The 57,671-nt window shown below is 44.5% G+C and carries 46 protein-coding genes and 1 tRNA gene (2 of these 47 only partly in view); 27 read left to right on the top strand and 20 right to left on the bottom strand.

Annotated features, from left to right (window positions below; translation table 11 throughout):
• Positions 1 to 244: the 5' end (the start) of an alkane 1-monooxygenase gene (locus K7R11_RS01730; protein ID WP_224488159.1), read on the bottom strand. The gene continues 812 nt to the left of window position 1, outside the view; only the first 244 of its 1,056 coding nucleotides appear in the window; the start codon lies at positions 242 to 244; the stop codon falls past the left edge of the window.
• Between the two features lie 173 nt (positions 245 to 417).
• Here K7R11_RS01730 and K7R11_RS01725 point away from each other — a divergent pair, with 173 nt between their 5' ends.
• The 6 genes from K7R11_RS01725 to K7R11_RS01700 all read left to right on the top strand — a co-directional run bounded on the left by K7R11_RS01725 (position 418) and on the right by K7R11_RS01700 (position 9,281).
• The gene (locus tag K7R11_RS01725; RefSeq protein WP_224488158.1) at positions 418 to 3,756 is read left to right on the top strand and encodes a DUF4175 family protein; all 3,339 of its coding nucleotides are present in this window, start codon (positions 418 to 420) and stop codon (positions 3,754 to 3,756) included.
• The gene (ybeY, locus tag K7R11_RS01720) at positions 3,749 to 4,168 is read left to right on the top strand and encodes an rRNA maturation RNase YbeY (protein WP_224488157.1); all 420 of its coding nucleotides are present in this window, start codon (positions 3,749 to 3,751) and stop codon (positions 4,166 to 4,168) included. Before K7R11_RS01725 ends, ybeY begins: the two co-directional genes overlap by 8 nt.
• 13 nt (positions 4,169 to 4,181) lie before the next feature.
• Positions 4,182 to 6,053 (top strand): tRNA uridine-5-carboxymethylaminomethyl(34) synthesis enzyme MnmG, encoded by a 1,872-nt coding sequence (gene mnmG, locus K7R11_RS01715; protein WP_224488156.1) that lies wholly within the window; start codon positions 4,182 to 4,184, stop codon positions 6,051 to 6,053.
• A gap of 86 nt (positions 6,054 to 6,139) precedes the next feature.
• The gene (locus tag K7R11_RS01710) at positions 6,140 to 6,979 is read left to right on the top strand and encodes a class I SAM-dependent methyltransferase (protein ID WP_224488154.1); all 840 of its coding nucleotides are present in this window, start codon (positions 6,140 to 6,142) and stop codon (positions 6,977 to 6,979) included.
• A 216-nt stretch (positions 6,980 to 7,195) separates the two neighbouring features.
• Positions 7,196 to 7,711 carry an OmpH/Skp family outer membrane protein gene (locus K7R11_RS01705; RefSeq protein ID WP_224488152.1) on the top strand — a complete coding sequence of 172 codons (516 nt, stop codon included), beginning with the start codon at positions 7,196 to 7,198 and terminating at the stop codon, positions 7,709 to 7,711.
• A 76-nt stretch (positions 7,712 to 7,787) separates the two neighbouring features.
• Entirely contained in the window at positions 7,788 to 9,281 is a 1,494-nt protein-coding gene (locus K7R11_RS01700; protein WP_224488150.1) for a hypothetical protein, read from the top strand.
• Here K7R11_RS01700 and K7R11_RS01695 read toward each other — a convergent pair.
• The 4 genes from K7R11_RS01695 to rnr all read right to left on the bottom strand — a co-directional run bounded on the left by K7R11_RS01695 (position 9,278) and on the right by rnr (position 13,326).
• On the bottom strand, positions 9,278 to 9,664 hold the full coding sequence (locus tag K7R11_RS01695; RefSeq protein ID WP_224488148.1) for a DoxX family protein: 387 nt from the start codon (positions 9,662 to 9,664) through the stop codon (positions 9,278 to 9,280). The two genes, K7R11_RS01700 and K7R11_RS01695, sit on opposite strands and share 4 nt — an antisense overlap.
• 10 nt (positions 9,665 to 9,674) lie before the next feature.
• Positions 9,675 to 10,358 (bottom strand): LysE family translocator, encoded by a 684-nt coding sequence (locus K7R11_RS01690; RefSeq protein WP_224488146.1) that lies wholly within the window; start codon positions 10,356 to 10,358, stop codon positions 9,675 to 9,677.
• 78 nt (positions 10,359 to 10,436) lie between these two features.
• Positions 10,437 to 11,114, bottom strand: a complete 678-nt coding sequence (locus K7R11_RS01685) for a head GIN domain-containing protein (RefSeq protein ID WP_224488144.1) — start codon at positions 11,112 to 11,114, stop codon at positions 10,437 to 10,439.
• 22 nt (positions 11,115 to 11,136) lie between these two features.
• Positions 11,137 to 13,326 carry a ribonuclease R gene (rnr, locus tag K7R11_RS01680; RefSeq protein ID WP_224488142.1) on the bottom strand — a complete coding sequence of 730 codons (2,190 nt, stop codon included), beginning with the start codon at positions 13,324 to 13,326 and terminating at the stop codon, positions 11,137 to 11,139.
• A 132-nt stretch (positions 13,327 to 13,458) separates the two neighbouring features.
• Here rnr and K7R11_RS01675 point away from each other — a divergent pair, with 132 nt between their 5' ends.
• The 5 genes from K7R11_RS01675 to K7R11_RS01655 all read left to right on the top strand — a co-directional run bounded on the left by K7R11_RS01675 (position 13,459) and on the right by K7R11_RS01655 (position 16,345).
• The gene (locus K7R11_RS01675) at positions 13,459 to 13,617 is read left to right on the top strand and encodes a hypothetical protein (protein ID WP_224488140.1); all 159 of its coding nucleotides are present in this window, start codon (positions 13,459 to 13,461) and stop codon (positions 13,615 to 13,617) included.
• Positions 13,618 to 13,676: 59 nt separating this feature from the next.
• Positions 13,677 to 13,919, top strand: a complete 243-nt coding sequence (locus K7R11_RS01670; protein WP_224488137.1) for a DUF2007 domain-containing protein — start codon at positions 13,677 to 13,679, stop codon at positions 13,917 to 13,919.
• Between the two features lie 625 nt (positions 13,920 to 14,544).
• A complete protein-coding gene (gene rpiB / locus K7R11_RS01665) occupies positions 14,545 to 14,979 on the top strand; it encodes a ribose 5-phosphate isomerase B (protein ID WP_224488136.1) in 435 nt (144 codons plus the stop codon).
• A gap of 1 nt (position 14,980) precedes the next feature.
• Entirely contained in the window at positions 14,981 to 15,889 is a 909-nt protein-coding gene (locus K7R11_RS01660; protein WP_224488135.1) for a cation diffusion facilitator family transporter, read from the top strand.
• Between the two features lie 9 nt (positions 15,890 to 15,898).
• Positions 15,899 to 16,345, top strand: coding sequence for a GNAT family N-acetyltransferase (locus tag K7R11_RS01655; protein WP_224488134.1), 447 nt, complete (start codon positions 15,899 to 15,901; stop codon positions 16,343 to 16,345).
• Here the strand turns inward: K7R11_RS01655 and K7R11_RS01650 are convergent.
• From K7R11_RS01650 to K7R11_RS01620, 7 genes are all read right to left on the bottom strand, one after another.
• Complete coding sequence (locus K7R11_RS01650) at positions 16,338 to 16,712, bottom strand: hypothetical protein (RefSeq protein WP_224488133.1); 375 nt, start codon at positions 16,710 to 16,712, stop codon at positions 16,338 to 16,340. The two genes, K7R11_RS01655 and K7R11_RS01650, sit on opposite strands and share 8 nt — an antisense overlap.
• A gap of 48 nt (positions 16,713 to 16,760) precedes the next feature.
• Complete coding sequence (locus K7R11_RS01645) at positions 16,761 to 18,515, bottom strand: patatin-like phospholipase family protein (RefSeq protein WP_224488132.1); 1,755 nt, start codon at positions 18,513 to 18,515, stop codon at positions 16,761 to 16,763.
• A 210-nt stretch (positions 18,516 to 18,725) separates the two neighbouring features.
• Positions 18,726 to 20,342 carry a S41 family peptidase gene (locus K7R11_RS01640; protein WP_224488131.1) on the bottom strand — a complete coding sequence of 539 codons (1,617 nt, stop codon included), beginning with the start codon at positions 20,340 to 20,342 and terminating at the stop codon, positions 18,726 to 18,728.
• Between the two features lie 123 nt (positions 20,343 to 20,465).
• Positions 20,466 to 20,843: a ribonuclease P protein component gene (rnpA, locus tag K7R11_RS01635; protein ID WP_224488129.1), complete on the bottom strand. Its 378-nt coding sequence runs from the start codon at positions 20,841 to 20,843 to the stop codon at positions 20,466 to 20,468.
• A gap of 77 nt (positions 20,844 to 20,920) precedes the next feature.
• Positions 20,921 to 22,768, bottom strand: a complete 1,848-nt coding sequence (locus tag K7R11_RS01630) for a M1 family metallopeptidase (RefSeq protein WP_224488127.1) — start codon at positions 22,766 to 22,768, stop codon at positions 20,921 to 20,923.
• A gap of 60 nt (positions 22,769 to 22,828) precedes the next feature.
• Complete coding sequence (locus K7R11_RS01625) at positions 22,829 to 24,451, bottom strand: S8 family peptidase (RefSeq protein ID WP_224488125.1); 1,623 nt, start codon at positions 24,449 to 24,451, stop codon at positions 22,829 to 22,831.
• A 10-nt stretch (positions 24,452 to 24,461) separates the two neighbouring features.
• Entirely contained in the window at positions 24,462 to 25,319 is an 858-nt protein-coding gene (locus K7R11_RS01620; RefSeq protein ID WP_224488124.1) for an MBL fold metallo-hydrolase, read from the bottom strand.
• A 136-nt stretch (positions 25,320 to 25,455) separates the two neighbouring features.
• Here K7R11_RS01620 and K7R11_RS01615 point away from each other — a divergent pair, with 136 nt between their 5' ends.
• Positions 25,456 to 27,333 (top strand): cation:proton antiporter, encoded by a 1,878-nt coding sequence (locus K7R11_RS01615; RefSeq protein WP_224488123.1) that lies wholly within the window; start codon positions 25,456 to 25,458, stop codon positions 27,331 to 27,333.
• A gap of 1 nt (position 27,334) precedes the next feature.
• Positions 27,335 to 27,880 (top strand): hypothetical protein, encoded by a 546-nt coding sequence (locus tag K7R11_RS01610; RefSeq protein ID WP_224488122.1) that lies wholly within the window; start codon positions 27,335 to 27,337, stop codon positions 27,878 to 27,880.
• A 32-nt stretch (positions 27,881 to 27,912) separates the two neighbouring features.
• Here K7R11_RS01610 and lepA read toward each other — a convergent pair whose 3' ends face one another.
• On the bottom strand, positions 27,913 to 29,709 hold the full coding sequence (gene lepA / locus K7R11_RS01605) for a translation elongation factor 4 (RefSeq protein ID WP_224488121.1): 1,797 nt from the start codon (positions 29,707 to 29,709) through the stop codon (positions 27,913 to 27,915).
• A gap of 154 nt (positions 29,710 to 29,863) precedes the next feature.
• Between lepA and K7R11_RS01600 the strand changes: the two genes are divergently transcribed.
• Both K7R11_RS01600 and dusB read left to right on the top strand, forming a co-directional pair.
• A complete protein-coding gene (locus K7R11_RS01600) occupies positions 29,864 to 32,278 on the top strand; it encodes an outer membrane beta-barrel family protein (RefSeq protein ID WP_224488120.1) in 2,415 nt (804 codons plus the stop codon).
• Between the two features lie 72 nt (positions 32,279 to 32,350).
• Positions 32,351 to 33,343: a tRNA dihydrouridine synthase DusB gene (dusB, locus tag K7R11_RS01595; protein ID WP_224488119.1), complete on the top strand. Its 993-nt coding sequence runs from the start codon at positions 32,351 to 32,353 to the stop codon at positions 33,341 to 33,343.
• A gap of 120 nt (positions 33,344 to 33,463) precedes the next feature.
• On the opposite strand, the gene K7R11_RS01590 is transcribed toward dusB, so the two are convergent.
• From K7R11_RS01590 to K7R11_RS01580, 3 genes are all read right to left on the bottom strand, one after another.
• A complete protein-coding gene (locus K7R11_RS01590) occupies positions 33,464 to 34,666 on the bottom strand; it encodes an ABC transporter permease (protein ID WP_224488118.1) in 1,203 nt (400 codons plus the stop codon).
• A 3-nt stretch (positions 34,667 to 34,669) separates the two neighbouring features.
• Positions 34,670 to 35,062 (bottom strand): 30S ribosome-binding factor RbfA, encoded by a 393-nt coding sequence (gene rbfA, locus K7R11_RS01585; RefSeq protein WP_224488117.1) that lies wholly within the window; start codon positions 35,060 to 35,062, stop codon positions 34,670 to 34,672.
• Positions 35,063 to 35,452: 390 nt separating this feature from the next.
• Positions 35,453 to 36,943, bottom strand: a complete 1,491-nt coding sequence (locus K7R11_RS01580) for a M61 family metallopeptidase (RefSeq protein WP_224488115.1) — start codon at positions 36,941 to 36,943, stop codon at positions 35,453 to 35,455.
• Positions 36,944 to 37,055: 112 nt separating this feature from the next.
• On the opposite strand from K7R11_RS01580, the gene mce reads away from it, so the two are divergent.
• The 7 genes from mce to K7R11_RS01545 all read left to right on the top strand — a co-directional run bounded on the left by mce (position 37,056) and on the right by K7R11_RS01545 (position 44,600).
• Positions 37,056 to 37,466, top strand: coding sequence for a methylmalonyl-CoA epimerase (gene mce, locus K7R11_RS01575; protein WP_224488114.1), 411 nt, complete (start codon positions 37,056 to 37,058; stop codon positions 37,464 to 37,466).
• Between the two features lie 182 nt (positions 37,467 to 37,648).
• Positions 37,649 to 37,897 (top strand): GIY-YIG nuclease family protein, encoded by a 249-nt coding sequence (locus tag K7R11_RS01570; protein ID WP_224488113.1) that lies wholly within the window; start codon positions 37,649 to 37,651, stop codon positions 37,895 to 37,897.
• A 23-nt stretch (positions 37,898 to 37,920) separates the two neighbouring features.
• Positions 37,921 to 37,994: transfer RNA gene (locus tag K7R11_RS01565), tRNA-Ile, on the top strand.
• 845 nt (positions 37,995 to 38,839) lie between these two features.
• On the top strand, positions 38,840 to 39,400 hold the full coding sequence (locus K7R11_RS01560) for a DUF4870 domain-containing protein (RefSeq protein ID WP_224488112.1): 561 nt from the start codon (positions 38,840 to 38,842) through the stop codon (positions 39,398 to 39,400).
• A 118-nt stretch (positions 39,401 to 39,518) separates the two neighbouring features.
• A complete protein-coding gene (locus K7R11_RS01555; RefSeq protein WP_224488111.1) occupies positions 39,519 to 40,505 on the top strand; it encodes a hypothetical protein in 987 nt (328 codons plus the stop codon).
• Between the two features lie 536 nt (positions 40,506 to 41,041).
• Positions 41,042 to 42,055 (top strand): zinc-dependent alcohol dehydrogenase, encoded by a 1,014-nt coding sequence (locus K7R11_RS01550; protein ID WP_224488110.1) that lies wholly within the window; start codon positions 41,042 to 41,044, stop codon positions 42,053 to 42,055.
• 178 nt (positions 42,056 to 42,233) lie between these two features.
• Positions 42,234 to 44,600, top strand: a complete 2,367-nt coding sequence (locus K7R11_RS01545) for a TonB-dependent receptor (RefSeq protein ID WP_224488107.1) — start codon at positions 42,234 to 42,236, stop codon at positions 44,598 to 44,600.
• A gap of 88 nt (positions 44,601 to 44,688) precedes the next feature.
• On the opposite strand, the gene K7R11_RS01540 is transcribed toward K7R11_RS01545, so the two are convergent.
• The 4 genes from K7R11_RS01540 to K7R11_RS01525 form a co-directional block, all read right to left on the bottom strand.
• On the bottom strand, positions 44,689 to 45,156 hold the full coding sequence (locus tag K7R11_RS01540; RefSeq protein WP_224488104.1) for a hypothetical protein: 468 nt from the start codon (positions 45,154 to 45,156) through the stop codon (positions 44,689 to 44,691).
• 162 nt (positions 45,157 to 45,318) lie between these two features.
• Positions 45,319 to 48,090: a M16 family metallopeptidase gene (locus K7R11_RS01535; protein ID WP_224488102.1), complete on the bottom strand. Its 2,772-nt coding sequence runs from the start codon at positions 48,088 to 48,090 to the stop codon at positions 45,319 to 45,321.
• A gap of 117 nt (positions 48,091 to 48,207) precedes the next feature.
• Entirely contained in the window at positions 48,208 to 49,314 is a 1,107-nt protein-coding gene (locus tag K7R11_RS01530; protein ID WP_224488101.1) for a BamA/TamA family outer membrane protein, read from the bottom strand.
• Complete coding sequence (locus K7R11_RS01525; RefSeq protein ID WP_224488100.1) at positions 49,314 to 49,991, bottom strand: hypothetical protein; 678 nt, start codon at positions 49,989 to 49,991, stop codon at positions 49,314 to 49,316. Before K7R11_RS01525 ends, K7R11_RS01530 begins: the two co-directional genes overlap by 1 nt.
• Positions 49,992 to 50,402: 411 nt before the next feature.
• On the opposite strand from K7R11_RS01525, the gene K7R11_RS01520 reads away from it, so the two are divergent.
• From K7R11_RS01520 to K7R11_RS01500, 5 genes are all read left to right on the top strand, one after another.
• Positions 50,403 to 50,915 (top strand): GNAT family N-acetyltransferase, encoded by a 513-nt coding sequence (locus K7R11_RS01520; protein ID WP_224488099.1) that lies wholly within the window; start codon positions 50,403 to 50,405, stop codon positions 50,913 to 50,915.
• 9 nt (positions 50,916 to 50,924) lie between these two features.
• Entirely contained in the window at positions 50,925 to 51,458 is a 534-nt protein-coding gene (locus K7R11_RS01515; protein ID WP_224488098.1) for a DUF1572 family protein, read from the top strand.
• A 219-nt stretch (positions 51,459 to 51,677) separates the two neighbouring features.
• Entirely contained in the window at positions 51,678 to 52,868 is a 1,191-nt protein-coding gene (locus K7R11_RS01510; RefSeq protein ID WP_224488097.1) for a TlpA family protein disulfide reductase, read from the top strand.
• Between the two features lie 210 nt (positions 52,869 to 53,078).
• Positions 53,079 to 54,455 (top strand): TlpA family protein disulfide reductase, encoded by a 1,377-nt coding sequence (locus tag K7R11_RS01505; RefSeq protein ID WP_224488096.1) that lies wholly within the window; start codon positions 53,079 to 53,081, stop codon positions 54,453 to 54,455.
• Between the two features lie 848 nt (positions 54,456 to 55,303).
• Positions 55,304 to 57,671 carry the 5' portion of a SusC/RagA family TonB-linked outer membrane protein gene (locus K7R11_RS01500; protein WP_224488094.1) on the top strand. It continues 998 nt past the right edge of the window, so only the first 2,368 of its 3,366 coding nucleotides appear in the window; its start codon is at positions 55,304 to 55,306; its stop codon lies beyond the right edge, outside the window.

Here is a 57,671-nt window from a genome sequence, read left to right as displayed (position 1 = left end):
CACTGTAGACCATAAGAAGATTGAGGTATAGCAATGCGTCAAAAAAGAAAAGGTGATTTTTAATTTCTTTTTCTGTCTTGCTCAGGTTCTTATGATTCACTGGTAACAGCACTTCCATAAGGGGGATCAGGAGAAAGGTAAAAATCGGTGTGAACCAATAAAAAACTCCGCCAAGTAAGAATCCTGCCGCCAAAGAAGCAGGTATACTGTAGGAAGCAAGGTATTTTAAATCTGACCATTCCATAGACCATCCTTTTAACAGAAACTTAGATGCGTTGAAATTCTAATTTACTCCTTAAAATCGTAATTTTAAAACAAACAAGGGGTTGGTGTACAGGGAATTCTCCTGGAACCCACCTGTGAAGCTTAAAAATACTCCTGTATATTCAGGGGGCATCCTTAAAACAAAGGTCATTCATGGAAAACCAGATCGTTCTTATAAAAAGGAAACTGTCCGCATTTCTCAATAAATACTACACCGGAATGCTCATAAAAGGCAGCATCCTCTTCCTGGCCACCGGAGGATTGTATTTCCTGCTCACCCTGGCCATTGAATACTTTTTATGGTTATCTCCGGAAATACGTGCGATCTTATTCTGGCTTTTTATCGGGGTGGAGATGATCCTTTTCGTGAAGTTTATTTTCATACCCCTGCTCTATTTGCTGAAGATTCGCAAAGGTCTCGATGAAAAAACCGCTTCCAAAATGATTGGCGCTCATTTTCAGGAAATCGATGACAAACTCCTTAACCTGTTACAGCTTGCAGATCATCCGGAGAAAAGTGAGCTGCTTCTCGCCGGAATACAACAGCGGTCAGAAGAATTGCGCAATATCCCATTTCAAAAAGCCATTCAGTTATCCTCCAATCTTAAATACCTCAAATTTTTAGCCATTCCCCTACTCATTCTGGCGATCGTTTGGTTAAGTGGTAAGGCTATTTCCTTAAAAGACAGCTACACCAGAATGGTAAATTATCAAACAGTTTATAATCCGCCGGCCCCTTTTTCATTTACCGTTTTAAATGATTCCATGACGGCCATCTCCGGAGTGCCATTCCAGTTACGGGTAGCCACCTCCGGAAAACTCCTTCCCGAAACAGTAATGATCGACCGGGATGGTACAGAAAGCTTTATGCAACCCGGCCGGAACGGAACTTTCGAATATACCCTTGACCCCGCAGAAGGCCCCATCCGGTTTTATCTCAAGTCCAATGAGGTAAGCAGCGGGCCCTACACTATTGATGTGTTACCTGTTCCTGCGTTACTGAACTTTAGCATGTCATTGGATTATCCGGGATATACCGGCAAAAAAGATGAAGTATTAGAAAATAGTGGAAACGCTACCGTCCCGGAAGGCACTTCGGTGTCCTGGAAGGTAAGGGCCGCGCATACCACGAAGGTAGAGCTTATGCTTTTGGATTCGACCCTGGAATTTGATACTGAAAATGAATATTATAAAATATACCAAAAGGTATATAAAACACTTCCTTATGAAATTGCCACCAGCAATGCAGACCTGCAACGATTTGAAAAACTCGGCTTTCGCATCCAGGTCATAAAAGACCAGCATCCGGAGATTCAAACCACAGCCATGGAGGACAGCCTGTCAGCTGCCGGGTCACAAAGGATCATCGGGGAAATTAGTGATGATTACGGGTTTAAGAAACTGGAGCTTATTTATTACAGGGAAGACAGACCCCAGGAGGAACAAAAGGTACTTCTCAGTCAGCCGGCAGGTACCATAGATAAGTTCGCATATACTTTCCCGGGCCAAATACAACTGGAAGCAGGCCATAATTACAGATATGCTTTTCGGGTAACCGACAATGACGCCTTGCGCAATGGGAAAACAGCAGAAAGTACTTTGTATTCCTTTTATTCCATGAAGGCGCAGGAGCGGGAATCCCTGCAATTAGAACAACAGAAAGAAAATATCAAGACCCTGGACAGGAATATCGAGCATATGGAACGGCAGGAGTCTGAACTGGAAGAGTTAAAAAACATCAATAAGCAAAAGGAGAATTTGACGTATAGCGATCAGCGAAAACTCGACAATTTTCTATCCAGGCAACAGCAGCAGGAAGCTTTAATGAAAAAATACACCCGGAAAATGCAGGAAAATCTCGAACAATTCCAGCAGGGTAAAGAGCAGAAAGACGAATTCAACGAGCTCCTCAAGGAACGCCTGGAGCGTCAGCAACTTGAAATTGAAAAAAACCAACAACTGCTGGAGGAGATGAAAAAGTTGTCTGAAAAAATAAACAAGGAAGAACTTTCCAACAGGCTTGAGCAATTGGCAAAGTCCCAACAAAGCAATAAACGCAGCCTGGAACAATTGCTGGAATTAACCAAACGGTATTATGTGCAGGCCAAAGCAGAAAACATTCGAAAAGCACTCGAAGAACAGGCTGAAATTCAGGATTCCTTAAGCCGGATAAATGACAGCCAGGAGAGTCAATCCCAGGAAGAATTAAACAAACAGTTTGAAGAAACCTCGGAAAAACTAGAACAACTTCAGCAGGAAAATAATGCCCTGAAGTCGCCCATGGATCTGGGCCGCGACAAGGAGCAGGAAGAACAGATCAAAAAGGAACAGCAGGAAGCTTTGGACCAACTTAAAGCGCCTATGAAGGAGCAAACACCTTCAAATAAGGAAACAAACAAGAAACAAGAAAATATATCACAGAAAGTCAGAAAATTAGCACAAAATATGACAAGTGCCATGAGCATGGCGAATGCAGAAATGATCAATGAAGATGCGGCAATGTTACGACAAATTTTGGATAATCTTATTAAATTCACTTTTGACCAGGAAGAGATTATGGAGAATTTAAATAACTACGATCAGAACAATCCTAACCTACCTGTATATCTGCGCAGGCAGAACGACCTGAAGTCTCTTTTCGAACATGTAGACGACAGTCTTTTTGCCTTAAGTTTAAGAAGGCCGGAGTTAAGTGAGGTGGTAAATACCAATATCACTGAGGTATATTACAATATGGATAAGTCTTTAGAACGGTTTGCCGACAACCAGTATTATCAGGGCATCACCCATCAGCAGTACACCCTTACGGCAGCCAACAACCTTTCTGATTTTTTAAGTGACATGCTCGACAATATGCAAAACATGATGATGGGTTCGGGAAATGGTTCAGGAGATCCTTTTCAATTACCGGATATAATACAATCCCAGGAGGAGTTAAATAAAAAAATGCAGGAGGGTATGCAGAAGCAGCAAGAAGGCAATTCGAAAGATGGGGAAAAAGAAGGCGCAAGTGAACAAGAAGGAAAAGGAGAACAGGACGGCGGGAAACAAGACGGAACGCAGCAAGGGGAATCCATGTCTGAGGAAATCTTTGAAATTTACAAGCAGCAGCAGCAATTAAGACAGGCTTTGGAAAATCAGCTCAAGGACATGCAGGGGGAAGGCAATAAACAAAGCGCCAAAAATCTAAGCAGGCAAATGGAGCAGATCGAAGAAGAGCTATTGAACAATGGATTAAATGCTCAAACCCTGAGAAGGATGCAAAATTTGCAGCATCAATTGCTTAAACTGGAAGATGCCGAGCGTATGCAAGGTCAAAAACAAGAACGCGAGAGCAGCACCAACAGAAAGGAATTCACTCAAAATACTTCTAATCAATCCAATGAAGCTCAAGATTCTTTTCAGGAGCTTGAGATATTACAAAGACAAGTCTTACCTTTGCGCGAAATTTACAAGCTAAAAGTTCAGCGCTATTTTAAAGGAAATGATTGACTTTCATTATGAAACCAACTTCCATCTGGAAAATGCATCCGCCTACAGGGAATGGATCGAACGGGTAATTGTTTCTGAGGGATTTCAACCCGGAACCATCAATTACATTTTCTGTGATGACGACTACCTTCACCGGATCAATGTTACCTATCTGGATCACGACACCCTGACCGATATCATTAGTTTTGATTATTCCAACCAGGGAGAACTAAGCGGAGATATTTTTATTTCCATTGACCGGGTCCGGGAAAACTCCAAAGAATTCCATACCGAATTCAAAAGTGAACTCTCCCGGGTTATGATTCACGGGGTATTACATTACTGTGGATATAAGGATAAGACTGAAGCCGAAGAACAACAAATGCGCGCCAAGGAAGAAGAAAAGATGGCGCTGTTTCACGTGGAACACTAAAATTTAAAATTCTATGTTTAGTACAACCTATGATGTTATTGTGGTAGGCGCAGGACATGCAGGATCTGAAGCTGCGGCTTCTGCTGCTAATATGGGTGCCTCTACCCTGCTCATCACCATGAATTTGCAAAACATCGCACAAATGTCCTGCAATCCTGCCATGGGTGGCATTGCAAAGGGCCAAATTGTTCGTGAAATTGATGCCATGGGCGGATACTCCGGAATTGTCACCGATAAAACGGCCATACAATTCAAGATGCTAAACAAATCTAAGGGTCCGGCCATGTGGTCGCCAAGGGCACAAAGCGACAGGATGCGATTTGCAGAGGAATGGCGTTTGATGCTGGAGCAAACCTCCAACCTGGATTTTTACCAGGATATGGTCTCGGGACTAATTATAGAAAACGACCGCATTAAAGGCGTGCGTACCTCCCTGGGATTGGAAGTATATGCTAAAACCGTAATTCTTACCAACGGAACCTTCCTGAACGGACTCATCCATATTGGAGAAAAGCAATTCGGAGGGGGTCGTGCCGGGGAACGTGCCGCCACGGGAATTACCGAAGACCTGATCAACCACGGCTTCGATGCTGGAAGAATGAAAACCGGAACTCCGCCAAGGGTAGACGGAAGATCCCTGGATTATACCAAAATGACCGAACAACCCGGAGACGAACAGCCTGAAAAATTTTCATATTCCCCCGTCACAAAACCCCTGTCCAGACAGCGCAGTTGTCATATGTCGTACACCTCCCCCGAGGTACACGAATTACTCAAAGAAGGCTTTGACCGTTCGCCTATGTTTAATGGACGCATAAAAAGTATTGGTCCCAGATATTGTCCGTCTATCGAAGATAAGATCAATCGATTTGCTGATAAAGACCGCCATCAACTTTTTGTAGAACCCGAAGGTTGGGATACGGTAGAGGTGTATGTAAACGGATTTTCCACCTCCTTACCTGAGGATGTACAGTACCGTGCACTGCGATCGGTAGCCGGTTTTGAAAATGTAAAATTCTTTCGTCCGGGCTACGCCATCGAATACGACTACTTCCCTCCTACGCAATTAAAGCATACTTTGGAAACCAAGTTAATTGAAGGATTGTTCTTCGCCGGACAAATAAACGGTACTACCGGGTATGAAGAAGCCGCGGCTCAGGGACTGATGGCAGGTATTAATGCTGCCCTGAAATGTCAGGAGAAAGATCCATTTACTTTACAACGAAACGAAGCGTATATCGGGGTATTGATCGACGATCTTATTACCAAGGGAACCGAAGAACCTTATCGCATGTTCACCTCCCGTGCTGAATACCGCACCCTGTTACGACAGGATAATGCCGATCTCAGGTTAACTCCACGATCTTATGAAATTGGACTTGCCACAGAAGAACGCATGCGAAGGATGGAAGACAAACAAAAGAAATCAAACGCTTTTGTTCAATTCTTTAAGGACACCAGCGTTACTCCGGAAGAGATCAATCCCATCCTGGAAGATCTGAAATCCTCTCCCATGAAACAGTCGGATAAGATGTTTAAAATCTTTAGTCGCCCTAAAGTTACCTTAGGACATATGCGCAAACTGGAAGCAGTAGAATCATTCATAACAAACGAATCGTTAGATACCGAGGTCCTGGAACAAACAGAAATCCAGGTCAAATACTCCGGCTATATTGCCAAGGAAAAAAACAATGCCGATAAATTAAATAAACTGGAAAACATCATTATTCCGGATAATTTCGATTACAACAAATTAAAATCCCTCTCGTTTGAAGCCCGGGAAAAACTAAAAAACATAAAACCCAAAACCCTGTCACAAGCCTCCAGAATAAGCGGGGTATCCCCCAGCGATATTTCGGTGATGCTCGTCTATATGGGTAGGTAAAATTTTTGAGCCCACTCGAAAATAAAAAATAGCGTTCCACGTGGAACGCTATTTTTTTTATACCTATTTTAATGTAAGTTTGCCACATGAAAACAACCCTGCCCCATACGGTAAAAGATCATTTCATCACCGGGGAATCCTTTACCCTGACCCCTGATCCGGTTCACGGATTTCTGCGTACTGAGCCCCAACCCCAACCCGAACAACTCGATAAATATTACGAATCTCAAAGCTATCTCTCTCATGACGATTCCGGCAACGGATTGTTCGGTATGCTATATCGCACCATTAAAAAAATAAACCTCAACCATAAATTCAACCTCCTCAAATCCGTACATCCCCAAGCGCAAGCAGTACTCGATGTAGGGTGTGGAACCGGGGATTTTTTAAACCGCATTAAGGGTAATTATAAAACTACCGGGGTCGAAATTAATACCAAGGCTGCAGCCCTGGCTAAAGCCAAAAAGCTAAACATTTATCCATCGCTGCAAGCAGTAGAAGGTCACTACGATGTAATTACCCTATGGCATGTTTTTGAACACATGCCCCATCCGGAATCTACCCTCAAGAAACTAAGATCGTTATTGAACCCAGGGGGTGTTCTCATCATTGCCCTGCCAAACTTCCGATCCTTTGATGCCGGGTATTATAATTCCTTTTGGGCCGCCTATGATGTGCCGCGCCATTTTTGGCATTTCGACAAACCTTCATTTACCTCTCTTGCTACTGCACAAAATCTTCAGGTAATAAAATTCCTACCGATGGTCTGGGACGCATTTTATGTAAGTCTCCTAAGTGAGAAATATAAAAAAAACACCCTCGCTCCAGTACGTGCATTCCTCATCGCTACCTTGTCTAACATCAAAGCCACGTGGAACAAAGAATACTCTTCCCTTATCTATATTCTGAAGGAGAAAAACGATTAGCGACCTTCCTGGCACGATTTTACTAATGAAGTATATTGGGTATTCAAGAGAAGGTAAAAGTCCCTTAAAACGCCTTAAAACGCCTTGTATTGAATAGTAAATAAATATTGTAAATTAATTAATTATAGGTAATCTCTATACTAACAAATAAGTAAAATTAAAACCAAAATGAAATCTTGTTTTTCTATTTTTGGCAGGTCTGAAAAATTAATCAACATGAAAAAAATATCCCTACTCGTCTTTGCAGCGATTACCGCTATTTCTTGTGAGCAAGATAAGATCGCCTATGTAGACAACACAAAACTCATTAAGGAATACCAGGAGAAGATCGATCTTGAAAATGAGTACAAGATCAAATATGAAAATTTTCAAAAGAAATACGACAGTGTATCTTCAGAGTTCCAGAAGGAAGCCCAGGCATTCGAAAGTTCAGCCAAATCTTTAGGTCAGGCCAAAGCGCAGGAGCAATATAATGCTTTGATGCAAAAGCGTCAACAAATGGCTCAATCCCTTCAACAACAGGAGCAAATGCTGCAACAGGAAAGTTCCCAGGAAGTAGATTCTCTGGTTAAGAAGGTAAGAGGATTTATTAAGGATTACGGAAAGAATAACGGGTATACCTTTATCCTTGCAGAAAATGAAGGAGGAAACGTATTCTATGGAGAAGATTCCAAAGACATTACTGACGAGGTGTTAACCGAATTGAACAATACTTATAAGGCTAAAAAATAAAAGCCCCGTACAAAACAACCTAAAACCCTCATAATGAGGGTTTTATTTTTTATATTCATTACTCATTTCCATCCCAATGAGTAGAATAAAAGCCATAAAACCCGCGGCTATAATTTTAATCGTTTTTCTTGCGGCGATCTTCTTCTATGGGCGCTATAAGATCATCCAAGTTGAAAAAGACCTCACTGATTTAAAGCTGCCCGGATTCTCCTTAACTACTATTACAGCAAACATCAGTATCTTAAAGAATTCAACCATCTTAAAAGGTCCTGACCTGCATTACAGATTCTCTAACGACAGCTTATCTGTTAAGGCCTCACAAATCGCTTTATACGGAATACACTACACCAGCCTGTTGCTGGAAGGTAAATTAAAGGCCGACAGTCTGGTAATTCTAGACCCGGACATACACCTTCTGCCCTCTAAAGACACCGTACCCATATCATCCTTAACAGAATCGAAAAAACAACCCTCTATAGAACTAGGTACCTTAAGACTAAAGGAAGGTCAAGCAATAAAAATTTCAAAAAATTCGGATACCCTTTTCATTGCAGACCCGATTCATATGGAACTAAAAAAGCTGGTAATTGATCCTGAATCCAAAGAAGAATATAATACAGAGGAATATGCCATCCAACTGGAAAATCTCCTGGTCCAACCCGATCCATTGAACAACCTACACCTCAAGAAGATCCAACTCAACACTAACCAGTGGAAAATAACCGCCATGGATCTGGTACCAAAATATTCCAAACGCAACTATACCAAATACCTCCAATATCAAAACGACCGGATCGTTGTTTCCATCGATTCCATAGTTATCAATAACCCCGGACATCAACACCTGAAAGACCGTTTGTTTAAGGCTGCTTCTATAGACATTTATAAGGCAGACATGGACGTGTTCAGGGATAAATTCATACCGAGAAAAGATGAATACAAAAAAATGCTCTCTGCAATTATACGCGATGCCCCCCTAGCAACTTCTATAGACAGTATTCGAATTCATGACAGCAGTGTCCGATACGGAGAACTTGTAAATTCGAATGGGGTGATCGGCGAAATCCTGATTTCCGAAATCAATCTTGAAATGAATCCCCTGCGCAGCAGGACCAGGGATACCACAAACATGGTTTTTACAGCAAAAATCATGGAAGAGGGTATTGTACAGGGTATGGGTGCATTTCCTGTCTACGCTGCCGACAACCGGTTTAGGTTGTCTATTCATTTATCTAACTTGCATTATCATCGGTTAAATGCGTTTACGTCCCCGAATATGAACGTAGTCAATAGAGGTTTGATAAAAGATGCCTTTATAACTCTTAACGGCAATGAAAATAATGCCAAGGGAAATGTTTTAATGGCTTACAAGGATTATAAGGTATCCATCATGGATAAAAAGGGAGTTAAGGAAAAAAAACTGCTTTCGGCCGTAGCAAATGTGATCATTAAAAAAGAAAATGATTCTGGCAAACAGGAAACCTTTGAAGTAGAAAGAAACAAGGAAAGATCCTTTTTCAACTATTTGTGGCTTGGGATACAGAAGGCTCTACTCACCGCCATGACCTAAAACAATTGCATTACATATAACCCAAATAAAACCGGCATCAGGTAAATTACTATGGTTCTTGCACCGTCATAATCCTTAGCCAGACGTTGCCCAAGCAGCAGGAATAACAGGGTTATTCCGGATAACACCAAACTAACCATTGCCCACCAAACATCTCCAAAGCTCCATAAATAATACATTCCAAGTACGGCAGTTGCTGCAGTGAACACCTCCAGAACCAGGATAATGCCTAACGCCAGGGGCACCTTACCATTCAGCAAACTATCCTTAAAATGCCCGTTTAGCCATTCCACATTTCCCTTCCAATCGGTGATTTTGTCAATACCACTCTGAAGAAAAGTGATCAATACGAATAGGAGTATTAAGGATTCCAGATAGTACATAATAGTTTAATTAATTGGTTCTTATATTTTCAATTACGCCTTTGATCTTTTCCTTTTCCTTTGGAAAAAAACCCTGAAACATGAGTATGGCTCCAAAAAATATCAGGATCAGGCTTATTACCCGCTTAATTCGAAATATAAGATAAGGGGTAAGCCTGTGTTTTAATTGTTTGGCCAGAAGTATTTTAACGCAATCCACCAGGATGTAGGTAATAAGTATGCTGCTTATAAATACGATAATCCTGCCTTCATTCATTTCCAGACGCGGACCAAAAATGATGATGATTCCAAGCCAGAATCCAAGAACACCTACATTGATAAAGTTGAGTAAAAACCCCTTAAGTAACAGGTGCAGGTAATTGTTCTTTTTAATAATTTCCTCCACATCCTCATCTACTTCCCTTTCATATTTCTTCTTTGTACGAATAAAAGAAATTACTCCATAAGTAATCAATAAGGCCCCCCCGAAGATAAATAAAGAAGGGTCGTCCTTTATACGTTCCAGGATTCTGTTGGTACTGAAATAGGCGATAAGGATAAATACAACATCACCCAAAACCACCCCAATATCAAAGCTAATAGCCGCACGAAATCCCTTTAGCGCACCGGTTTCCAGGAGTACAAAGAAAACCGGACCTATGGTAAAAGAGAGTAAGATGCCTAAGGGTATACCTGCTGCTATATCTTCTAGCATGAATACATATTGATTTAGACCAAAAATATAAAAACACGGGCAGTAGCCCTATAGAAGGAAGGCGAAATGCTTACAGTTCTATTTTATTTCTTTAATAGTTCCTCCGAGAAAGGTCGTGCGATCAATGACCTTCGGTTTTCCGTAAATATTGATATTTCCACCTGCCTTAACGGTAGCATCCACATATTCTGAAGCCCGAATATCTGCATATCCTCCGGCATTAACGGTTACTTCCGTTTGTTCGGTTTCCAGGTTACCGGCCTCGTAAGCTCCTCCTGTATTTACATCGACTACCTGATTTTTTGCACTGCCCTTAACCTCAATGGTACCTCCGGTAACCGATTTTACCTTTAAACGCTGTAAATCCAATTCGATATCGATCTCTCCGGCTTCCTGGGAGCGCAGTTCCAGATCAATTTGTTTTATGGGTTCCGCAGCAGATATAAATCCATTTTCATTTACGTCCAGCACTGCAAGCATTCCGTTGTAGTATATCTTGGCAAAGGTTTCGTGACTCGTAAACATTTTATTAATGTTCATTCGAATCTTCAATTTCCCATTGGTATTCTTTACTATCACTTCGTTGGCATTTGCACCGGTTACCACTACCCTGTTCTGTTCTGCAGGCACCAGTTCCACAGCAATTCCATCAAATACCTTCAGTTCAGAAAAGGCATCGATATCCTTTGTAATCGTTTCCTGTGCATAAGTAGCATGTATGGTACATACCACCAATAACGCTAACCATCTTTTCATGTCTGATTAAAAAATTAGGTGTTTACTTATCTTCTTTTTTTCCCAGCAGGGCAAAATCAAGGTGTCGCTTTACCAGGTCGGTATTCTTTACACTTACATACACCTCATCCCCTAACTGGTATTGATTCTTGGTTACTTCTCCTACCAGGGCATAATTCTTATCATCAAAAACGTAGTAATCGTCTTTGATATCCCTGATTCGGATCATTCCCTCACATTTATTTTCAACAATCTCCACATACAATCCCCATTCGGTTACCCCGGAGATCACACCAAGGAAATCCTGGTCTTTATGATCTTCCATAAATTTAATCTGCATGTACTTAATGCTATCCCTTTCTGCGCTGGTAGCCAGGGATTCCATACTGGAAGAATGCTTGCATTTCTCCTCATAGGCTTCTTCCTTAACAGATTCTCCTTTATCCAGGTAATGCTGTAATAACCTGTGCACCATTACGTCGGGATAACGCCGTATCGGAGAGGTAAAATGCGTATAGTAATCGAAAGCCAGCCCGTAATGACCAATATTATCGGTGGTATAGGCCGCCTTGCTCATCGATCTTATGGTAAGGGTATCTACCAGGTTCTGTTCCTTCTTCCCCTGAACATCTTCCAAAAGTTCATTTAAAGAGCTTGAGATGGTCTTTTTGCTCTTCATGTTTATACTGTATCCAAATCGCCTGATAATGCCCTGTAAAAGCATTAATTTCTCTTCATCCGGCTCATCGTGTACCCGGTAAACAAAAGTTTTCTTTTGTTTGCCTATAAATTCAGCCACCCTTCTGTTAGCCAGCAGCATAAATTCCTCGATCATTTTGTTGGCCTCTTTTGAGGTTTTGAAGAAAACCCCGATAGGCTCATTGTTTTCATCGAGGTTAAATTTCACCTCCACCTTATCAAAAGAAATCGCCCCGGCATTCATCCGTTTTTTTCTCATGATCCGGGCCATCCGGTTCATTTCCTGTATAGCTTCAGCAATATGAGGTTCCACCTCATAGGCCTCCCCGCTTAAGGAAACGTCTTCAGGCACCCGGTTATCCCCTGATTCAATAATGGCCTGGGCCTCTTCATAGGCAAATCTCCTATCGGAATAGGTCACCGTACGTCCAAACCACTGCTCTTTAATTTCCGCGTTTTTATTCATGGTAAAAACCGCCGAAAAGGTATATTTCTCTTCCTCAGGTCGCAGGGAACACGCTTTATTGGAAAGGATCTCCGGCAACATGGGTACCACCCGGTCTACCAGATATACAGATGTTGCTCTGTTGTAGGCTTCCTCATCCAGAATAGTCCCGGGTTGCACGTAATGGGAAACATCGGCAATATGAATTCCTACCTCGTATAAGTCGTTTTCCAGTTTCCGGAAAGACAGGGCATCATCAAAATCCTTGGCATCCTTTGGATCAATGGTAAAGGTGGGAACCGAGCGCATATCCCTGCGCTTTTTAATTTCTGCTTCCTGAATAGAGGTATCCAGGGTATTGGCGTAGTGCTCCACCTCTGCCGGGAACTCATATGGCAATCCATACTCTGCGAGAATGGCGTGCATTTCGGTATCGTGATCGCCGGGTTTCCCTAAGGTTTGAATAACGGTCCCAAAGGGAGAATCTGCATTGGCAGGCCAGTCAATGATCTCCACGATCACCTTATCGCCATGTTCTGCATTATTGATCCTGCTTTTAGGTACAAAAATATCCGTGTACATCTTATGATCTGATGGCAGTACAAATCCAAAATTCTTTTGCATCTGTAATACACCGACGAACTTGGTCTTCTTGCGTTCCAGAATGCTGGTAATTTCCCCTTCCAGTTTCTTTCCACGTCGTTTTCGTGGAAAAACATATACCTCCACGGTATCGCCATGTAAGGCCTTATTCAGTAGGGTTTGGGGTACAAAAACATCCGTATCCAGCTCTTCACATACCACATAGGCATTGTTTCTGCCAGTCATATCCACGGTACCGGTATAATAATTCCGGCTGGGGATCAATTTGAACTTTCCTTTTTCGACCTCTTTAATTTTCTCTTTACCGGCCAGTTCACCGAGTCGCCTGATCAGGAGATTTCTCCCTGCAGGGTCCTCAATGTTGAGTCTGGCAGCAATCTGCTTATAATTAAAGCTTTTATTGTGGTCACTTTCGAGAACTGAAAAAATCCCTTTCGTGATTTCATTCTTACGTTGCTTTTCCGTTCTCTTTTTACGTTTTGACATAGTATTATTTTATCCTTCGAAAGTACGAATTAATAAGCAAGGAAAAGGTTTTTCAAATAAGGTTAAAATAATATTAAAAATTTTGTAACGTTTTATATTTGCAAACGTCTTTAATATAAAACACTTAGATTCTTGAAAAGGTTTTACCGCATATTGCTTTTATTTATACTTCTTTTTCTACTGGGAATAGGGGCTTTTGCCGGTTATATAAACTACAGCCTTGACAAGAAGGAAAAGGCCAAAGCAGCTGAAATTGAGAAAGTAACCTACTCCGATCAACAACACGTCTAAAAAGAGACCCTTCTCTGACTTTTTTTCTTATTTTTACCTGTAAATCAATGTGTTATCCTGTGCAAAACTTTAAGCATATAGCGACCTTCACCTATCCTCATGAATACCTGGTACTTAAATTCCTCATGGAGGAAGAGAACGTACCCTTCGTATTCGAGAATGAGACCATGATAGGGATCTCTCCCTTTTACTCCAATGCCCTGGGAGGCATCAGGTTACTGGTACATATTGACTACGCCACTTACGTAACCGAACTTATCAACAATCTCAACACTCCCCCTTCCAATCTGCGCGTGGTCTGAAGAAAACACCACCCCGAGGGTCCTTCTCTCTTTTTCACAATCGGCCCCTTCTTTCTTCTTCAATCAGGATCTCTTCCTTCCATACCTTTTCAACTTATTAACCATATTCATTATATATCTTTTTCTTCTTTTTAAAAATTTAAAATTAATGATGTCTATTATGGCTTGTTAATAACCGGTATAACTTTTCGGAAAAATGCTTGGAAGCTACAGTTGCGCGATGGTTATAAACAGCTATTAACATCTTTTACTGAACTTAAATCGTTAAGGATCAAGACACAGACGACTCCTGTTAACAATTGTCAACAACTGTAATGCTATTATTTTTCTTAATAATTAATACCTGTTAACAATGTTCATTTTAACATCAAACCGGTTCAGGAATTGTCAATTAAAAAATAAAATTAAAGCTTGTATTATTCGCTGATTTTTACAAATTGAGATCCCGGTTCAGGTGACCAAATTTTTTTAATACAAATAACCCTGTACTTATTAACAAAAGAGCCTGTTTTATAAATGTCTTTAAATCAATGTTTTGAAATATAACACTTAAGACGGTTGTTTATAACTGTGGAAAAGCTGGTATTTACTACCTTTGTTTCATCATTTTTAAACTATTGAAGCTATGAAAATTGCCATCGGAAACGATCACGCCGGAACAGAGTACAAGTTTGCTATTGTTGAGATGCTGAAGGAGATGAACATGGAGGTGGAGAACTTCGGAACAAACGTTTCAGACAGTGTTGATTACCCGGATTTTGTACATCCTGTAGCCAATGCGGTTGAAAACGGAACAGCAGATTATGGCATCCTGATCTGTGGCAGTGGTAACGGGGTGGCCATGACCGCCAATAAACACGCCAATGTAAGAGCAGGATTGTGCTGGACCAGGGAACTGGTTGAATTAACCCGTTCTCATAATAATGCTAATATCCTTTGCTTACCTGCCAGGTTTACGGCGAAGGAACAGGCCATGGATATGGTCAAGGCATTTATCGAAACCGAGTTTGAAGGGGGCAGACATCAAAGAAGAGTAGATAAAATTCCATTAGGTTGCTAATATGGCCCATGATCATGATCATAGTTTTCACCAACCGTTAAAGGGAAGAAACCTGCTGATATCGATACTGCTTAATGTAGGCATTACCATTGCCCAGGTTATTGGCGGGATCATATCGGGAAGTCTGGCATTACTATCAGATGCCCTTCATAATTTTACGGATGTTATTTCTTTGATCATTAGTTATGTGGCGAATCGGCTTGCCCGATCCAAAGCTTCCACGAATAAAACTTTCGGGTATAAAAGGGCAGAAATCATAGCGGCATTTATCAATGCCGCTACCCTTTTGATCATTGCCGTTATCCTCATGATCGAAGCTGTAAAGCGACTGCAATCCCCCGAACCCATTGGGTCGAACCTGGTGATTTGGCTTGCACTATTGGGTATCGCTGCCAACGGCTTAAGTGTGTTTATTTTAAAAAAGGATGCAGATAAGAACCTGAACATGCGATCGGCTTATTTGCATCTGTTCACTGATATGCTGGCCAGTGTTGCCGTACTGGCAGGCGGATTGTTAATGAAGTTCTTCGGTATTTTCTGGATAGACAGCTTACTGACCTTTCTTATCGGGATCTATCTTATTTACGTAGCCATTGATCTGCTAAAAAGCTCCACGCGTATGCTTATGCTTTTTACTCCGGAGCACATCGATATCAAAGCCCTTGTGCGTTCGGTACACCAGATCGAAGATGTGAACAAACTGCACCACATACACGTCTGGTGTTTGAATGAGGATGAACTCCACCTGGAAGCCCATCTCGATTTTAAAAGAGATATCACCCTAAGTGAATTCAACCGGATTCTGATAAAAATTGAGCAGGTATTACACGATGAATACGGGATTAATCATGTAAATATTCAACCTGAATTCAACAAGGAAGACCCAAAGGATTTTATTGTACAGGATTAAATTTCAGGAATGGAAATACAGGTAAAGACTTTTAAGGAATTATCCATTGATCAGCTTTATGAAATGCTGCGACTGCGTTCGGAAGTATTTGTAGTTGAACAGGATTGTGTGTATCAGGATATTGACAATAAGGATCAGAAGGCCATTCATGTTCTGGGTTATGAAAACGGAACGCTGGCGGCATACACCAGGATCTTTAATGCCGGTGATTATTTCGAACGCCCGAGTATCGGACGGGTGATCGTTAAGATGGAATACAGAAAACAAAATTTAGGACATGAGATACTCAGGGCTTCCATCCAAACGGTGGAAACCTTGTACGGTCATCAGACGATCGAGATCTCGGCACAAACCTATCTGGAAAAGTTCTACAATGTCCACGGTTTTTTGGCGGTTGGAGAAACCTATCTGGAAGATGGTATTCCCCATGTACGTATGATCAGATCCGTCAATTGATCTTGATCATATTCTTTTCCAGGTTCAGATCATCAAGCATGGTGTGTGTAAACTTGTAATGCCCTTTGGTGGTAACGATTTTGAAGCGGGAGGAGTTCCTTTTGCTCAGAGCGTCCAGGAACATCCATTTGGATTTAAGAAGGTTTGGTTTTTCCGATTTTACACTGATCTCAAAATAGTGTTTGATGCCCATTTTCTCTGCAACGATATCCGGAGTAACGCTTATATCACTGCCCCTTTTCAGGAACGATTTCGGACTTTCATAGCCCTCTAATGCGGTTTTGATGTTTTTAAAACCTCTGTTCTCCAGGTAATTAACGGTTTGCGTCAAAAAGTCTTCGTAGTTTTTTCTGTCCAGTGCTATCATAGCTATTAACATACAATTTTTGAAGCTAATTATCAAGAAATCAACATGTTAAATTCTATTAACATTTTCCATCGCTATCGTATTTCCGGGTTTAGCCTTCTTTTTGGTGGCAGTATGGTACGGGGTATAAAAATTCATTTCCCTGTCCAGCAGGCGTAAAAACCGGGTTCTGAGGGATGGAAGAAAGAAGATTCTGAATCCCAGTCCTATCCACCATTTTCCCGTAGTGTAAGTAACCAGTTTGTGCATTCTTCTGGTGATCAGGGACTCGTATTTTTTACGAAATTCTTCCATGGAGAAAACCGGAAGCTTTGGATATTCATCTTTATCCTTAAATGAAGCTTTAAGGGTATTTTCCCGCGCATACGATAACCGAATATCTGGGATCAACGGATAGTGAAGCTTCCCTGAGGTTGTATTTTTGTATGGATAGATGCCAAAGCGGTAAGCCATTTCTTCAGACGGTATATCCTGTAATCTTTGTGCTGCATCATCAAGAGTTACGGTAAAGTGAAACCTTATAAAGTCACGGCAATTCCTTCTACCCAGCTCATAGTCGTGTTCCCGTTGCTTTTTATCAATAAATCCTGCGAATCCGCTGAGCGGAGAGGAAGCCAGCACCTTTCCCAGTTGGTTTAATTCCCGGGGGTAGTCCGCTCCTTTTGTAGGGGCAATTAGAAATTTAGTCCGGTCCCGAAGGGAAATAGCCTCTGCAAGACCTTCAGGATTTAGCATAACTTCATTGCGGAGTGCCCGGAACATGGCTATGGCAATATTCAGAAAATGATTCCTCTTTTCTTTCTTTTGAGGCGCATCTTTATTGGGAAGCGGATCGATCATGATCACAGCATACCGGTTGCTTTGGTACTGTTCGAGGCATTTCTCCTTTAGTAACCTAACCCCCCACCCGTAAGGTTCATTGTTAAGCAGACCTCCGTCAATGCTGTTAAAGGCGTGATCTTCTGTCGTTGGGTTTGGTTCGGGAGCTGCAGTGCGGGGTGGCATGTGCGCTGCGAATCTGAGATAGGGTTTATGGGGTAATTTCACCTTTCTGGAGGGAAGTCCGATGGGGAAGGCAGAGGTACTTAGCGCTGCTTGTTTTAGGTACTCCAGATCCTTTTCCCGGGTGATATCCAATGTAAAATACGCATCATGATCGAAATCAGTTTCCGGGGTGTTTTTGAATTTTTGTCCGGGCCTGAACCTGAACACACTGCTGTGTTGTGTGATCTGGTGCCCGTTCTTTTCCTTGTCGGCCTGTTCAAAATGAATATTTACGGGTAGTCCTTCCAGGTTGGTAGTGGTAAGAAGTATTTCTGCCTGTTCTGAAAACCACGAGGGTCGTGCCGTTTTTTTAACAGGAGTAAAGAAGCGGTCTGCAAGGGCTTCCAAAGGATTTCCGTTCAAGAGGGAAAGCGGTACAGTTCCCGAGTTCAGGTCGTCGGTATTCAGAAGTTTTTCCAGGGTACATCCATCTTTATCATCAGCCATGTTCACCCAGCAATTTTTAAGGACCGTATTCTCTGAAATTCCGGAAGGGGTGGTATCCAGAATCTTGTGCAGACAAAGAGCCGCATTGATGCCGCCGGCAGAAGCCCCGCTCATCACTTCCAGTTCCAGGTGGTGCATAGGCAGGCTATGGTCGTATCCGGGATGATCTGTTCCCAGGGAGCGATTTCGTTGTTTGGCTTTTTCCCAACGATCCAAAATATCGAAGAGTTCATCCAGCACCCCTGCGGTGTAGGCACCTGCGGAAACGGCTCCGGCCATGGTCAGGCATAATTTGAAGCTTTTTTCTTTCATAGGAATCAATTTAGGGAAAAGTTACGAAGTCGGGGGTATCCTCCCCGTTTACATGTTTCAAGGAGCTCGCAGGCAGGTTTAAACAGGTTTTCCAATAAGAAATGGCGTCAGGGGTTGGTCGGGACTCGTTACCCTGCAGCCTCCTTCAATAAAAAAACCCGCATGTCTAAAAAGGACAATGCAGGTTTTTCATTGCATGGATGCAGATTGTTATTGTAAAATACTTTGATACCGCTCTGTATCGTTTAATACACCCCGGGCCTGCATGATGGTCTGGTCGTGATCCAGGTAGTAATTGTACAGGCCTTCCCTGTACGTGTACCTGGTGATCAGCTCATCCTCAATATCTTTTTTAATGCGCTCTTTCTGGGTATCCAGGGCGTTGATCTTGCTTTTGGAAATGCTGTTGAGCAATTGCTGGTATTCGGTTTCCACCTCATTTCCAAGCAGGGCAATCTCTTCCTGATCCAGCTGATTATGAAGTACCTGCTCTGCCCTTGTTTCATAATCGAATCCCTGATCCTTAACAAACGACTTAAAACTCGTGTAGACCTCATCGGAGAGGGAAAAGTTATTCGTATCCAGGTTGGGATGCCTATAATAAAAATCGGTGGCGAAATCAAAAATGACCAGGTTGTTGTTCAGGGCCTGGGTAAGGGCATTTTGCTGCAGCTCTTCAATAGTCACATCCGGGGTTACTCCTCCGTTATCGTACACCGTGCGGCCGTTTCTGGTTTTGTATTCGCGGAATGATTTTTTGGAAACGGCATTGCCCTGTTCATCACGGTTCCAGTAATCCATGGATTGTATGCACCGGCCGCTGGGGGTATAATACCTGGAGATGGTTACTTTTAACTGGGTGCCATAGGTGAGTTTAATGGGCCTTTGCACCAAACCTTTTCCAAAGCTTCGGGAGCCTACCACCACTGCCCTGTCAAGGTCCTGGAGGGCGCCGCTTACGATCTCACTGGCTGAGGCACTTTTATCGTCGATCAATATCGCCAGGGGGATTTGAGTATCCACCGGACGTTTCCTGGTTTTGAATTCCTGGTTGAACTTTTTCACCTTAGACCGCGTACTTACAATAAGTTCGCCTTCTTCCACAAAAAGATTGCATATTTCTATGGCTTCACTAAGCAACCCTCCCGGATTGCCTCTCAGATCCAGGATAAGTTGCCGGGCTCCTTTGGATTTAAGATCCTCAAGGGCCTCCCGGGTTTGGGAAGCGGCTTTTCTGTTAAACCTGGAAAGCACAATATATCCCGTGTTCTCATCGGCCATCCTGTAAAAGGGCACGGCGTCTACCTCAATCTCTTCCCGGTCTACCATGGTGGTCATGGTTTTCCCCTGCCTTAAATAGGTAACTTCCACCGATGAATTCTTAGCCCCTTTAAGGAGTTCTGTGGCATCATCTTTAAAATCTGACACCGAGATATCCCCTATCTGTATAATTTCATCTCCGGCCTTTAATCCGGCCTTATCGGCCGGATATCCTTCATAAGGCTCAATGATGAGGAGTTTATCGTTGTAGCTGCGCACCATGGCTCCGATGCCGGAGTATTCGCCGTTATTGTTGATCCGGAACGATTCCACATCCTGTTCGTTCATGAACCGGGTATAGGGATCCAGGTCTTCCAGCATACTTTTAATAGCGTGATCCATTAATTCTGCAGGATTGGTCTCATCTACGTAGTTCATGTTTAATTCTTTAAACATGGTGGTGAAGATCTCTACCTGTTTTGCGATCTCAAAATAATCATTGCGGTAACTGGTTGCTGTGACCAGAACGGTAAGGGCCAGCAAGGGGATCAGGAATTTCTTTTTCATGCTTCTAGGTACTTTTATAGACAGATGCCATCTTAAATGTACCAAAATTGCCTCGTACCGGAAAGGAATAACCGATTAACGAAAGACTTTTAACTTTCTTTTTACGAATAAAGGAATTGTAATTCAGGAGTTTACGTTTTTATCGAGGAATTTTTTCATCAGTTTTCCAATGGTTTTTTCCATGGTAATAAAATCAGGAATATCACTTCCTGTATAGATAAAGACCATGGCATAGGGTTTCTGAAGTTCCGGGATCCACTGCCATTTCCCCAGTCGCCAGGCTTCGCGAAGCAAACGCTTGATCCGGTTGCGGTCTACAGCTTTTTTAAAGCGTCTTTTAGGTACGGTAACGGCAATCTGAACCTTGGTATCCTCCTGGAATTCAGCGCGGCGATACACCAGCTTCAGGGGATATTTGGAAACGGAAGATCCTTCGGTAAATACCGCTTCGATAAGCTTTTGACTTTTGAGTTTTTCTTTTCTGGGAAAGGATCTGTCCATAGGTGTTTCAAAGGGGTAAAAATAACAAAACCTCCCTTAAAAGAGAGGTTTTGTATACTATTGATTGAGAAACAGGGTTATTCGGCCTGGTAAATATTGTTCTCCCGATTGGTATCTGCCATAAGCCCTGAAGGATCCAGGTAGATGGTTTTTATCTCTGAGACTTCGCGCTCAATGGCAAAGCTGTACTCCGGGTATACCCAGGGCCAGTCGTCAAGACCTTGTCTTTCGATACCTTCGTAAGGGTTGTCTTTTTCACCTCTCATCATGCGTAGCGGTGCATAAAAGGTTTCCACACTTCCGTCCTGGTATTCCACAAGGATATCCATGGGCATCGGCATTTTCCCGATACGTTCCAGGGTAATCCTGGTTTTTCCTTCTTCTGCGGTAACCGACTTAATACCGTAATCGATCGTATGGGTGGTTTCTGCCCATTCATTGAGGTACCACCACAATTGCATTCCCGAAACCTTTTCTGCGGTACGAATAATGTCATTCGGGGTGGGATGGGTAAATTTAAAGTCGTTGTAGTAGCGCTTGAGGGTTTGCATGAGTTTATCCTGACCAATGATATAACCGAGCTGGCTCAGGAAGACCTCGCCTTTACTGTAGGCAGAAATCCCATAGGTTCTGTTGGTGCTGTAGCGGTCTGCCTGGGTAGTGAGCGGCTCCTGCATATCTGAGTTGGCAAGGGCCAGATACCCCTGGTAAGCTCCGGAGAACGGATTGTCTTTCCCTCTTTCCATGACCTGGTTTTCGGCAAGGTCAGAAATAAAGGAAGTAAAACCTTCATCCATCCATTCGTGTTTAGACTCATTGGTGGCCAGGATCTGCTGGAACCAGGTATGGGCAAGCTCATGAGCGGTAACGCCAACCAGGCTTCCGAATTTGCGTTCTCCGGTGATCAGCGTACACATGGCATACTCCATTCCTCCGTCTCCGCCTTGAATCACAGAGTACTGTTCCCATGGGTATGGTCCCACGTTCGCACTGAAGAATTCCATCAGGGCTGCGGTTTTAGGTTGCAGGTTCTTCCAGTTTTCCCTGATCTCCTCTTTGTCTTTATAGAAAAAGTGAAGGGTAGGTCCATTTTCCATTTTCAGGGTATCGTGGATGTATTCCGGATCTGCAGCCCAGGCAAAATCGTGTACATTGGGGGCTACAAAATGCCAGGTAAGTTTTTTTCCTTTCGGGCGCTTTACCTTCATGCCTTCGGTTTCATAACCATGACCGATCGCTTCCGGGTTCTGAAGGTAGCCTGTACCACCGATAACATAATCCTTATCAATGGTGATCTTTACATCAAAATCACCCCATACCCCCTGAAATTCACGGGCGATATACGCATGGTCCTGCCATCCTTCAAAGTCGTATTCGGCCATCTTAGGATACCATTGTGTCATAGACAGGGCCACCCCTTCGGCATTGTTTCTGCCACTTCTTCTGATCTGTACCGGAACCTGACCCTCAAAGTCCATGGTGAAATTCACGGTTTCTCCGGGCAGGATAGGCTTATTCAAAGCTACTTCCAGTACCGTACCTTCGGTGTGGTGCTCGATCTCCACCCCGTTCTGCTTTAGGGTACCTACCCGCATGTATCCAATCTCATCCGGGGCAAGACTGTTGATGCGCGCCCCTACCCTTCTGTCCGGATCCGGTAGGTTTCGGCTGCGAACATCCATTTCACTTCCCGGTTGAAAAGCGTTAAAATACAAATGGTAGAATACGGTTTTAAGGGTGTCCGGAGAATTGTTGGTGTATTGCAATTCCTGGTCTCCCGTAAACCGGTAAGTTTCCACATCCATGTCGACATTCATCTTGTAATCCACATGTTGTTGCCAGTAATACGGGCGGTCGTTTTCAAATTGTGAAAAGCCGGCAGTACTCAGTCCGAGGCTTAGCACAGTAATTAAAAATTTCTTCATAGTTATTTAAGGCATAAAAAAAGGCCCAGATCATAGAAAAGGGCCTTTATGATGTATAAATTAAAGTTTAATTTTCTTTCTCGAAACCTTATCTGCCATGATCAGGGCATTGTAAAGGTTGGCCATTTTCCCGGATTTGGAAAGCGAGCTGAAAGGTTGTTTGTTGTTCGGATCTCCGGCAACGATCACCTCGGCATCAGAAGCCAGTCCGGACTCCATGATAATGTGTTTTACCTGAGAAGCGCTCAATTTAGGGAAATACGAACGGATCAACGCAGCCATACCGGCAACTCCGGGAGCCGCCATAGAGGTACCCTGCAGGTATTCGTAGTTATTCTCCGGGGTGGTGGCATAGATCTTTGTTCCGGGGGCAAATACGTCTACATTCACCTTGCCGTAGTTGGAGAATCCGGCAACCATTTGCTCGCCATAGGCCCAGTTCAGGGCGCCTACGGTGATCACGTTGTCAAAGAATTCCGGACCGTTATTTTCCTGGTCGTTCGGATAGTTCTCTGCCTCGTCAAGAAAGTTACTGTCGTTTCCTGCTGCATGAACAAAAAGCACATCGTTTTCTGCAGCGTATCTGAGGGCGTCATAAACCCATTCCTTATTTGGATAATATCCTTTTCCAAAACTTCCATTGATCACCTTGGCTCCATTATCCACTGCGTAACGAATGGCAAGTGCAATATCCTTGTCGTATTCATCTCCGTTAGGAACGGCACGCAGTACCATGATCTCGGTGTTCGAAGCAACGCCGTCCATACCGATACCATTGTTACGGCTGGCAGCTATGATACCGGCCACGTGGGTACCGTGGGTGGCATGATCCAGGTCTCCGGTAACGTTGTTATCTCCGTAATTGGTGTCTGTAATATCATATGGATCGTCACCTACCACGGTTCTTCCGTCAAATTCCGGGTTGAGGTTGTATTCGAGCTGGTCAGAGAAATATTCGATTCCGCCTTCCAGTTCTTTTTTGATCTCTTCCACAGAACCCACACGGGACATCCAGTATTCCAATGCTTTTGCAGCTTTCACCACAGCCTCATCCTCAGAGGTGATATTTTGAATATCCTGCAGATTGTAGCTATCTGTTCCCAATTGCTCCTGTACAACCCCATCAGCAGAATCCACCATTTCATAGATCTCCGTGTAGCGGCTTAGTCCCTGCTTGGCATAGCTTGATTTTTCGTCAAATTCTGCCTTTGCCTTCTTGTACATTTCGGAACCATCATCTCCTTTTTTAACGATCCGGGTCATTTCCAGGTTTTCGTTATTAGACGCACCCAAAAAGTTCCATCCATGGATATCATCCACAAAGCCGTTCTTATCGTCGTCAACACCATTACCGGGGATCTCATCTTCATTTACCCAGATCACGCTGGTCAGGTCTTCATGGTTGATATCAATCCCGGAATCTACTACCCCGACGATCACCTTTTTCCCTTCCCGGTTGTTAAGGATATCCTGGTATGCCTTGATAACGCTCATACCGGGAATGGTATCGGTTAACAGGTCTGCATGACCCCAGTTTTTATATTGTGCTTCGGTAAATGAATTTTTTGCAAAATCTGCAGTGGCGGTATTCTGTACCGGATCCAGATCTATCGGAGCTGCCCCGCATCCTGCCAGTAGTCCAATTGCCAAGGCCCCTGAGGCCATTGAAAATTTAATATTCATGATTTCTAAGTTAAATTATATCTGAAAATTTTAAAGTTTTATCCAGTCGGATACCTTTTTCGGTTGCTTTTAGGGTACAGACCTCGTTATGGGCATCGTGTTCCATAAAGAGGTAAAAGTCATTTTCCACGGCAGTTTTCAAAAAGGCATCTTTCTCATCCAGGGTAAGTAATGGCCGGGTGTCATACCCCATTACATAAGGCAGGGGGATATGTCCTGCGGTAGGTAAAAGGTCGGCTGTAAAGACGATGGTTTTTCCCTTGTAGTTAATATGCGGAATCATTTGTTTATCGGTGTGGCCATCGACAAAAAGAATTCCAAACCCCAGGTCGTTTTGCTCCGAAAAGCCGGATTCGGGGGTGTCTACAAAGTGAAGTTGTCCGCTTTCTTCCAGCGGAAGAATATTTTCCGGCAGAAAAGAGGCCTTCTCCCTCGCGTTAGGTTGGGTGGCCCATTTCCAGTGGTCTTTATTCGTCCAGAACCGCGCGTTTTTAAATGCCGGCTGGTACCCGTCTCCTTTTGGATTGCGAGCCACACTTCCCCCGCAGTGGTCAAAATGCAGGTGGGTCATAAACACATCGGTAATGTCATCCCGGTGAAACCCGTGACTGGCCAGGGAGCCATCCAGGGAATGATCGCCCCAGAGGTAGTAATAGCTGAAGAACTTATCAGACTGTTTGTTTCCGAGCCCGGTATCGATAAGGATCAGTCGGTCGCCATCTTCTATGAGCAGGCAACGCGCTGCGATATCGATCATATTATTGGCGTCGGCAGGATTGGTTCTGTTCCAAAGCGATTTGGGAACCACCCCGAACATTGCACCACCATCCAGCTTAAAATTACCTGTTTCAATCGGGTATAAACGCATATGGAATAATCGGGTTAAAATAGGTTACGCAAAATAAGAAAAGCAGCATAGATAGGTAAAATAGAGCATCTTTATTATCCTATTTTTAACATTTTTATATTTTTATAAACTTAATATAGCAGAACAAAACCAACATATGTTAGAACTAGCGGGGATTGTCATACTTGGAATTATTGCTCAATGGGTAGCCTGGAGATTTAAGATTCCTGCAATTTTGCCACTGATACTCATCGGATTAGTGGTGGGACCGGTTTCCACCTTATACACTGGTGACGGCACCAAACTCATTGAACCCGTTTGGCACCCGGAGGACAATAAAGGGCTGTTTCCCGGGGAATTGTTGTTTCAATTCGTATCTCTTGCCATTGCGGTGATCCTTTTTGAAGGAGGACTCACCCTGAAGCGCAATGAAGTGCTGAATGTGGGGCCTGTGATCATTAAACTGATCACGGTAGGGACCATAGTGACCTTTCTTGGAGCAGGGGTGGTTTCGCACTTTTTGTTTGACCTGAGCTGGCCGATCTCTTTCCTTTTTGCAGCCCTTATCATCGTAACCGGCCCCACGGTAATAACTCCTATTTTAAGAAATATACCCCTTAAAAAAGACTTGTCTGCAGTGTTAAAGTGGGAAGGTATTCTGATCGACCCTATCGGTGCCGTTGCCGCGGTACTGATGTTTGAGTTTATTTCTGTTGGCCAGGGCGAAGAATATACCCAGCAGGCCCTTATTGAATTTGGGAAAACGGTGGTGGTCGGCTTTTCCATCGGCTTTTCTTTTGCGTACGCATTGTATTTCGCCATTAAAAAAGACATGGTACCCCATTTTCTGAAGAATGTGATGGCCCTCTCCTCTGTGTTGGGGGTATTTGTTCTCTCGGAGCAGTTTGCTCATGAATCGGGACTGCTTTCTGTAGTGGTTATGGGGATGGTTCTGGGTAATATCGACCTGCCCAACCTGAAAGAGCTGCTGTACTTTAAAGAGTCGTTAAGCGTCTTGCTTATCTCCATACTGTTTATTCTGCTTGCGGCGAATATCGATATGTCGGATCTCTACCTGGTTTATAACTGGAATACCTTGCTGTTATTTGCCTGTGTGGTATTTCTTATAAGGCCGCTGGGGGTATTTCTGAGTACCCTGGGCTCCGGACTGAAGTTTAATGAACGGCTTTTCATAAGCTGGGTGGGTCCGCGTGGTATCGTGGCTGCCGGTATCGCTTCCCTTTTTGGTAGCCGCCTGGCCCTGGCTGGAGAACCGGGTGCGGAGTACATAACCCCTCTGGTGTTTGTGATCGTACTGGGTACGGTATTGCTCAATGCGGCCACGGCGAGAATGTTCGCCAAAATTTCCGGGGTGTTTCTCGAAGAATCCACAGGGATCCTCATTGTGGGATCTTCCAATGTATCCCGCCTTATTGGGAAATACCTTCAAAAGAACGGGCGCCATGTGGTGCTTATAGATTCCAACAAGGAAAACATTGAAAAGGCCAGGGCTATGGATCTTGATGCGGAAGAGGCCAATATATTTTCTGATGAACTCACCGATAATATCGAATTCAGCGATATAGGGTACCTCATGGCATTAACGGCCAGTGAAGAGGTGAATAAACACGCCATAGAGCGATTTAAAGAGCAGCTGGGAGAGAATGGTGCCTTCAGGCTGATCACCTCCGACGAGATGAAGGATCCGAATGATTCTCAATTGGAAATCCTGTTCTCGAAGAAGGATGATTATATCAATCTGAGTGAGGTGGCCAGGGATTATCCGAAGATCAACGAGATCGAACTCGAATCGCGGGAGGACTACCTGGAGCAGATGTCGAAACTGAATGAACTGAAAGACTCCATTCCAATTTTTGTAAAAGACCTTTCCGGAGAGTTGCATATCATAGCCTCCTTTAACGAGACCATGAATATCGAACCCGGATACAAACTGGTTTACCTGGGAAAACCCATTAAGCTCATCAAGGAAGATGCGAATAAGGATTCCCGGAAAGTAACGGAAAACAATTCCTGACATGAGACACAGAAGTATTTTTCCTTACCTGGTACTGATTTTTGGCATCATGATGCTAGCCGGGCATTTCAGTCATAAGCCCGCAACAGGAAAACAGTCAGCTCAGGACCCGCGGAGCGGATTATCTATTACGGACCCAGGGAGTTTTACAGATTTTGTATCGGTTACAGACACCCTGCTCTCTACCAGGTTCCACCTGAAAACCTATTTGGTAAACACCGGAGAAGCTCCGGGAGTAAAATTGAAGTATGACCCCAGGAACACAGTGGTAGAGCGCACCCCTGTTTTCGATACCATCATGGAGTTCCGCTATCAGGATCGGGTACTTTTCAGCGAGGTATCTCTTAAAAACCTGGTGAGTACCTCAGAGAAAGATTCGGAATTCTGGAACCGGTCCGGCCTGGTATTTTTTGAGGTGGATATGATAAACAGCACGGATGAAAGAATGGTTTGCCGGTTTTCTTTTCGGAATCCCGTTGTAGAAAAAAGCAGGGACTTTACCCTGCACATAGACAGCAGGGGGAACACCAGGATATTTGAGGCATAAAAAAACCTCCCGGTCAGGGAGGTTTTAGCAATCTAATCGTTGAGTTTGAGAACGGCCATAAAGGCTTGTTGAGGGATCTCCACATTCCCGACCTGTCTCATACGTTTTTTACCTTTTTTCTGCTTTTCCAGCAGTTTTCTTTTCCGGGAGATATCTCCACCATAACACTTGGCCGTAACGTCCTTACGCAGAGCCTTAATGGTTTCCCTGGAGATGATCTTGGCGCCGATAGCGGCCTGGATCGGAATATCAAATTGTTGTCTCGGGATAAGTTCCTTCAGTTTTTCACACATCTTTTTCCCGATGTTATATGCATTGTCTGTGTGGATCAGGGCTGATAGCGCATCCACAGAATTTCCGTTGATCAGGACATCTACCCGTACCAGTTTTGATTCGCGCATTCCGATCGGGGAATAATCGAAGGAAGCGTACCCTTTGGAAACCGTTTTAAGACGGTCATAGAAATCAAATACGATCTCGGCAAGCGGCAGATCAAAATTGAGCTCCACCCTTTCAGGGGTCAGGTAACTCTGGTTGGTGATCACCCCTCTCTTTTCGATACAGAGCGACATTACCGGCCCTACAAAATCGGACTTGGTAATAATAGAGGCTTTAATAAAAGGCTCTTCCACGCGATCCAGCTTTGAAGGCTCCGGAAGGTCAGAAGGGTTGTTTACGATGATCTTTGTATCGGGCTCTTTTTTGGTGTAGGCGTGATAGCTTACGTTGGGAACCGTGGTGATCACGGTCATATCGAACTCCCGTTCCAGACGTTCCTGTATGATCTCCAGGTGGAGCATACCCAGGAATCCGCAACGGAATCCAAATCCGAGGGCGGCAGAACTTTCCGGGGCAAATACCAGGGAGGCGTCGTTGAGCTGCAGCTTTTCCATAGCCCCTCTGAGTTCCTCGTATTCTTCGGTGTCTACAGGGTAAATACCCGCAAATACCATGGGTTTTACGTTTTCGAATCCTTCGATCATATTGGCCGTAGGATGCTTGGCATCGGTAATGGTATCTCCTACCTTTACTTCCCTGGCGTCCTTGATCCCGGTGATGAGGTAACCTACATCCCCGGTTTTTATCACCTGTTTAGGATGTTGGGTTAGCTTCAGGGTGCCCACCTCATCGGCATCATAATTCTTTCCGGTAGCCAGGAATTTAATTTGTTGTCCTTTTCTGATCTCTCCATTGATAACCCGGAAATAGGTCTCTACTCCGCGAAACGGATTGTACACAGAATCAAAGATCAGGGCCTGAAGCGGCTCATCGGGGTTGCCCTTTGGAGCGGGAATGCGCTCAATAATGGCTTCCAGGATCTCTCCGATCCCTATCCCTGTTTTTGCACTTGCCGGGATAACATCCGAAGCATCACAACCCAACAGGTCCACGATGTCATCGGTAACCTCTTCCGGGTTGGCCGATGGCAGATCTACCTTGTTCAGAACAGGGATGATATCCAGGTCGTTCTCCAAAGCGAGATACAGGTTGGAAATGGTTTGCGCCTGGATGCTTTGCGCGGCATCCACAACCAGCAGGGCGCCCTCGCAGGCAGCAATTGATCGGGAAACCTCGTAGGAGAAATCTACGTGGCCGGGAGTGTCGATCAGGTTTAATATGTAATCTTCACCTTTGTAGTTGTATTCCATCTGAATAGCGTGGCTCTTGATGGTGATCCCACGCTCGCGCTCCAGGTCCATGTTATCCAGTAACTGGTCCTGTTTTTCACGTTCGGTAACACTTCCCGTAAAATCCAGTAAACGGTCGGCAAGGGTGCTTTTCCCGTGGTCGATGTGAGCAATTATACAAAAGTTTCTAATGTGCTTCATGGTCTTCTTTTCATCGAATGAGACTGCAAATATACGCTATTTTAAAACGCATCCTCAGGAATGGTTTTTATATGCCGGAAGAAAACTTTCAACCCGGGTTTCATATTGTTAAGAAAGTGTTATTTTTAAACCAAATTACCCATTAACCTACAGTATGCGCCACCTAAAACTGATAGCTTTTTGCTTTCTATTCGTACAATATTTTTACGGTTCTGCACAGGAATTCGACATTACCGGAAGGGTTTCCGATCAAAATAAGGAGCCACTTTCCTTCGTAAATATTTTATTGCTTAAAGCTACAGACTCCACTATGATCAAAGGAGTAACCTCCATGGACGATGGTGGGTTTCGCATTGAGGGGGTTGCTGCCGGAACCTACATCTTAAAATCGTCCTATATCGGATACCAGTCTGATCTTCGCGGTATGGAAGTAAAGGGAAACCTTGATGTGGGAAATATTGAATTACGCCCGGCTACAGAAGCCCTGCAGGGAATAACCGTTAGCTTCAGGAAACCCACCATAGAAAAAAGACCGGACCGACTGATCTTTAGCGTTGCCAACACCAATTTATCTGTGTTATCGGGGTATGACATTCTCAAGCGCACTCCCGGGGTGATCGTAATGAATAACAAGCTCCTGGTAAAGAACACCACCCCGGTGATCTATCTGAATAACAAAAGGGTGTATTTAAGTGACGCCGAACTGGCCGGGTTACTGCAGGGATTTTCCGGAGCTAATGTTGACGCCGTGGAGGTGATCACGAATCCGCCGGCAAGTTTCGATGCCGAGGGCAGTGTGGTGTTAAACATCGTAACCCGGAATAATGTTTCCATTGGCTATAAGAGTGCAGTCGAGACTAAGGGGACCTATGGGGTATTCCCGAAGTATAATTTCAACACCCAGCACTACTACAAGACCAGGGATATCGATTTCTATTTCAATTATAATTTCAACCGGAGCAAGCTGTTTAAGAACGACGATTCTTATGTGAATTTTTCCGATGTCGGTTTCGGGGAGGAGCGCTGGGATACCGATTTTGAAAAGGTGACCCGGCAAAACGATCACAGTATCAATTCGATCCTGGACATTGCCACCGGAGAGCGGAGTACCCTGACCCTGAGCGCAAATGTTTTGTGGTCTCCGGATAAGACCTTCAATAATAAAGCTCGCACGGATGTGGTATCTTCTCAACCCGGGTCTCAATATTATTTTAATACAGGGAGTGCTCTTGAAAATGACACGAACAACTATGTTTTCGGAGCTGAATTCGACACCGAACTCGATGAAAAAGGGACCACCTGGAGTTCTGCCGCAAACTATATCTATTTCGAGCAGGCTCAGTTTCAAACCCTGACCACCGAATATTTTGAGACATCCGGTTCACCGCTTTTCAGCAGTAGTTTCAACAGCGACGGGAGACAAAAGAATAACATTTTCACCCTCCAGACCGACCTGAGCACGACCCTTGGAGAAGGCGAGTTTAAAACCGGCTTAAAGTATGCCGATATTGCAAGTAAAAGCAATATAGGTTTTGCGGGAACGGCTGTCCCCATCGGGGCTGTAGACGACAATTTCGAATATTACGAGGCCATCTATGCCGGCTATGTCGATTTCAACCGGTCATGGGATCAATGGGAGTTGCAGCTGGGTGCCCGGGTAGAATACACCGATGTCATGGCCAATTCCATTGCCCTGGGAGAGGTGAACACCCAGGAGTACTTCGGGGTGTTTCCCTCGGCAGGAGTGCAATACACTCCTTCCGCAAACCACAGTTATGGGTTAAGTTATGGAAGAAAGATCACCAGGCCCAGGTACCAAAGCCTGAATCCGTTCCGGTACTTTATCATAGAAGACCAGTATAAGGAAGGGAATCCGAATCTCACCAGGGCACTGGAAGACAAGATCACCCTGAGCTATACCTTTAAGCAACGGTACACCTTTGAACTGTACTACCAGAATATGGACAATGCGTTGATGACCCTTCCATTCCAGCAGAATGTGCAGAGACAGCTTTACGATTCGGAATTCAACATCGATTACTCCCGTCAGATCAGTCTGGATTTTACCGCCCCGGCGAGTATTTCTTCGCGCTGGTATATGTATATCTATTCCTCGGCGTATTATTTGGAGGATAGATTTCCGGGGGTAGAGAGTGGTAATGTGTTTGTTAAGAACAGCACGGCAGGTTTCCTGGGGTATTTGTACAACGGGATCACCCTGGATGCGGAGGGCGAACTCAACCTGGAAGCAGCCTATACCTATATGAGTGATTACATACAGGGATCGTATCGTTTCAGCAATCAGCATTACCTCAATCTGTCGGTAAGAAAAGACCTGTGGGGGCAGCGTGGGAGCCTGACCCTGGGGGTGGATGATGTGTTCAATACTATGAATGTCCCGATGCAATCCACCTATCTTAATCAGGACAACGGATTTTTCGCCCGGCCCGAGACCCGCAAGGTCTATGTATCCTTCCGGTACAATTTCGGGAACTTCAGGTTGCAGGACAATAACCGGAACACGACCCCGGCAGAGGCAGAGCGGATTAAACTCAACGGGGGGAATTAAGAAATTCACAAACTTCAGGTTTTATGGCAAAATGAATTATCTTTGCACCGCAAATCCCTAAAAAAGAGGAAATTGGTAAAGATCGGAGACATAGAATTAGGAGATTTTCCGCTGTTGCTGGCGCCCATGGAAGATGTTAGTGACCCGCCTTTCAGGAAGTTGTGTAAGGAACAGGGGGCTGATGTGGTGTATACAGAGTTCATTTCATCGGAAGGACTTATCAGGGATGCTGCCAAGAGCGTACAGAAACTCGATATTTACGAAAAGGAACGTCCGGTAGGGATACAGATCTTTGGTTCTGAACTGGATTCCATGCTTCAGGCCATTGATATTGTAGAGAAATCCAATCCGGATATTATCGACATCAACTTTGGTTGCCCGGTAAAAAAGGTGGTATGTAAAAATGCAGGGGCTGGGATCTTAAGGGATATCCCTCTCATGGTAAAACTTACCGAAGAAATGGTAAAGCGCACCAAGCTGCCTGTAACCGTAAAAACCCGCCTGGGGTGGGATCATGATTCCATAAAGATCGTAGAGGTGGCCGAGCGGCTTCAGGATGTGGGTATCAAGGCCATTTCCATTCACGGGCGTACCCGGAAGCAAATGTATAAAGGCAACGCCAACTGGGGGCCCATCGCGGAGGTAAAGAACAATCCGCGTATGCACATTCCTGTTTTCGGAAATGGGGATGTAAACACTCCGGAGATGGCTGTGAAGATGCGTGACGAATACGGACTGGATGGGGCTATGATCGGACGTGCGAGTATTGGTTATCCATGGTTCTTCAAGGAAGTGAAGCACTTTTTTGAAACCGGGGAGCATTTGCCGCCGCCTTCTATGGAAGAACGGGTGGATGCTGCACGGAGGCACCTGCAGATGGCGATCGACTGGAAAGGGGAGAAACTCGGGGTTTTTGAAACCCGTCGCCACTATACGAATTACTTTAAGGGAATTCCGCATTTTAAGGATTACAGAACCAAAATGGTGACCAGTGATGATGCCGCCGATGTATTTGCCGCCTTTGATGAGGTGCTGGAGAAGTTCGGGAATTTTCAGTTTGCGTAATACGAGAAGCGGGAAAAGACAAGCTGGCCGCGCCAGGTGTGGTGAGTGCCGGTAAAAAATATATAGTTGAAAGAAAAGAGCCTTTCCGGATCACGGAGGGGCTTTTTTAATTTACGTCTCTTATATCTCCAGCAAGGCTTTATTGATCCTTGCAGAGGCGATCTTGGAAGCGATACTCCCCAACACAAAAATAGTGGCGAATACCACCAGGACATTGCCGATCTGAAACTCTACAGGGTAGGGCAGGGAAGGGGTGAGCCGGATCCATTTAAAAGCCAGCTGGCTCCATACCAACAGGGAGGCCAGTAAGATTCCAAGGAGCCCTCCAACAGTAGTGATCAGGATTCCCTGGAGCAGGTAGATGCGCCGCAGTTTTTTAACCGGAACACCAAGGCTGAAGAGGGTTTTCAGGTTGCCTCGTTTATCGAGGATCATCATGATGATAGATCCCACCACATTAAACAGGGCGATAATGAGTACCAGCGTAAAGATGAGGTAGATGGCGAGGTTTTCGGTATTGAGCATTTTGTATAATGCATCGTTGAGCTGCGCCCTGGTTTTTACTTCCACCTTGTCTCCAAGAATGGAGTTAATGGCTGTGGCAACGGCAGAAGGGGCTGCGTTGGGTGTTAGCTTGAAGTTGATCCCTGTGATCTCCAGGCTGTCTTTTTCCAATAAAGGCTGTATGGTATTCAGGGGGGCGAATACGTATTTCTTATCCAGGTCCTCGTTAACGGCATAGACGCCGGAGAGGGTAACCGAGAGTTCGTTGTAGGGTTTTTGGGTGCCCGTAATGCTGCCTTCTCCGGGTTTTGGAGCCAGGATCTTTACAGGGCTGCTGTAGTCGTTAGGATGGGTGCCCAGCAGGTTGGCAATGGAGATACCGGTAACGGTCTGGTAGGGGTCCTGAGACATCCAGCTGCCAAAGTACAACAGGCTGTCAACCGGGATCACATCAGGGTAATGCGTATCCACAGCCTTTATCCAGGCCACATGATTTTTTTGTTCGTGGGTAAGAACGATGCGTTCTTCGATCTCTTTGGAATAGGAAGCCACCCCTTCCAGGCTGGCGATGTCCTGTTCCTCTTCGGGTTCGAGAACAAAGTATTTTCCCTGTGCAGCAATGGCCTTGAGGTCAGGGTCAAAATTATCCGCAAAGGAAAGGCTAAAGGTTTTAAGTCCTGCAAAGGCCGAAAGTACGATAAACAAGGCTGCCGATCCGATAACCGTTACAAGAAAGGTTACCAGGTTGATAATGTTCACGGCATTCTGACTGCTCTTGGATACCAGGTAGCGTTTGGCTATGTACAGGGCGATGTTCAACGATCAGCTTTTCTTTCGTTTGTCTAACAGATCAGGGTTGTCAAGAGGGTTGTCGTCGCCCTTGAGCGAGCTTTCAATTCGGTTGATGTACTCCAGGGAATCGTCAATAAAAAATTCCAGTTCAGGAACCCTTCTCAACTGATTCCTGGTGCGCTGGGAAAGGTCGTGCTTAATAAGCGGCTGGTTGGAACGGATGCCCTCCAGGAGTTCTTTTCCCTTTTCGTGAGGAAAAAAGCTGATATATACCTTGGCAATTGAAAGGTCTGAGGTCACCTTGACCTTGGTTACACTGATGAGTGTGTTGGTGAGTCCGCCTCCCTGGGCTGCCCGTTGCAGGATCTCTGCCAGGTCTTTCTGTAAAACCCCTGCTATCTTCTTCTGTCTGTTCGTCTCCATGCTACAAAAGTACGAAATAAAGTTACGAGGTTACGAAGGTATGGTGTTTCAAAGTAATGAAGTTGTGTGATCTAAACAAATCAGGGTTCACGAGCGTTACCAAGGCACGAAGGTCCAGAAGCATGAAGTGCATGCAACAAAGGTCTTCCCGGGAAGGAAATTTTACCCGGGTGAGGTCGGCTTCCTGACCAAAGGAACGGAGGAACCAGCAGGTGTGGTCGTATCTTCCTGTGATAGCCCGGAGGCGTGGTGTACCCGGAGGAAAACCACGATCTGCCTGCAAAGAGGTAAGGATGTTTTTTGGTTTATTCCGGCATGACCCATCATCCCATCACCCCATCACCCCATTACCTCATTACCTCATTACCTTGGTTACTTTTATTGTCTTTATCAACGGGCTCCAAGAAACCCTTCCCAGATCGCGGCCTCCATTTCCGATTTTTCAGGCTGATGTTCTATGGTAAGCTGACCGTTCGCCGTTGAAACATCTACTCCCGCATGTTTCAGATAGGGAGCCAGGGAGATCACTTCTGTTCCTTTCAGGTGATTTTCAAAGAATTCAGGAAAGGCCGCAAAGCCATAAGCCTGTATCTTGGCAATGAGGTCGTCGTTATTGTAAAAAACAGGGTTTCTCACACTGTTCTGAAAAAGGTCTTTCATCAGATCATCCAGGCTTTTTTGATTCTCAGAATGCGTGCGTATCTCCATATCGGCGGCGATCCCTGCAAAGAGCCCACCCCCGTAGATAAGTCCCCAGTGGCGGTCTTTTGAAAACCCATCTGCAGAGGCTACCGGACTCATTTCACCAAGTCCGGGGTCGTTTATGTACCGCTGGTAGAAAAGATTGTTCAGGACGGCTTTATAACTTTCTTCCTTTAAAAATCCAACCGTGTAGAGTCCTTTCAGGGTGTAATAGTTAGAGACGCCCTCCTTAAACCAATCAGACCCGGACCCTTCGAATTTGATGGATTTGCCGTTCCAAAGGTGGTAAAACTCATGCGCAAAGATAAACCATCCGATCATCTGTGATTGCGGGTCTCCGTTGGGGTTCATGAACATGCTGATATGGTTGCCGATCACTTCTCCATCGGTGATCTCATTTTCTGTTATGATGACCATGGCCTGGTTGATCTTTTCTTTCGGGTCAGGTTTTGGAATACCGCCCATGAGTTCGATATAGTAATCGAGAAGTTCGTTGGCCATGGCCGTGATCTGTGGCTCCTGTGCGTACAGATTTTCTCCTCCCAGAACGAACTTAAGGGTAAAGTCCTCCCGTTTTACCAGGATCTCACGGTGAGTACCGGCAAACACAAACGATTCCTGTAATGCTGCAAGGTTTGGAACCTGGTATACTCCCGGTTGATCCGGGTGAAGTTTCCAGGGTACACTTACCTTCCAGGTATCGGGCAGTTCGGGCGTAACCAGGATATCCTTTTTTTCCGCTCCGTTAATAATAAACAGAACTCTGCCTGAGGTCATGGTGCCATAATCTCTTTTATAGGCAATCCCATCGGTACCTCCGGGCCAGGCTTCCTGTTCATGTTCGACATACACCTGATAGGAAAGGTGTATAGGGGTGCCTGTTTTGGCCCCTTTTACAATCCATTGCAAGGAGTCTCTGAATTCAACGGGGATATTTCTTCCCGATATATCGGTGACATGAAGTTCATGAACATAGGCAGGGAATCGGGATGCCTTTGAACCGTAGGGACTCATATACAGCAGGGAATCTTCCAGGGTAATGGTAGCTTCTACTGTTATTCTGGCCGGATGTTCGGCCGAGTAATTCAGGGTGTAGGAGTCGCTTTGCCGGGCATTTGCTGCAAGGGCAAAAAAGAGGGAGAGGGTAAGAGAAGAAATACTTTTTCGGAAGAGGGTCATAACGGCGTCGCAATTTGATTGATATATCAAATAGACGGCTGTGCCACTTTTTCGTTACAGTTTTCCGGACAGATATGGCTAAATTTGTGGAAACCTGTAATTGAAATCAAACATGAACAAAATAGAACACCTGGGAATCGCGGTAAAGGACCTGAAAGCTTCCAACGAACTTTTCACAAAGTTGCTCGGCGTACACCCATACAAGGAGGAAGAGGTGGCTTCTGAGGGCGTGAAAACCTCGTTTTTCGAAGTGGGAGAGAGCAAGGTGGAATTGCTGGAAGCTACAAGGGAAGACAGTCCCATCGCTAAATTCCTTGAAAAGAAGGGAGAGGGGATTCACCATATCGCCTTCGCAGTGGCAGACATCAAGGGAGAGATCAAAAGGTTAAAGGAGGAGGGATTCGTAGTGCTTAATGAAACCCCGAAGCGCGGGGCAGATAATAAATGGGTGGCTTTTCTGCACCCCAGGAACACCAATGGGGTTTTGGTAGAACTTTGCCAGGATATCGAAGACGGGCAATAGGCAAACCTGGCGGCAATTTGCCTTTGAAAAGGTTTGCACTGTTGAAGAATTAATAGTAATATTGCACTCCAATTTTTCGGAATATTTATGTACTTTGAAAGTGCTTAATCCGAATGGTCCTACCTGCCCACCTGGCGGTACGGCAGGCAGGGAGCACCTGAAAAGGTATTTGAAATATTGAAATGGTATTTGTTTACGTTTTAATTAGCCAATTAGACAGCAGACTTTATGTTGGTTTGTCAATGGATGTTGAAAAGCGTTTACACGATCACAAAAATGGGAGGGTGCGAAGTACAAAGCCCTTCAGGCCATGGTCACTAATACACACCGAAAGCTATCCTGATAGGTTATCAGCGAGAGCCAGAGAAAAGTATTTAAAAAGCGGGTATGGAAAAATGTGGTTGAAAAATAAGTATCTTAACCAAAAATAAATTCTTTTGTTTTTTAAAAGAATGGTCCTATAGCTCAGTTGGTTAGAGCACCTGACTCATAATCAGGTGGTCCCTGGTTCGAGCCCAGGTGGGACCACTTAAAGCGCAAACCCTCACTCTGAAAAGAGTGGGGGTTTTTTGTTTCCTGTAGCGTCATAAGCTTGCTTATGTAAGCGGAGAGGAAACAAAAAACTGGCAACTGCGGTAGCAGTTGGGGTTTGCATTTTCAGGAGAGGGAACCCCTGGCCCAGCGACCAAAGGGAGCTAACCCAGGTGGGAATATTACCACCCACCCCGTCCCCGGCACTAGCCGGTGCCAACCCTCCCTGACCAGGGCGGGGAGCCAATTCAATAAGTATTTGATAGCAGGAGCGGGTTTGCATTTTCACCTCCCCTCGCGCCGGCTGGCCCCATCGCTACAAAGTGCCACCGGCACTTTGCTTCACGCTCGGTCCCCTGGCCCAGCGACCAAAGGGAGCTAACCCAGGTGGGAATATTACCACCCACCCCGTCCCCGGCACTAGCCGGGTTCACCCCTCCCTGACCAGGGCGGGGAGCCAATACGATATTTATTTGATAGCAGGAGCGGGTTTGCATTTTCACCTCCCCTCGCGCCGGCTGGCCCCTTCGCTAAAAACAGCCACCGGCTGTTTTCTTCACGCTCGGTCCGGCCCAACGAGCGCAGCGAGTTAACCCAGGTGAAAATGCCTCCGATACGTTTTTCTAAACTATTGTAGCATCTGACTTGCAATCTTGAGCGCAATAAACACGTTTTTTATGGACAAGATCACTTTTATAAATTCTGAAAAAGGAAAATAAAACTGTGTTTTTTTAACAACTTCTTCTAGTTTTGGATTAAATAAAAAATAATCACCATTCAATTAGGTATAATCACATCCGTGAGTTTTATAATGAACCCGGATGTTCAAATACACTTTTTTTGTGAGTATTCTTAAATCCATACGAGAACAAAAAGGTTACACCCAGAATGATCTAGCTGCGAAAACGGGCCTGTCTTTACGTACGATCCAGCGTTTAGAAAACACAAATAAAGTTCCTAAAGGGTTTACCTTAAGCGCACTGGCGGAAGAATTCAATATGGACCCTTCTGCCTTACAGGCTAAATTTATAAACACCAAGCGTTCTCGGGATTCTGAAATCACCACCATTAGGATCATAAATTTATCGGTCTTATCCTTTCTTGGAATTCCTTTCGGGAATCTGATTCTGCCTTTAATTCTCTGGAGGAGCAACCGGGATTCCCAACTCGTAGATGATGTAGGTCGACGGATCGTTAATTTTCAAATTTTGTTTACGCTTATCCTATCTCTACTACTTATCTTATTGCCATTTACCGTTGCAAAACTATTCCCCGGTATTCCTTTGATATTGATTTCAGTGCTTCTTGCCTACCTTTTTAATATCGTAGTGATCATCCGTACTGCCATTAAGATTCAACACCAGGATTTTGATTTTTTAAACCTCCCTTTGCGTCTTATTTAGACCTGAAACTGAAATTGTCGTAAAATTGGCGGCATGAAATCCCGCGCTATTACTGAGATTCGCTATTTCTTTGCTTCATGAAAGTTTAATTAATGTTTATTCAAAATTTTAACTAATCATGAAAAGAATTATCGGTTACAGCGTATTAGGCCTTTTAGGTCTTGTATTCATTCTTGGAATTTATGGCATTAGAAAATTCAATAACACCTATTTTAAGGAACGCCCGGCGTACTTAGAACTCAGTCATGAATCTCACCCCATGAATTTTAAATGGACCCATCATAAGGTGGAAGGCCATATCGAATATCAGTCAGCTCTTTTAATACCTGTCCAGATCGGCAACCTTCAACATAATCTCAATATGCAATTTGATACAGGTGCGCCTGACTCTTTTCTCTATGAAAAGGATCTTATTTCATTAAGTAATTTGGGGTATACTTTTGAGGAAGTTCAGAAGGACGGATTCCGGTTCGTGAAATCCCTGAAATTAACTTTAGGGGGTATACCGGTTACCTTATCCATGGTAAAGATCTACCCCAATTATGGCAATACCTTTTCGGCTGAGTTGAACCCGGAAACTAACGTTTGTATTGGCACCATTGGTAGCGATATCCTTGTAGACCGGATCACATCAATTGATTTTAAAAATCAGACCATTCAGTTCTTTGAAGAACGTCCTGAGTGGATGCAGAACCTCAATGGATTTAAAGCTTTTGATTTTCCGGGGCGTCGTGTTATGCTGCCTGCTGTCGTTGATGGTAAGGAGTACGAGTTTTTGTACGATTCCGGATGCTCGGCCTTTGGCTTAATTACAACCAAAAACCGTTTTGAAAAATATACCGATGAAACTGCTCCGGTAGAAAGATTTGCAGCTAAAAGTTGGGAAGATAAATTCTACATTAACAGTAAAGCAAGCGATTATGCGCTTAGCATTGGAGGTACTCAATTACGTATGAACCGCGTTTCATGCGTAGATATGTATGCCTTCCTTCAACCTTTGGTAACCCCATTTACCCGAATTGGGGGTTGGATGGGGAATCAAGCCATAAATGAGAGTCAACTCATTCTTGATACAAAAACTAAGGAGTTTTTGATCACCATTTAGATGATTGATATGATTGTAACCGAGCCAGATGCCTGATCCCTTCATAGTTTGCTGTGAATATCAGGTGTCTGGTATTTGGTTAGAGATGAGCTTTTTCAGAGCGTCAAAGGCTCGCTTATGTAAGCGAAAGCAAAACAAAAAACCGGTTCTGGGAAGCAGGGTGCGGGTTTGCATTTTCATATCCCCACGCGCCAGCTGGCCCCATCGCTACAAAGTGCCACCGGCACTTTGCTTCACGCTCGGTCCCCTGGCCCAGCAAGTGGAGCGAGCTAACCCAGGTGTGAATATTACAACCCACCCCGTCCCCGGCAATAGCCGGGTCCACCCCTCCCTGACCAGGGCGGGGAGCCAATTCGATATGTATTTGATAGCAGGGCGAGGGTTTGCATTTTCACTTCCCACGCAACTTGAGGTTTTTAGTTGCACGCGTAAACTACTGCAATTCAATTACTTGACCTCTTTTTCTTAACTTTGAAAAGAATTATACCTGGTACCGGCCCCAGTTAGGGTATCCTAATCCTTTAAATCGAGAAAAGATGAAAGAAATAAACCCTTCCGGAGTGTTCCATGGCGTACACGATATCCGTGTAGACGAAATGAAATCTCCCGGGCTGTCAGAGAACAGTGTGATCATTAATGTGGAAATGACGGGGATTTGCGGAACCGATCTGCATATTTACCATGAAGGTCTTGTGCCTCCGGGATCGGTCCTCGGACATGAATTCTGCGGCGCGATCATTGAAAAAGGAAGTAGTATTGCGGGAATGAATGTAGGCGATCGGGTTGTGGTCAATCCGATGATCAACGGAACGGGGTTGGGTATGAGTCCTGGAGGCTTCGCCCGTTATGTCAAAATTGATAATGCCATGAGGGACTCCAATATTTTTGTGATCCCCGACAGTTTAAGCAGCGAAATGGGCGCCCTGGTCGAACCCATGAGTGTGGGTCTTGCGGCTATAAATAAAACTGCCCTTCGACCAGACGACAATATCCTCGTTTCGGGTTGCGGTACGATCGGGTTGGTCACCATTGCAGGTTTAAAAAGTAAAGGTTACCGGAATATTGTGGCCTCCGATATGAGTGTGAAGCGGCTGGAACTGGCCAAAAAACTGGGCGCTAAATTCACGTTCAACCCTAAAACGGATGGCGATCTTAAAGATCTTATCGTTCAGGAGTTCGGAACGGTTGGTTCCCTTAATTATTCCGGCGAGTTGCCCAACCTGAATGCGGCCTTTGAATGTACCGGTGTAAGCCCGGTACTCAGGCAAACCTTAGGGCTCCTGGCACCTGATGCCAAATTAACCGTCCTGGCCATTTACAGCAAACCCATGGAGCTGGACCCTAATGAGGTCGTTTATAAACGGTTGGATGTTAAAGGGTCCTTGTTTTACAGTGGTGCGGATTTTAAAGAGGCCATCCGGCTGATGGATGAAGGACTGGATATTACCCCCATCGTTTCCCATCATTTTTCCCTGAATGAACTACCCCATGCCTTCGAGGTGCAGGCCGACAGCAGTAAATCAGTAAAGGTGATGGTGGAAAGTGTTTAAGAGATCCAGGAATCAAGAGTCAAGACTCAAGACTCAGGAGCAAGATAAGTTTGCGTAGTGGAGAATAATTTGTTTTCTGCCGTTATCTGTTTAAAAACTAACGGCGTAGGAAATTTTACAAAAGTTTATCAGTTGTTCATGGTTTTCAATAGTATTTTTGAACAAAAAGACTATTGCTATGGATGTTATGATCAAACGAAAACTTTTCAGTCTTCTCCTGGTCCTGCTTAGTATACAAACCGGATGGGCACAGGTAAATACTGACATATACGGTATTGTTACCGATAACACCGGAGAACCCATTTTGGGAGCTTCTGTTTATCTTGAAGGCACCCAAAAGGGAGCCCAGACCGACCTTGACGGTAAATACGTAATTAAAGATGTGGAACCCGGATCCTATAACCTGGTGGTGAGTTATATCGGGTTTAAGACCCAGACCAAATACAACATCCTTGTACGTTCAGTGGGTACCCCTGATTACAATTTTGAACTTGAGGAAGATACAGAGGAGTTGGGAGAGGTGGTCGTTACCAATGCTAACAAAATAAGCAGACCTAAAGAAACCCCCTTATCTACCCAGACCCTTTCTGCCGTAGAAATAGCCACTTACCCGGGGAGTAATAATGATGTGGTGCGGGTTGCACAAACCCTGCCCGGAGTTTCTCCCTCTGTTGGCGGATTTCGAAATGACCTTATCATCAGGGGAGGTGCCCCGAATGAAACCGTGTATTACCTTGACGGCATGGAGATTCCCAATATCAACCATTTCGCCACCCAGGGTAGTGCCGGCGGACCAGTGGGTATGGTCAACGTTTCCTTCATAGATAATGTAACGCTTTCTACCTCGGCCTTTGGTGCCCAATATGACAATCCGCTTTCCGGGGTCTTGCAGTTCAGCCAGCGAAATGGGAATAACCGAAACTTTACCGGAAATTTCAGGGTGAGTGCCAGCGAGGCTGCCCTGACCTTTGAGGGGCCACTCTTTAAGGGGAATAACGATGAATCAAAAACTACTTTCCTGGCTTCGGTACGTCGCAGTTACCTTCAATTCCTGTTTAAGGCCATCGGGTTGCCTATCAGGCCCGATTACTGGGACTACCAATACAAGCTTAATCACAAGATAGACAGCTACAATGAGATCAGCCTGATCGGTATTGGCTCTATCGATGACTTTACCCTGGAAGCTCCTGAAGATTTTGATGCCGAACAGCAGGCCACTCTTGACCAGGCGCCTTTTATAGAGCAACGCACCAATGCTATTGGACTTACCTGGAAAAAAAGATTTAAAGACGGTACGGGGTTTATGGAAACCACCCTGAGCAATAACACCCTGTTCAATAACTTTACCCGTTACGAGGATCCGGAAAATGAAGCGGGGGTGATCTTTAACAATGACGCGAGGGAGTCGGAGACCAAATTGCGGTATGCGGCCACCAAATTCTTTGGCGATTGGAAACTGACTGCCGGTTTTAATGCCCAGCGATCTGATTACGAAAATGCAACGGTTGATGTCAATGGCGGATTGCAGTTTGACACCAGCATTGACTTCTATAAATACGGGTTCTTTTCTAATGTAACGAAATCGTTCTTTAACAATAAACTGGACCTTTCCTTTGGTTTCCGTATGGATGATGATACGTTCACCGAACAAGACGACCTTTTCTCTACCTTTTCTCCGAGATTCTCCCTGTCTTATGAGTTTACTGAAAATTGGAGGCTTAACGGTTCTTTAGGGCGTTATTATAAATTACCGCCATACACCATACTTGGGTTCAGAGACAACAATGGGGTGCTATTGAATAAGAATGCAGATTATACGGTGAGCGATCATTATGTACTGGGTATACAGCATTATTTTTCTCCTTCTTCCACCATCTCTGTTGAAGGGTTTTATAAGCGCTATGACGATTACCCGGTTTCCGTAACCGACCAGGTTTCTCTGGCCAATAAGGGGGGAGGATTCGAGGTTTTAGGAAGTGAAGATATTGCCACTGTTGGAAAGGGGAGAAGCTATGGGGCAGAGCTGCAATTCCAGCAAAAGCTCACTAATAATTTCTATGGGATCTTTGCCTATACCTGGTTCTACAGTGAGTTCACAGGTTTTGATACGGAAACCTACCTTCCTTCGGTTTGGGACAGTCGGCATTTGGTGTCGTTTACCGGTGGGTATAAGTTCGGAAACAACTGGGAATTCAGTGCGCGATATCGCTTTGCCGGAGAAACACCTTTTGTGCCCACAGATCTGGACGCCACGCTTGCTAATTATCCGGAGGTGGTGTTAGACTACAATCGCCTTGGCGAAGAGAAACTGGGAACCTTTAGCCAGCTGGACATTCGTATCGACAAGAAATGGAACCTGAGAAAACTGGCCCTTAACGTGTTCTTTGAAGCACAGAATGTGCTCGGTCAGCAAATTCCTCAGCCCACAGAATACGGCCTTAGCCGTAATGCCGACGGCTCGGTGGTGGAACCCAGAAGCCTGGTGGCCATTGAAAGCGACAACAGCCAGTTGATACCCAGTATCGGGATCGTTGTTGACTTCTAGTTTAACCTGTGGTCTACACAATCTTCAGACATAAAAAAACCTCTCTGTGTAAACGGAGAGGCTGGAGTTTAAAAGGTTTATGAACGTTTTATTTTACGCGTTCCATCCATGCGTTTTTTTCTATTGTTCCGTCTTTTTCATAGGCAATTAATTTTCCGTCAGCGAGTACCCAGTATCCGTCATTCTGGATCTGTACATTGTCATTGTCAATATCGTCGATCCGGATGCTGCCATCTTCGTCGATCTCCCAGTGCAGCTTTTCAGTTTCGGTTTCCCGTTCCTCAATATCATTCACCACGGTGAGATAGACCACATTGTTTTTTTGGAAATCAAAGGTAATATCGATCTCCTCCATGATATCCTCCACCATACCTGAAACGGCTTTGGCCATCATGCCTTCGAAAAAGCCCATATCTTTGGCTTCTTCCTTCACGGCATCGCGGATATCGATCTTAAATTTCCAGGTTCCCAGTACGTCTTTTTCCTTAACCCTTTCCTGGGCAAAGATCACGGTGGCAAATAACAGCATTGCCATGGTCATAATTGTCGTTTTCATGTTGATGAGTTTTATAGGAAGACGAATACCTCCCGATATTGTTACACCATCGTTTTCGTTTTTTGGGACAAAGACAGGGATCTCTTCGGTACACCGGCTCTTTCGAAGGTGCTAAAAAAAAGCCGGTCACTCCTGTTGCCGGCTTTTTGTTTCGCTGAAGGATTAATTTTTTAGGTCCTGTTTTTTATCAGGGATTTTCGAGTCTTTGATAGGGTTTCCATCGGCATCGAGCTCCACGATCCGGTCAAATCCAAGTTCATCGAGCTTGGCGGCGATCTTAGCCTTGTCTCCAACCACGAACCATTTTACATCCTGAGGGCGTACCATGGTTTCACTCACCTCTAACAGGGCAGGCAGGTCAAGGTTTCTCACTTCCTGGTCGTAGGTCTGGTAGTAATCGTCCGGCAGGTCATGGCTTACGATATTGGCTACTGAGCTGTTCACGGCGGCGTTGGTTTCCCACTGCCCCGGAAGGGCCAGTACCTGGTTGGTCTTTACCTTGTCGAGTTCTGCCTGGGTGGCGGGTCGGGTAGTTACAAATTCACTGAGTTCCTTCCGGATCTCCAGGACAGATTCGGCCGTTTTATCGGTTTGCACGGGGGCATATACAAGAAAGGGACGTTGTCCTTTTGTATCCAGGACCAGTCCGCCGGCCCCATAGGCCCAGTGTTTATCTTCTCTCAGGTTCATGTTGATCCTGGAGGTGAATTCTCCTCCGAGAATGTTCACCATCTGTTCCCGGGCAATCTCGTTCACATCGCCATAGGCATCTGTCAGGTGACCGGCAATAATGATCGATTGTTCCGATTGCGGCCTGTCGATCAGGTAGAGCGTATTTTGATTGGCAAGGGAAGGTTTGCCCATTTTTATGTCCGGAACATCCCCTTTTTTCCATCCCGAGAACGCCTTTTCCAGTTTTGAGGTCAGGGTGTTCATATCCACATCTCCCGTTACGATCAGGGTGGCGTTGTTCGGACGAAGCCAGGTTTCATGGAAATTTTTGATGTCGTCCAGGGTAATGGCGTCAACGGTTTCTTCGTAGCCCGATCCTGTGTACGGGTTACCATATGGATGGTCTTCGCCGTACATATATTTGGTCATGCTCCTGAGGGCCATCCCAAAGGGTTGTGATTTTTCTCTTTTAATACTATTGATCTGGTCCTTTTTAAGCCTTTCAAATTCCTTTTCAGGAAAGGCGGGATTCCGGATCACATCGGCAAACAAGTCCAGGCTTTCATTGAGAGTAGGTTTCAGGGTGGTCATGCTTACATTAGACTCGTCAAGGCCAGAATTTGAATACAGGGAAGCCCCAAGCATTTGCAGTTCTTCACTGATCTCCAGGGTATTCCTGTTTTTGGTTCCTTCGTCCAGTAGGTTCATCGCCAGGGATGCCGTACCGGCTTTGCTCAGGTAATCGGTTTTTGTACCTGCATCGAACATCATCTGCATGGCAATGGTAGGTACGCCGGTTCTCCGGGCAAGAACAATATTCAACCCGTTGGAAAGGCGCGCCCGTTCCAGTTCAGGAAATTTAGAACTTTTCTGAGCAGTCAGGGCTGGTAATCCAGACCGGTCTACAGGAGTATCGGTAATGGAGTATTCCGGGAACGGATGACACTCCAGGATGTGTTTTCCTTTGGTTAACCACTTGGCGGCTACGGCCTGAAGGTCGGCTGCTGTAGCGTCTTCAATATACTTGAGCATGACCTTGTAATAGCCAGCGTCTCCAAAATAGGTTTGATTCGAAGCCAGGATATCTGAGACACCTCCGAAACCACCGATGCGTTCCAGGCCTTTAATGAAGTTGGCAAAATAAGCCGATTTTACTCTCCTGAGTTCTTCTTCGGTTGGACCCTCCTGGATAAAACGATTCACCTCTTCCATAAGGACCTGCTTTACTTTTTCAGGATCTTCGCCAGGTTTAACATTAGCCATAACAATAAAGTTACCCGCTAATTCGGAGGAATATTGAAAGGCAGTGGCCATAGAAGCGATCTGGTCTGTATAAACCAGCCTGTTATACAGCCTGGAGGTTTTTCCACTACTTAAGATCGCAGAAACAAGGTCCATATGCAGGTCTTCTTCCTGGCCTAAGGCAGGCGAATTCCAGGCAAACATAATCCGGCTTTCCGGTACCCTGTCCTGGTATACCTGGCGGGTATCGTAGGGATGATCGGGAATGTTGAGCTCCTGCCGTTCAATGGTGGGACCGGCTGGTATCTCCCCAAAATATTTAAGGGTTTTTTCATAAGCAACCTCAGGGGTGATATCGCCTGCAATAGCGATCACTGCATTGTTGGGACCGTAATAGCTTTTGAACCATTCCTTAACGTCATCAAGGGTAGCGGCATTCAGGTCTTCCATCTCTCCAATGACCGTCCAGGAATATGGATGCCCTTTGGGATACATGGCTTTGGTAAGGTAATCCCACTGTTTCCCGTAAGGCTGATTTTCACCTTGTCTTTTTTCATTTTGAACCACCCCGCGTTGTTCGTCCAGAAGTTCCTGGGTAATAGCGCCCAGCATATAACCCATTCGGTCGGACTCCAGGAATAATACCTGGTCCAGTGCTGAAACCGGTACATTCTGAAAATAATTGGTACGGTCAGAATTCGTGGTACCATTTACATCGGTACCCCCGATCCGTTCTATGGCCTGGAAATAATCATCATTGAAATGCTCACTCCCATTAAACATAAGGTGTTCAAAAAGGTGGGCAAACCCACTCTTCCCGGGCTTTTCGTTTTTAGACCCAACATGATACCACATATTTACCGCTACAATGGGAGCCTTATGGTCTTCATGTACCAGCAAGGTGAGACCGTTGGGTAATTCAAATTTCTCGTAGTCGATGTTGATATCGTCAGCCTTAAAATTCTGTGCACTTAAAGCGGCCGAAAAGATAAAAAGCGTTAATAAATATAGTTGTCTCATAACAGCTTGTGAATTTGGTTGTTACTTCAAATTATAGAAAATTTCCCATGAGTGGGCGGTTCTTGGCTGTTTGAGAGATAAAAGGAGAGAAAAAGCCGATAAAAACTTCGATCCCCCTTAAAAAGCCTCGTTTACCCCGAAGTAAATGCCACTCTGTTCGCCCTTTCCTTTTCCGAAATCGAGCCGGACCCAGGTATTCTGATCTTTTAATATTTTAAAACGCACCCCTCCTCCAAAAGCCGGCTTCATGCGATTTAGCTCAAACAGATCAGAGGTATCTCCGGCTACGTCTCCAAAGAGCCCGAACGCTGCTATAGCCCATCTCGGTTTAAATCTGTAGCGGTATTCCCCCTGAAGTATATACATATGATCATCAATAAACCGACCATAAAAATATCCTCTTCCTTTAGAACTTCCCCCAAAATGGGCCTTCCCCTGGAAGGGCACCTGACCGTAATTGGTCTCCACATACAGTTGCGATGCAAATGTACCCTTTGTGCCTGCCTGGATATAATGCCTAAGATCCAGCTGAAATTTATTATAGCCGTGTGTTGCCCCGAACACCTCACTGGAAAAATGGGCGCTGAACTTCAATAGTGACCCTTTGGTGGGGGAGGAAACCTCATTACGGGTATCCAGGTTAAATTCAGCTCCCAAACCACTAATCACGGTTCTGTCAGATCCCGGAACAGTGCCGGAGTCAAGTAATCTGCCTTCTTCTACTTCCGTGATCTGGTAATTGGCAAATGTATAGGTAAACCCAAAATTTAAATCAGGAGGAAGCCGTTTTAAGAAGCTCACCGTTACCACGTGGGAGGTCTGGTTATAAGCTTCTTTAGCGTCTTCGGGTGTTTCCGGACCTATTCCCCAGAAATAATTCGGATAAATTTCAAATTGGTAATCGGCATCGATAAAGTAATTTCCCCTACCCAGGTAAACTTCAGGAGCAGCACCAAGGATAACCTGTCCTGCTGAAGTATAAATGCCGCTGAATAGGATTTGAGAAACCCTCTCATTGAATCTGTTGGTATTGTTTAACAGGAATAATTGTGCACCTCCTCCCACACCAAATTGGGTTTCCGGGGTATAAAAGGCAATCGGGATTCCGATAAATTTAAGGTTTCTGGAACCCTTTAACGTGTCCAGGGGAAGGCCATCCCGCTCCTGACCTTTGAGGGATAAGGAAAACAGGAACAGGAGCCATATGATGCTAAGCCTGCCCATCAAAATAAGAATTCGTCGAGAATTACATTAAAGCCAAAGGTGAAGGCGGTGTTCTTTATAGTAATATTTTCAGACCGGGAAGTCCCGAAGGGAGTCTGTTCCAGGTCAACTCCAACCCATAATACCCTGTAATCTATCCCGATATCGAAAGCGATCATATCATGTATGACATAGGCGTACCCTAGGCTGAAAATAGCACCCAAACCATCACCATCTGAGCTCTGGGCCACTTCGGTTTCCATTACCACCAGGCTGGTTTGTTCCTTGTATCGCACGTATCCGGAAGAAACAGAGCCGTACATCGAACCCCTTGGATTCCTGGAAAAATACCAGCTCAAAAAGGGACCGAAATATAAGGACTCCGTTGTTCGGTCCACATCGCCTGTAGCATTGTCTCTTTCCGTTATTATGGATCCGCCTATCAACCATTGATCTTTGATGAATTTCCCTGTGAATATGTTGATCCCGAATTCATTGATGCTTCTTTTTTCAGCGGAGTTTCCGAAGTTATTCGTGCTGGAACTTATACTTCCTGATAATCCGGAAAGCCATCTTCCCTTTCGAAAAGCGGAAATTAAGGAGTCTTGAGTTAAGGTGTTTTGAGCAATAAGTTCTTCTGTGCCTGAGAGAATCAGGCACATGTGAATCAAGAAAAGAACAACTCTTAAATTGTTCATTATAAATAGCTTAGGAAGTAAATATCTTACATTAAGATAATAAATTCAGTGGTTAAACGGAGGAGGATAGCAGAATAATTGTCGAATAGTAATTTGGATCGGTATAGTTGCAAATTATTCCGAACCCTGTATATTCTTTTCGCATGCCTCATCCCGCATGCCACATTTTTCCGAGGTACCTCAGCAATGAGATCTCCCTGGTATGGACTGCTTTTACGCAATTACCTCTTACCTCACTTTCGCTTACCTTTTCCCTGGCAGATACAGGGGGTAATAGAATCAGGGGCACTTATGCAGATTAAGGCAAGAACTGAAATTTTTACAGGAAGTTGGTTTAAAGAAATTTACTCTTAATTTAGTGTCTGTATTATAAACTTCTAAAAACCAATGTCGTCCGGGCACCTCAGTTCTATGAAAACCAGGTTCCATATTCCGTTAGAAGACGAAGTTGTTTTACTCCGCTCCACCACGGAAGCTGATTATGAGGCATTGTACAGCGCAGCCAGCGATCGGGAGATCTGGGCGCAGCACAATGCCCATGACCGCTGGAAGCCCGAAGTGTTTCGCGTATTCTTTGAAGAGGGATTAAAGAATGATCTCGGAATGTTCGTTATCCAAAGTAAAATGACCGGAAAGATTCTGGGGAGTACCCGCTATTATAAATACGATGCTGAGGGTAATTGCCTGCGTATTGGATATACCTTTTTTGACCGCTCGGTCTGGGGCACTGGTGTTAACACAAAGGTGAAGAAGCTCATGCTGGATCGCGCTTTTCAGTGGGTCGACAGGGTGTTTTTCGATGTTTATGAAAAAAATTTTCGGTCACAGAAGGCTTTGAAAAAGCTGGGGGCTGTACCCGGGGAAAGGACGGGGGATAAGGTCATATTCGTTTTAGACCGGGTGGAATGGGAAAAAATCCCGTAACTTCCCTATATGTCAACCTCCTATCTGAGATCGGTCACAGAGCGCTTCCATTTCTACAAGGACCTGGGTAATAAAACCCTGGAACAAATTCCCGAAGGTAAAATGAATTGGAGCTTCAATACGGAATCTTTGAATATGAACCTTCTGGTTAAACACCTGGCAGGAAACATGCTGTCCCGGTTCTCAGAGTTTCTGACCACCGACGGAGAGAAGCCGTGGCGTAACAGGGATGCAGAATTCATTGATGATCTGGCAAATAAGGAAGAAGTGCTGGCGCTCTGGGAAAAAGGGTGGAGGTGTCTTTTTCAGGCCCTGGCTGATCTAACAGAAAATGATGCGGACCGCATTGTTTATATCAGGGCAGAGGCCCACACGGTTATGGAAGCCCTGAACCGACAGCTGGGTCATTACGCCTACCACGTAGGGCAGATGGTTTTCCTGGGCAAGATGATCTGCGGGGAGCAGTGGAAGTCGCTTTCCATTCCTAAGGGCCAGTCTGAGGCGTTTAATCAGCGCATGACCTCTGGTGGTAGGGAAAAATAGTTCTCACTGTCTTACGCTGACTTCAACCAAAGGTAAGACCATTCTCTTCAAACTTAGCAATCTCCTTTAAGGCATTTTTTAAATACGATTAAGGGTTCTGTATTTTTCCTTCGTTCCTAAAAGAAACCACCTGAAGCGCCTGTTGCTCATTATACCGATTGAAACCGGTGCGCTCTCAGGAACAGAAGAGAAATAGATTAACCGTTTAAAAATTATAAAATGAAAAAAAGTACGTTCGTTTTACGGAGTTTGGCCACTGCAGGGTTAGCGCTGACCATGGCGAGTTGTAATGCTCAGGCAGATAAAGCAGGCCGGTCTGATAATAAGGTAGTCATTAATGCCAGTATTGAAGGTCTCGAAGAAGAGTATCTTACCTATTTTGAAAAAGGGGAGCAATACCCTAATGGATTGAGAGCAGACACCCTTTGGGTAAATGACGGGAAGTTTACCTTTACCGACACCACCGCTCAATTTAAAAGATATCGTTTTGCAGTACCCCAGGTGTTTAAATATACAGACTCCACTAAAAGGGGATATTATCCTACGCCTGTGATGTGGATCGATATTATCGGTTACCCCGGGGCTGAGATCAGGGTCGAAGGTTCTCTTGAAGATTTTGTGAATGCCTATCCTGAAGATGGTGGAGAGAACGATATCTATGGAGCCCTGAACAAGGAGATCTATCCTTTACTTAACCGCAGTGTTAATCTGAGGCTCAAGGCAAATACCAGGGAGGAGTATGAAAAAACCATGGTGGAAACTAAAGCCATCCAGGAAAAGGTAGACAGTCTTAAGGAGCACTATATCCGTAAGCATCCGGCATCTGCTGCTATGGCTTTTACCCTGCTGCAGGCATTTACCCGAAAGGAATTTGACAAGGAGAAGTCAAAGGAGCTTTTCGCAACTCTTGATGCTGAAGCCCTTCGTGATGTAGCCTTTTACAAAGAGCTCGAAGATCGAATAAAGGCTGCAGAGGGTGCAGTGGCCGGTAATAAAGCTCCCGCCATTAAAACGAATTATACGTATTCGAAACAACCCTTTGACCTGGAAGACATGCGTGGAAATTATGTGCTTATCGATTTTTGGGGAACCTGGTGCGGACCCTGTGTCGGAGAAATGCCCAAGATAAAAGCGTATACCGAAAAATATGCCGGAAAGAACTTCAAGGTGTTGGGCATAGACAGCGGAGATACAGAAGAGCGTTGGCGGACATTTATAGAAGAGAAGGGCTATCACTGGACCCATATCCGAACGGTTAAAAATGAGAATGACATTTTAATTCCTTATAACGTCAGGGCTTTTCCAACAAAATACCTGCTGGATCCGGAAGGCACTATTATTCATGTTTCCACAGGATCCTCTGAAGAGATGTTCGAAAAGATCGATGCTATCTTTTCAGGAGAAAGTTAATTTTTCTTCTACTTACACTTAGATCCCGGGCCGCTTCTTAAGAAGCGGCCTTCTTTATTTCAGGGATAACTGAGTTTTTTACTCAGAGGATCAGACGACCTCAAAACTTTTTCAGATAAAGATCAAATTTCTTTAAGGGTAAGCGACTGACGGTACGTTAGTTCTGTAAATAAACGCTAATTAAAAAATGACGTAAGTCGCCTGTACCTTATGAAAAGATCCATGTTACTTTTGGTCCTGTTAGGAATGGCATCCTGCCAGGATAATAAACAGCCTCAACATACCCTTCTAAGTGGAGAGGTGCGTAATACCCAGGAAAAACTTGCCGTATTAATGAACAACGACCGATCCTACCGGGACACGATTCCCCTCGGAGAAAATGGTAAATTTTCGGATACCCTGGAGGTGGATCCCGGTCATTATATGCTTTATATCGGTAAGAATGCCACCCCATTATACATGGAAAGGGGAAATGATATCGCCGTTAAGATGGATGGTGCAGATGCCCTAAATACGACACAAATTTCCGGGAAGGGTGCAGCTATCAGTAACTACCTGGTAGCAAAGCAAAGGCTTTACAAGGATTATATGAAGCAAACCTCATCCTTATATACACTCGAAGAAGCGGCATTCCTGAAAAAGTTAGATACCATGAAAACGGAACAAATGGAAGTGTTGCATACAGCCGGAAACATTCCGGAAACCTACAGGGAACTTGAGAAAAGAAATATAAGTTATTACAACCTGGGTCTGCAGCAGGCTTATGAGGGTTACCATCGTTATTACACGAAGAAAGATTCCTTTAAAGTGAGTCCTGCCTTTAATAATGCATTAGCAGAATTAAGCTTTGAAAATGAAGAAGACTATGACTTCTCTCCTTACTACAGAAGATTGCTTCTTAACCATTACAATGCAGAAGCCAGTAAACTCACCAAAGAGGAACCGGGATCTGAATTTTCAGAAAACCAGCTGAAGGTATTATTGGAGAATAAGAACCCTCATATCAGAAGTAGTATGATCTATATTACAGCTAAGGGTAGTATGGCTTATAGTTCGAACCTGGACAGGTATTATGAGAAGGTGATGTCGCAGTTACGATCGGAGGAGCATAAAAAAGAGATCACAAAATTGTATAACTCCTGGAAAAAACTCGAACCCGGACAACCTTCCCCCGAATTTTCCGATTACGAGAATTATGCCGGGGGAACTACTTCCCTGGAAGACCTCAGGGGAAAATATGTCTATATCGATGTATGGGCTACCTGGTGCGGACCATGCAGGTATGAAATACCACATTTGAAAAAACTGGAAAAGGATTTTCATGGGAGAGATATTCATTTTGTGAGTATTTCCATAGATGAAGATAAAAGCTATGACCAGTGGAGAAAAATGATCGAAGACGAATCTTTGGGAGGAATACAACTTCTCGCCGATAAGCAGTGGAAATCAAACTTCGTACAGGATTATATGATCAGCGGCATCCCGAGATTCATTCTTATTGATCCCCAGGGGAAGGTAGTGGATAATAATGCAGACCGACCCTCAAGTGAAACGATCAGAATACTCTTTAAAGAGTTGAATATTTAATAGTACACGGGGTTAACAGAAGATCACTTTTACTGCGCATTGAATAGGCAAATAAATAGAATTATGAAACGGCTTGGCTAATGATCCCTTTCATAAAAAGGGGATGCAGTAAAAGCGAGGAAGAATCGGGGGTATTTTATCAATGCTTTTATAACCCCCCGGGTTCCCCCGAACCGTTGGCCCCGTTTTTTTCCTGTTTTTAGTAGGATTGAATTAGTTAGCTGAAAAGACCTCCTGATCCCGGAGGTCTTTTTTGTGTAAATAGCTCAAACAGAACAGGTAGTGCTACCGGAAACCGAAATTCGCTGAAAGAATTTTTGTCGCAACAACATGATATTCAATGCGTTAAATCGAATCAAAACTATTTTGTTAACTAAAGGTGAATTTTTAACATAAAAAATTAAGGAATATTTAAGGGTAGTGGTCATTCTGGTCGTTAGTCTGGAAACTAAGCCCCTGATTAAGGGTAGATTAAGAAATATGAACCCTGAATAAACCAATGGATGTATAACCGAATAAAATGAAAAACCGGAATGTGCTGCCACACATTCCGGCTTAAGCGATCAAAACGAGGATCACCATATAGGATCTCAAATGTATAAAATTAAGCCGAAGAACCCTTTCCGTTTTTCGGTACTCCTGTCACCTCATAAAACTTTCAGGCTTATCCGGTATAACCGCCGGATGGATCCTGCTTGATCCTTTCTAAGATCTTTTCATGCTTTTCGCACCCATCCCGGTTTAAAAACTAAATCAAAAAACTATGGAACAATGACATGAAAGCATCGCTGATTATCTCAAACCCAACCAACTTTTTTACTGAATTATAAACTAACAAACAGAAAATTATGAAAAGAATTAGAAGGTATTCTAATTTAAGCAGGTATAAGAAGCCGGTGCTGGCCGGACTTACCCTTGCATTAATGTTCGGAGGTACATCTGCAGCAATGGCTTCAGAAGGTACTTTGGATGAAGAAGTCAGAGTTTTTGAAGCCCCTGTTCTTCCCGATCCCGAGCAGACTGTAACCATCAAAGGTACTGTAACCGATAAAGACGGACTTCCCTTACCGGGTGTTGTGGTCATGGTGCAGAATACATCCATTGCCACCCAGACTGATATTGATGGTAATTATTCCATTACCGTTCCCGAAAATACCCAAAAACTTCTTTTTTCATACCTGGGCTTTAAGAATCAGGTGGTCAATATTGGAGATAAAACCACTATCGATATTACGATGGAGGAGGATATTGCCAAACTGGGAGAGGTTGTTGTTACCGGGTATCAAACCTTATCGGAAGAACGGGTAACCGGTTCTTTTGCCGGAGTACAGGAAACGCAGATACAGCAACGGCCATCGGCAACCAGTTTTTCCGAAAGGATTGTCGGTCAGGTTCCCGGGGTTAATGTGAATGGTAACACCGGAAGATTGGAGATCAGGGGACGTAGCACCCTTTTTAACGGATATGGTGAAGTATTGATTGTTGTTGATGGTTTCCCGCTAACCCGCCAGGACGATTTTAATACGATCAACCCTGAAGACATCGAATCCATTACGGTATTAAAAGACGCAGCTGCGGCTTCCACCTGGGGAGCAAAAGCTTCGAACGGGGTTATTGTTATTACCACAAAAACCGGTCGTAAAAACCAGAAGTTAGACGTCAACTTTTCTGCCTTTGTAGATATGGAGGAAAAAGTGGATTTCGATGATATGAATTGGATGACGGTTTCCGAGGAGATCGATACCGATCTCGAATATATCGAAAAGGGATGGTTTGATGTAGCTACCATTCCGAATACACCTTTGAGTATTAATGACCTTCATTTGGCAGAAGTATACAGAAGTGGTGCTTCTCCCGATGGTAATGTTTGGTCCCAGGACACCTATGACAGTTACATTTCAGCGTTAAGAAAGCGGCAGGATGTTTCCGATCAATTTGAAGATTACCTGATGCGCAGTGCCATGCGTAAGATCTATAATTTCTCACTGAGCGGGGGAGGTGAAAATAACACCTTCTTTGCATCGATGTCTTATAACGATATTGAGGGACAGCGCATTGGTGAGAGTAACGACAGGTTAACCTTTAACCTGAGAGATACCTACGACTTTACCGATAAGATTAAGTTTACCGCCGGAATGACCGGGGTAGTAAGGCAGCAGGAAAATAATGGAATAGCCCTGGATATGGTCCGTCAATTACAGGCCTACGATCAGTTAATTGATGAGAATGGGCAGTATGTTCAGAAATATTTTGCCTGGAATCCATGGGTTTCACGTCAAAGGGAGGCAGAGATAGGATCTCCTATGTCCTATAATGTGGTTGAGGAACAGCGCAATTTAGATGACACCGAACAATTCATTGATTTGCGGGCAGACCTCCGGTTGGATGTCGATGTATTCGATGGATTCACCTATTCTCCATCCTTTCGCTATGAAAGAGGCGCCGGGAACCGCGACATCTTTAAGAGCATGTCATTACCCTCGCATCGGAATACTATTAATGACTTTTATGTGAACGGGAATTATCAAATTCCAACGGGGTCTGATTACCGGCAGGAATCCGAGTATTATAAGGGCTGGACCTTCCGGAACAATATTAACTACAACAAGACTTTTGGCGATCATGAAGTTACCGTGTTTGGAGGTATTGATTACCAGAGAAGGTTTACCGAAAACAGCTATAACAGACGTTTTGGGTATGATAAGCAGTCAACTACAGCTGCCGATTTTGACCTGCTGGCACTGTTAAGGAGAGATATTGCTTATTTCAATGGAGAGCGAACCCGGGAATTTTATTATAGTGGAGCTTTTTTTGATGTAAATAACCGGGACAACCGTTTTGTGAGCTGGTACGGGAACGCAGGGTATTCTTTCAAGGAGAAATACCTGATTAACGGAAGTTATCGTGTAGACCAAGCCAATATCTTTGGTAGTGATCCTGACTTTCGTTATAAACCTACTTGGTCTGTCGGGGCCGGATGGGAATTAGGAAAGGAGAATTTCATACAGGATATCGATTGGATCGATCGGCTTAAGTTAAGAGGAACCTACGGTCTTGGGGGGAACTCTCTCGGTGCAGCTTCTCCTTATGCGTCGGCATTTTCCAGGACAAACACTTACGAATACTCTTATTTCTTTTCCAGGTTATCTATACCGGCGAACCCTCAGTTAAAATGGGAAGAGACGAAAACCACCAACCTGGGTATAGACTATAGTT

The sequence above is a fragment of the Robertkochia flava genome (assembly GCF_020166515.1).
Lineage (GTDB): Bacteria > Bacteroidota > Bacteroidia > Flavobacteriales > Flavobacteriaceae > Robertkochia > Robertkochia flava.
The sequence above is the reverse complement of the archived record's forward strand: the minus strand, read 5'-3'. Positions and strand labels throughout refer to the sequence as shown.

Coding starts and splice junctions, on each gene's coding strand:
- K7R11_RS01650 (WP_224488133.1), bottom strand. CDS start 16,712: ATGATAGCACTGGACAGAAAAAACTACGAAGACTTTTTGACGCAAACC.
- K7R11_RS01535 (WP_224488102.1), bottom strand. CDS start 48,090: ATGAGACAACTATATTTATTAACGCTTTTTATCTTTTCGGCCGCTTTA.
- K7R11_RS01540 (WP_224488104.1), bottom strand. CDS start 45,156: ATGAAAACGACAATTATGACCATGGCAATGCTGTTATTTGCCACCGTG.
- K7R11_RS01615 (WP_224488123.1), top strand. CDS start 25,456: ATGTTAGAACTAGCGGGGATTGTCATACTTGGAATTATTGCTCAATGG.
- K7R11_RS01515 (WP_224488098.1), top strand. CDS start 50,925: ATGTCAACCTCCTATCTGAGATCGGTCACAGAGCGCTTCCATTTCTAC.
- rbfA (WP_224488117.1), bottom strand. CDS start 35,062: ATGGAGACGAACAGACAGAAGAAGATAGCAGGGGTTTTACAGAAAGAC.
- K7R11_RS01700 (WP_224488150.1), top strand. CDS start 7,788: ATGAGTAGAATAAAAGCCATAAAACCCGCGGCTATAATTTTAATCGTT.
- K7R11_RS01550 (WP_224488110.1), top strand. CDS start 41,042: ATGAAAGAAATAAACCCTTCCGGAGTGTTCCATGGCGTACACGATATC.
- K7R11_RS01610 (WP_224488122.1), top strand. CDS start 27,335: ATGAGACACAGAAGTATTTTTCCTTACCTGGTACTGATTTTTGGCATC.
- mnmG (WP_224488156.1), top strand. CDS start 4,182: ATGTTTAGTACAACCTATGATGTTATTGTGGTAGGCGCAGGACATGCA.
- K7R11_RS01725 (WP_224488158.1), top strand. CDS start 418: ATGGAAAACCAGATCGTTCTTATAAAAAGGAAACTGTCCGCATTTCTC.
- K7R11_RS01645 (WP_224488132.1), bottom strand. CDS start 18,515: ATGAAAGAAAAAAGCTTCAAATTATGCCTGACCATGGCCGGAGCCGTT.
- K7R11_RS01600 (WP_224488120.1), top strand. CDS start 29,864: ATGCGCCACCTAAAACTGATAGCTTTTTGCTTTCTATTCGTACAATAT.
- K7R11_RS01660 (WP_224488135.1), top strand. CDS start 14,981: ATGGCCCATGATCATGATCATAGTTTTCACCAACCGTTAAAGGGAAGA.
- K7R11_RS01510 (WP_224488097.1), top strand. CDS start 51,678: ATGAAAAAAAGTACGTTCGTTTTACGGAGTTTGGCCACTGCAGGGTTA.
- K7R11_RS01620 (WP_224488124.1), bottom strand. CDS start 25,319: ATGCGTTTATACCCGATTGAAACAGGTAATTTTAAGCTGGATGGTGGT.
- rnpA (WP_224488129.1), bottom strand. CDS start 20,843: ATGGACAGATCCTTTCCCAGAAAAGAAAAACTCAAAAGTCAAAAGCTT.
- ybeY (WP_224488157.1), top strand. CDS start 3,749: ATGATTGACTTTCATTATGAAACCAACTTCCATCTGGAAAATGCATCC.
- rpiB (WP_224488136.1), top strand. CDS start 14,545: ATGAAAATTGCCATCGGAAACGATCACGCCGGAACAGAGTACAAGTTT.
- K7R11_RS01555 (WP_224488111.1), top strand. CDS start 39,519: ATGAAAAGAATTATCGGTTACAGCGTATTAGGCCTTTTAGGTCTTGTA.
- K7R11_RS01520 (WP_224488099.1), top strand. CDS start 50,403: ATGAAAACCAGGTTCCATATTCCGTTAGAAGACGAAGTTGTTTTACTC.
- K7R11_RS01625 (WP_224488125.1), bottom strand. CDS start 24,451: ATGAATATTAAATTTTCAATGGCCTCAGGGGCCTTGGCAATTGGACTA.
- K7R11_RS01685 (WP_224488144.1), bottom strand. CDS start 11,114: ATGAAAAGATGGTTAGCGTTATTGGTGGTATGTACCATACATGCTACT.
- rnr (WP_224488142.1), bottom strand. CDS start 13,326: ATGTCAAAACGTAAAAAGAGAACGGAAAAGCAACGTAAGAATGAAATC.
- K7R11_RS01690 (WP_224488146.1), bottom strand. CDS start 10,358: ATGCTAGAAGATATAGCAGCAGGTATACCCTTAGGCATCTTACTCTCT.
- K7R11_RS01705 (WP_224488152.1), top strand. CDS start 7,196: ATGAAAAAAATATCCCTACTCGTCTTTGCAGCGATTACCGCTATTTCT.
- K7R11_RS01545 (WP_224488107.1), top strand. CDS start 42,234: ATGGATGTTATGATCAAACGAAAACTTTTCAGTCTTCTCCTGGTCCTG.
- K7R11_RS01525 (WP_224488100.1), bottom strand. CDS start 49,991: ATGAACAATTTAAGAGTTGTTCTTTTCTTGATTCACATGTGCCTGATT.
- K7R11_RS01640 (WP_224488131.1), bottom strand. CDS start 20,342: ATGAAAAAGAAATTCCTGATCCCCTTGCTGGCCCTTACCGTTCTGGTC.
- lepA (WP_224488121.1), bottom strand. CDS start 29,709: ATGAAGCACATTAGAAACTTTTGTATAATTGCTCACATCGACCACGGG.
- K7R11_RS01570 (WP_224488113.1), top strand. CDS start 37,649: ATGGTATTTGTTTACGTTTTAATTAGCCAATTAGACAGCAGACTTTAT.
- K7R11_RS01655 (WP_224488134.1), top strand. CDS start 15,899: ATGGAAATACAGGTAAAGACTTTTAAGGAATTATCCATTGATCAGCTT.
- K7R11_RS01710 (WP_224488154.1), top strand. CDS start 6,140: ATGAAAACAACCCTGCCCCATACGGTAAAAGATCATTTCATCACCGGG.
- K7R11_RS01530 (WP_224488101.1), bottom strand. CDS start 49,314: ATGGGCAGGCTTAGCATCATATGGCTCCTGTTCCTGTTTTCCTTATCC.
- K7R11_RS01505 (WP_224488096.1), top strand. CDS start 53,079: ATGAAAAGATCCATGTTACTTTTGGTCCTGTTAGGAATGGCATCCTGC.
- mce (WP_224488114.1), top strand. CDS start 37,056: ATGAACAAAATAGAACACCTGGGAATCGCGGTAAAGGACCTGAAAGCT.
- K7R11_RS01630 (WP_224488127.1), bottom strand. CDS start 22,768: ATGAAGAAATTTTTAATTACTGTGCTAAGCCTCGGACTGAGTACTGCC.
- K7R11_RS01695 (WP_224488148.1), bottom strand. CDS start 9,664: ATGTACTATCTGGAATCCTTAATACTCCTATTCGTATTGATCACTTTT.
- K7R11_RS01580 (WP_224488115.1), bottom strand. CDS start 36,943: ATGACCCTCTTCCGAAAAAGTATTTCTTCTCTTACCCTCTCCCTCTTT.